Origin of the sequence: Rhizobium phaseoli, assembly GCF_003985125.1 — a bacterium.
GTDB lineage: Bacteria > Pseudomonadota > Alphaproteobacteria > Rhizobiales > Rhizobiaceae > Rhizobium > Rhizobium phaseoli.
This window is the reverse complement of the sequence record NZ_ML133584.1, coordinates 57,290-111,034: the sequence shown is the minus strand read 5'-3', so window position 1 is coordinate 111,034 and position 53,745 is coordinate 57,290. Positions and strand designations below refer to the sequence as shown.

The window sequence follows — 53,745 nt, the reverse complement described above, 5'->3', positions numbered from 1 at the left end:
TCGATCCGCTGCAGATCGCGCTCGCTCATCGCTATCAATCCCATCCGCAATCTCCCACGTCAGCAAATGCGGGGAGTGTGACATTCCAACTTTGCAGAAACAGGACATTCTAACTTTGCGGCTACAACGCGAATCTGGCATAATCAACATTATGGAACAAGAACTTTCCACAGCGATTCCAATACCTTGCGTCCATGAGCGGCAGAACATTGTCTCTGCCACACGTTTTCAGGTTTCAGCACTCAAACCACGGATGGTTATCATTTCACCGATCGCCAAGGCGCGGTCGCGGCCAGCCACTGTCGCGTGCGGGCCTCGGGATCCGGGTTGCGGGTGATATCGGTGACAACGGCAGCGCTATCGGCGCCGTTTTCCAATACCAGCGGCGCGCGTTCGGCGCTGATCCCGCCAATGGCAACAAGCGGCATCGGCCCGACACGTCGCCGCCAATCCGCAAGGCGTTCGACGCCTTGCGGCGCCCATTTCATTTCTTTGAGGATCGTGGGCCACACCGGCCCAAGGGCAACGTAGTCCGGCGCGGCGGCCAGCGCGGTTTCCAGTTCTGATGGATCGTGGGTGGAAAGGCCGAGCTTCAGGCCGGCACGGCGGATCGCATTCAGATCGGCGGCGGCCAGATCCTCCTGCCCGAGATGGATGAAATCGCATCCCTCATCGATCGCCAGCTTCCAGTAATCGTTGATGATCAATTGGCAGGCCGCTGCCGCGCAGGCGGCCTTCGAACGCCGGATCTCCTCACGAAGCACCGGTTCCGGCCGGTCTTTGATGCGTAGCTGGACGAGCTTGACGCCGAGCGGCACGAGACGCTCGATCCATTCGGCGCTGTCGACAATGAGATAGAAGGGGTCGAGCTTCATGAGAAGACGGCCTTTCCGATGACGGGAGTGGAGGGAACGGCCATGTCACGCGGCTCCAGCGGCACGGCGCTATGCGCGAGGCGGCCGGCATCGATGGCAAGTGCAAAGGCCTCGGCCATGGCGGCAGGGTCGCTTGCGCCGGCAACGGCGGTATTGAGAAGAACGGCGTCGTAACCGTATTCCATCACCGCGGCGGCATGAGACGGGCGGCCGATGCCGGCATCGACGATCAGCGGCACATCCGGGAAATGCGCCCGGAATGACCGCAGCGCCAACGGGTTTACCGGTCCCATGGCGGAGCCGATCGGCGCGCACCAGGGCATCAGAACGCAGCAGCCGGCGTCCAGCAGCCTTTCGGCGACGACGAGATCGTCGGTCGTATAGGGGAAGACCTGGAAGCCCTCCCCGGTCAGGATGCGTGCCGCTTCGACAAGGCCGAAGACATCGGGCTGCAGCGTATCGTGATGGCCGATCACTTCGAGCTTGATCCAGTCGGTGCGGAAAACGTCGCGCGCCATCTTCGCTGTCAGCACAGCCTCCTGCACGCTGTGGCAGCCGGCCGTATTTGGCAGCACGCGCACGCCGAGCTCGCGGATCAGCTCGAAGAAGGCGCCGCCCGCCTTGCCGCCGGCGGCCTCTCGCCGCAGCGAGACGGTAACAACTTCCGTCTTCGAGCGTCTCACCGCTTCCGCAAGGACGGCGGGGGACGGATAGCGCGCGGTGCCGAGCAGCAGCCGGGAGTGGACTTCAACATCATAAAGTTTCAGCATCTCAGCCTCCTTGCATCGGTGAGAGAATTTCGATGCGGTCGCCTTGGCCGAGCCTGAAATCGGCGCGGTCCTCGCGGTGCACCAGTTCGCCGTTAACCGCGGTTGCGAGCCACCCGCCCTCGTAATCGAGAGCCAGAAGCAGGTCTGCGAGCGTCGCGGCCGTGACCTCCTGTTCCTCGCCATTGATGATGAAGGTCATGACGCCCTCCTTTCCTGTGGTCCTTGTTCTGTGAGAAGACGCCGCGCCACCTCTCCGGCCATCGCCGGCGCCAGCAGAAAGCCGTGGCGGTAGAGGCCGTTGACATGGAGGGTGGATCCTTCCTGTGTCACACGCGGCAGATTGTCGGGATAAGCAGGGCGCACGCCTGCGCCGGTTTCCGTAACTCGGGCCTCGCCGAAGGCGGGATGCATCGCATAGGCGGCGTTCAACAACTCCATCAGCGAACGCGCGGTAATCGGGCCGGCATCGTCGCTTTCGATCATCGTCGCCCCGAGCATGAAGCGGTTTTTGTCGCGCGGCACGATGTAGATCGGGTGGCGTGGATGCAGCAGGCGGATGGGGCGGGAGAGACAGACCTCGCCTGTTTCGATGCAGAGCATCTCGCCTCGAACACCGCGCAATCCCGGCAGCCGGCCGATCTGGGCCGCACCGGTGCAGTCGATCACCCGGTCATGATCAATGTCTGCTTTGCCCGGGGAGCCAAAGAGGAGATGCATGCGTGCTTCCTCAAGGGCTGCAGCCAGTCCCGAGAGTGCTTGTCGCGGATCCAGATGCGCCTCCTGCCGGAAGAACAACGCGCGGCGGAAACGGCCGGCAAGGTCAGGCTCCAGCGCCGCGATCGCCTGCTCGTCCAGCCATTCCCATCCACTTGTTCGACGGGAAAAGCGCTCCAGTTCGCCGGCATCACGGCCGCCCGCCACGACAAGCGTTCCCCGGCGTTTGACATGACCGGGCAATGCCGCCTCCCACCAATCGGCGGCAAGGCGACCGAGCGTCAGCACCGGCTCCTCCGCGCTCTCCCGTTCGCACCACGGCGCCAGCATGCCGCCGGCAAAGCCGGAGGCACCAGCGCCGACCTTGTCGGCCTGCTCCGCAAGTGTGACGCGGAAGCCGTGGCGATAGAGCTGCCAGGCCACGGTGAGGCCGGCAACGCCGGCCCCTTTGACGAGAACGCGCATGGTCATTCTCCGGCGGGCGTTTTCGCGACCTCTGCGACCGGCATGTAGAGATCGCCGCCATCGCGGTACTTGGCCGCCATGGCTTCCAATCCCTCTTTCTGGGCTTCGGCGCGAATGTCGTGGGAAATTCGCATGGAGCAGAATTTCGGGCCGCACATCGAACAGAAATGCGCCACCTTGTGCGCCTCCTTCGGGAGGGTCTCGTCGTGGAAGGAACGCGCCGTATCCGGGTCGAGGGAGAGGTTGAACTGATCCTCCCAACGGAATTCGAAGCGCGCCCGCGACAGCGCATCGTCGCGAACGCGGGCGGCCGGATGTCCCTTGGCAAGATCGGCGGCATGGGCGGCGATCTTGTAGGTAATCACGCCGGTCTTGACATCGCTGCGGTCGGGTAGCCCCAGATGCTCCTTCGGCGTGACGTAGCAAAGCATCGCCGTGCCGAACCAGCCGATCATGGCGGCGCCGATGCCGGAGGTGATGTGATCATAGCCCGGCGCGATGTCGGTCGTCAGCGGTCCGAGCGTATAGAAGGGGGCTTCGCCGCAGACCTTGAGCTGCTTATCCATATTCTCTTTGATCTTGTGCATCGGCACATGGCCGGGGCCTTCGATCATCACCTGGCAGTCCTTCGCCCAGGCGATCTTCGTCAGTTCGCCGAGGGTTTCGAGCTCGGCAAATTGCGCTGCGTCATTGGCATCCGCGATCGACCCCGGCCGCAAACCGTCGCCGAGCGAGAAGGAGACGTCATAGGCACGGCAGATGTCGCAGATTTCCTCGAAATGCTCGTAGAGGAAACTCTCCTTGTGATGATGCAAACACCACTTGGCCATGATCGAGCCGCCGCGTGAGACGATGCCGGTGACGCGATTGACAGTGAGCGGAATATAGGCCAGCCGCACGCCGGCATGGATGGTGAAATAATCGACGCCCTGCTCGGCCTGCTCGATCAGCGTATCCCGATAGACTTCCCAGGTCAGATCTTCGGCAATGCCGTTGACCTTCTCGAGCGCCTGGTAAAGCGGCACGGTTCCAATCGGAACCGGCGAGTTGCGAATGATCCATTCGCGGATGTTGTGAATGTTGCGACCGGTGGAAAGGTCCATGACGGTGTCGGCGCCCCAGCGGATCGCCCAGACCATCTTTTCCACCTCTTCCGCCATCGACGAGGTGACGGCCGAATTGCCGATATTGGCGTTGATCTTCACCAGGAAATTCCGGCCGATGATCATCGGTTCGGATTCGGGGTGGTTGATATTGGCCGGGATGATCGCCCTGCCCTCGGCGACTTCCCGGCGCACGAATTCGGGCGTCACGAAATCCGGAACATGAGCGCCGAAGCTCTCGCCGTCGCGGGCGAGCGCCTCCTTCGCGGCCTGCCGGCCGAGGTTTTCGCGGACCGCGATAAATTCCATTTCCGGGGTTATAATGCCGGCACGCGCATAGGCGAGCTGGGTGACAGCGCGGCCGGCCTTTGCCTTTAGCGGCGTGTTGCGAATGGGAAATTCCGGCGTCAGCCGTTCGCCCGTGGCAAAACCATTGTCTTCAGGCTTCACCAGCCGGCCTTCATAGGTTTCAACGTCGCCACGCGCCCTGACCCAGGACTCGCGCAAACGCGGCAGCCCGGCGTCGATGGAAACCACATGGGCCGGATCGGTATAGGGGCCGGAGGAATCATAGACCGTGACCGGCGGCTCGCCGGAGGTCGGGTGAAGGCTGATTTCGCGCATCGGCACGCGCAGATCCGGATAGAGCGTTCCGGGTTTGACGACCTTGGTCGAGGCCGGAAGCGAGCCGGTGGTGACGACAGGAGTAAGCTGGGGTGCAACAATATTCATGGATGAGGCTCCAAGGTTTGACGTTTGGAGACCCAGTTCCAGTGTTGGAATGATGGAAAGACGCCATGCGCGACTAAGCGAAAATCCGCCCAACAGCCGCAGCGTCCGCACCGTCCCTACGCCAGTATGAACTGGATCAGGTTCAACGGGTCACCGCGCCACAACAGGCAAAGCCGTATTGTTCAGCAGAATCTCAGCCCCTTGCCGGGACACCCCTGGTGAATGGTCGTCATCAAAGACCGCCGCGGCCCTTGTGTCAAGAAGCTCTTTCGCGTTCCAAGGGAGCTGCAGCTGTCGCTAGAGGGGCGGTGTCAACCGATCTCTGAGCAACCTGCGGCCCAGATTGCGTACAAAAACAGCAGATGCGCTGAGGTTATTTCAGCAAGATTGAATAGTCGAAATAGTAAAATCACTGGAATCACCTATCCGATTTTCGCTTTACGCGTCTTTAAATCGATCGGTCTTGTCGCTAAGTTCACCAGCGTTATGTCTTTCAAGGCAACTCCAATGTGAGACCACTCACGACACGCCGTCCTCCGGTGGGGACTCGGGACGCGCGGTCATCTTTCCAGACAATGAGCAGCCCAGACGTTCGACGTCCTTGCCGCATGGTTCCTATAATCGCAATCGATTGAGGAAAGTCAGGCAGCAATGCACGTGCGACAGCCTCCTTTGCCCGTCTGACGGGCGACGGCGTGCTGCGTCGAGCGCATAGGCGCGCAATCTCCCCGTCTTATCAACCAACACCAACCGGGCGGCCATCGGGTGGACGAACCCGTGCGCCCATGCGAGAAAAAAGATGGAAACCGTGCAATATCTAAGCCCGATGGGATGGAAGGCGATCGGAATCGCCATTACGCTCATCGTGCTGGCAACCCTGTTCCGGTTGAGCGGCGTGATCCGCTATATCCCCAACGACAGGCTCGGCATTCTCGAAAAGCTGTGGAGTTTTCGCGGCTCCGTCGACAATGGCTTCATTGCGCTCTACGGCGAGGCCGGCTTCCAGCCGGACGTCGTGCGCGGCGGCCTGCATTTCTTCATGCCGTTCCAATATGCGATGCATCGCGCCAATCTCGTGACCATTCCGCAGGGCCAGATCGGCTATGTCTTCGCCCGCGACGGCGAGCCGTTGCCGCCGACCCAGACGCTTGCTTCGAACATCGACGCCGATGACTTTCAAGATGTGCGCGGCTTTCTGACAAAGGGCGGCCAGAAGGGTCCGCAGCGCAAGATCCTGCGCGAGGGCACCTATGCCATCAATCTAGCGCAGTTCATCGTGCTGACGGCGCAATCGACCTATGCCGTCAACCTGAACGCGTCGGAACAAAAACTGTTCGCCGACATGTCGACATTGATCACCGAGCGGAATGGCTTCGCGCCCGTTGTCATTCATGACGCCGAGGACCTGATCGGCATCGTCACCATCCATGACGGCCCGGCGCTGCCCGATGGCGAGATCATCGCCCCGACGGTTGCCAACAATCCGAAGGACCCGAACTTCCACAATAATTTCCAGGATCCGGAGAAGTTTCTCAATGCCGGCGGTTATCGCGGCCGGCAATTGCAGGTGCTTGCCGACGGCAGTTACTTCCTCAACCGTATCTTTGCGACCGTCGAACTCGTCGAGAAGACGATCATCGACGTCGGCACGGTGGGTGTCGTCGTTTCCTATACCGGCCGGCGAAGCGCGGATATTTCGGGCCAGTCCTATCGCCACGGTGAACTGGTCGAAACGGGCGCACGCGGTGTCTGGTCGACGCCGTTGCTGCCGGGCAAATATGCGTTCAACACCTATGCCGGCAATATCATCATCGTGCCGACCACCAACTTCGTGCTCAAATGGACGAAGGAACAGTTCGGCGAGCACAGGCTCGACGAGAATCTTTCCGAAGTGTCGCTGATCACCAAGGATGCGTTCGAGCCGGTGCTGCCGCTCTCGGTGGTCGTCCATATCGATTATATGAAGGCGCCCCTCGTCGTGCAGCGTTTCGGGGATATCAAACGGCTGGTCGAACAAACGCTCGATCCGATGGTCTCGGCTTATTTCAAGAATATCGCTCAAACCAAGACGCTGATCGAACTGTTGCAGGAACGCAGCGAAATCCAGCGCAAATCCGGTGATGAAATGCGCGAGAAGTTTGGCTCCTACAGCCTCGAGCTGCAGGAAGTGCTGATCGGTACGCCGCGGGCCAATAATGGTCAGAACAGCATAGAGCAGATCCTCATCCAGCTGCGCGAGCGTCAGATCGCTGTTGAAAAGGTCGAGACTTACAAATTGCAGGAGGCGGCGGCGATCCAGGAGCGCACCTTGCGCGAGAAGGAGGCGCTTGCTGAGCAGCAGGCCAAGATCACGACATCGGCGCTCACCATCGAGATCAGCGAAAACGAGGGCAAGGCGCAGCTCGCCCGCACCCGCCAGCAGGCGGAAACCATTCAGGTGACCGCCAAGGCAGAGGCTGAGAAGGTGCGCCTTGCCGGCCTCGGCGAGGCCGACCGGATCAAGGCCGTCGCGCTTGCTGATGCCGAACGCATCAAGGCGACGGGTCTGGCAGATGCCCAGAAGGTGCGCGCCATCGGCCTGGCGGAAGCCGAGGCGACGGAGAAGAAGGTCGCGGCCTTCGGCGGACCGGACTATCAGCTCAACTCACAGGTCCTGATGCGCTTCGCCGAAGCAATCGAAAACGGCAGGCTGCCGCTCGTGCCGCAGATCCAGGTCGGCGGCGGCGAAAAGGGCGCCACCAATGGTCTTGTGGAAATGATGCTGTCGATGCTGGTCGCCGATCGGCTGGGACCGCAGGGTGCGCCGGCTGCGGTGCCGGCCCCGATTGAGCAACATTGATTGTGGATGGGCCGGTTTGCCGGCCCATTTCGCTCGCGCGCCCTGGACGCGTGCTCCATATTCTCTTCCTCCCGGTCAGGTGACAGCGATCGCGCGTTCATCGGTCCGAGGGCACCCGCTCATCATTCTGTCGCAACGCGATTTCTGCATTCATGGCTTATCGTTTCGTCCACACTGCCGATCTCCATCTCGACTCTCCGCTACGGTCGCTGGCGCTTCGCAACGCCGAGCTGGCCGATCTCGTGAGCGACGCCAGCCGGCAGGTGCTGATCGCGATCGTCGACCTTTGCCTCGAGGAACAGGTCGATGCGCTGGTCATCGCCGGCGATCTCTATGACGGCGAGCAGACGTCGATGAAGACGGCGCGCTTCCTGGCAAGCCAGCTGGAACGGCTGCACCGGGCGGGGATTTGCGTCTTCAAGATCCGCGGCAATCACGATGCGATGTCGAAGATCGCCAGAGAGCTGGTGATGCCCGACACGGTGAAGGTCTTCGGCGGCCATGCCGAGACCGTGGAGGCGACGAAAGGCAGCCTGTCGGTTGCGATGCACGGTCTGAGCTTTGCCAAGCCGCAGGCGCCGGACCCGCTTCTGCCGAAGTTCAAGCCGCCGGTCGCAGGTGCCGTCAATATCGGCATCATGCATACGAGCCTTGCCGGATCCGCCGGCCATGATGTCTATGCGCCCTGCAACGTGCTCGACCTTCACGCCTCGGGATTCGACTACTGGGCGCTCGGGCATCTTCATCAGCGCAGCCAGTATCCCGGCACGGCGACGGTCATCATGCCCGGCATGCCGCAGGGCCGCGACATTAACGAGGCGGGCGTCAAGACGGTGTCGCTGGTGACCGTGGCGGACAACAGGACGGTGACGGTCGAGGAGCGGCGCACCAGCATCGCGCAGTTCGAGCGCGTCGATGTCGACCTCACGGGTGTCGACGATTGGCGTGATGCGGCCATGGCGATCGAAGCGGCACTCATGGGGCAGCGCGACCATACCGCCTCGCCGCATCTCGTCGCGCGCCTCAGGCTTTCCGGTCGCACGCCGCTCTCCTGGCAGCTTCGCCGCGATATCGACCTCATGCAGGCGGAAGCCGAGCAGCGCGGTGACCGCATCGGCCGGACCTGGATCGAGAAGCTGGAGCTCGCCTTAGAAGCGCCGGTGCCCCTCGCCGACGAAGCAGTTGCCGATCCCGTCATCGAGCTCGGCGCGCTGATGCGGGACGATGTCATCGCCCGCAGCGGGTTTCGCGACGATGTCAGGGAGATGGTCCGCGACCTGCTCGCCGACCTGCCGCCCGAGAGCCGGGCATTTGCCGGGCATGACGAGGCGGGTTTCGAACGCTTCATCGACAGCCTTCTCGCCGATGGCGCCGAGGATATCGCCGCCCGGATGAAGGCCGCGGAGCGGGGAGACAGCTGATGCGCCTGCGCCGTCTCGACCTCGTCCGTTATGGCAAGTTCACCGACCACTCGATCGATTTCGGTGCGGCCCGCACGGGTTCGCCGGATCTGCACATCGTTTACGGCCTCAACGAAGCCGGCAAGTCGACCACCTTCGCCGCCTATCTCGATCTGCTCTACGGCATAGGCGAGCGCAGCACCTACAATTTCCTGCATCCCTACAATACGATGAAGGTCGGTGCGCGGCTGGAATTCGGTGGCGCGGAGCACGAGCTGGCGCGGCTCAAATTGCGGACCGGCAGCCTCGTCGATGATCGGGGACAGGCTGTGAACGAGGCGCTGCTTGCCGGCGCGCTCGGCGGCGTCGGCCGCGAGGCCTATCGCACCATGTTCTCGCTCGACGACCAGTCGCTCAAGGAAGGCGGCAACGCCATCATCCAAAGCAAGGGCGAGCTCGGCGAGTTGCTGTTCTCGGCAAGCTCGGGCCTTGCGGGCCTCAGCCGTTCGCTGGTGATGGCGGTCGACGAAGCCAATGGGATCTACAGGAAGCGGTCGTCAAGCACGAAGCTTGCGGAACTCAAACGCGCGCTCGAAGCGCTGAAGGCCGAGCGCAATGCCATCGACACGCTTGCCTCCACCTATTCGGGCCTGAAATCGACCCACGAGCAGGCCGACGCCGCCTATGCCGCTACGACGCGGGAACTGGCCGCGGCCAAGGCCCGGCACCAGGAGCTGACGCGCCTTCTCGGCGCCCTGCCCGCGGCGCTGGAACTCCGGCGGCTGGACGCCGATGCAGCCGGCATGGGCGATCTGCCGCGGCCGCCGTCCGAATGGTTCACACTGCTGCCGAAGCTTTTCCACGACGAGACGCGGCTGCAGGCGCTTGTCGATACCGCCGACCGCACGCTGCGCCAGCTTGCCGACGAGATCGAAGCGATCATGATCGACGACAAGGCGCTGGCGGTCGCCGCCCATATGGACCTGCTGGATCAGGGCCGGGCGCGCTATCTCGCGGCTGAGAGCGACCTGCCGAAACGCCGGCTGGCGCTGGCTGAACAGGAAGGCGTGCTGGTGCGGCTGCTGGTCGATCTCGAGCAGCCGGGCCATGCGGCGCCCGAGGCGCTGCTGCTGCCCGCCTCGCTGATCGGCATCATTCGCGATCTCATCGAGCGACGTTCCGGCGTCGAGGTGAACCTGGCTGCCGCCAGGCGCGAACTGGTGCGGGCGCGCGAGAATCGCGAACGGCTGAACAAGGAAGGTGGCTCGCAAGATGGAGCCGCGGTCCTCGATCCCGCGCATCTCGGTCGCATCGAGGCCGCGCTGAGCCGGCTGACCGGGTCTGATCTCGCAATGCGGCTCACCATGGAGGAACGCGCGCTCGCGCAGGCGAAGCGAACACAGGAGAAGCAGTTCGCACAGCTTGCGCCCTGGACAGGTAATGCCGTCGCCCTGCAACGGACAGGCGCGGCGGAGCCTCGGCAGGCCGAGGTCTGGCGTGGCCAGGCGATTTCGATCGACAAGCGGATTACCGATCACGAGGCACGGCTGCGCGATCTCTGCACCGAGCAGGCGCTGACCAAAGCCCGGATCGCGGCCTTCGTCGCCGGTGGTTCGATCGACGATGCCGAGGCCGCGAGGCTGCGCGACGAACGCGATGCCGCCTGGCAGGCGCATCTTGCCAGCCTGGATGCCGCCACCGCCCGGACATTCGAGGAGCGGATGCGCCAAGACGATGTGGTATCCGCCGGCCGGCTGTTTCGGGCGCAGGAACTGGCCGAGCTGCGCCAGCTCCGCCTGACCGAAGCGGCAACGGCGGCAGCGATCGAACGGCAAAGGGAATTGCTTGCCGAGGCGCGCACCGAACATGATGGACTTGCCGAGCGCATCCGTGGCCTGCTGCCCGAGGCAATCGAATATGACGCCGAAGCTGCGGCGCGCATTGCAACACTTGAGGCATGGACCACCAAGCGAGCCGCGGCGCTGGCCGCCTGGGACGATCTGCAGCGGGCCGAAGAGGCGGTAGAGGCGCTTCGCGGCGAACTGGACAGCCATGCCGCCGCGCTTGCGGCGAGCCTTGCGGATGCCGGCCATGGTGACGCCGACGATCCGCCGGTCGCCGCGCTGATCCAGGCGGCGAGCGATATGCTTGCCGCCGGCAAAGCCGAACAGGCGGCGCGGCAGGCGCACGAGAAGGCAATCGGCGATCTCGACCGCGATGTCAGGGAACGCGAGCGCGACCAGCAGGAGGCGGAAGCCGCGGTCGCGGCCTGGGACCGGGAATGGGCTGAGGCGCTGTCGCGAACCTGGTTTGCCGACAAGACCGGCTCGTTGGCGGCCGTTCGCGCCGTGCTGGATGCGCTCGGCACACTGCCCGCCATCCTGAAGGAACGGGATGACCTCGCAAGCCGCGTTGCCGCGATGGAGCGCGACCAGGAGCAATTCCGCGAGGATATAGCAGCTCTTCTCGCAGATTGCGGCCTCAGCCGATTGGCATCCGATACGCTCGCCTCGGCCAATGCGCTGGTGGAACGCCACGAGGCGGCGCGACATGCCGCACAGCTTCGAGCAGACCGGCAGGCGGATATCGAAAAGCATTTGGAGAAACGCCGGGCGCTGGAGGAAGAACTGGCCGTTCACAATGCCCGCAAGAACGAACTGACCGGCTATTTCGGCACGGACTCGCTTGCCTCAGTCGAAGCATTCCTCAATCAGTCGCGAGAGCGAGACCGGCTGGAGGCACGCGCCGCTACCTTACGCAGCCAGATCATCGATGCTTTGCGCGCGGCAAGTTTTTCCGAGGCCCAACGTCGCCTTGCCGATATCGACGCCGCCGCGGCCGAGCGTGATGCGATCGAGCTCGGCGCCCGAATCGAGGATCTCACCGAGCGGGCGAAGCTTCTCTATTCCGACGTGTCGCTGGCGCGGCAGAAGCTCGAAGCCGTCGGCGGAGACGACGCGGTGGCCCGGATCGAGGCCAAACGCCGAACCATCTTCCTCGAGATCGAGGAACTGGCCGTGCGGCATCTGACGCTGCGCGCCGGCACGCTTGCGGCCGAACAGGCGCTGCACATCTATCGCGAAAAACATCGCAGCTCGATGATGAACCGCGCATCGCAAGCTTTTCGCCTGATCACCGGCGGCAACTATTCCGGCCTGACGACCCAGCCCGACCGGGACAAGGAAATACTGATCGGCGTCTCACGCGACGGTGGCTCGAAGCTTGCGGACGCGATGTCGACCGGCACGCAGTTCCAGCTCTATCTCGCGCTTCGCCTGGCTGGCTATGAGGAATTCGCAGCGCTTCGCCCGCCCGTGCCCTTTGTCGCCGACGATATCATGGAGAGCTTCGACAATCCCCGCTCCGAAGAGGTTTTCCGCCTGCTCGGCGCAATGGCAAAGGTCGGACAGGTCATCTACCTCACGCATCACTGGCATCTCTGCGAGATCGCGCGGCGTGTCGTCCCTGATGTCACCATACACCAGCTGCCATGACCGGGCGCTAGAGCATGATGCCGAAAAGTGTGAGCGGTTTCGGACGACATCATGCTCTAACGCTTTAATTCAGAACAGGATTCAGATTTTAGGCCGACCGGGTCTAAAATCATCCTGTTCTAAGACATCAACCCTGCCACGGATCCAGCACGACAACGCTCGCGCCTTCGAAATCCCTGATATCGCGCGTAACCACGGTCAGGCTGAGAACCAGGGCGGTTGCGGCAATCAGGGCATCGGCTTCATTGCGCCGATCCGGAATATGCAGATGCGCGCAGCGTGTCGCGATCGCATCATCGATCGACAGGATACGGCCGGCGAATGCCGGCCGCACCTGGTTTTCCAGCCATGCCCGCAGGCGAGCACCCTGCGTCGCATCGCGACGCTGCACACCGAGTATTCCACGCTCCAGTTCCAGGATCGTGATGGCGGAGATGCATAAGCCCGTGATGTCTTGCGCCCCGGCCCAGGCGACCACATTGGCATCGGCCTTGCCGTCTCCGACCTTGCGCAATTCGGAAACAACGTTGGTATCCAGCAAATATTTCAAGAGAGATCGACCCCGCGCGGGGCGATCTCAACACGGAGCGGGTCGAAGTCAATATCTGACAAACCAGGCATGGAGAGAGCATCGATGAGGCTGCGGCGCTTGCCGGTAAGACGCTCGAATTCGTCATAGGTCATCAACACGTGGGATGGCTTCCCACGATCCGTAATGATGACCGGACCATTTTGCGCCGCCCTTTTTGCCCTGCTCACATCGTGATTGAGTTCGCGGCTGGAAAGACTTGTCACGTTCATAACGCATCTCCATGTAGGTACTTACCTACATATAGTATAGAGTGGATGCAAGGCAAGTCAGATCGCATGCCTCGCGCGTGTTGGCTTCCCAGGTAATCTCTGATCTAGTCTGGACCGTCCGCCGGGCAGACCAGCCGCGGCCCTAGCATTCGAAACGAGCGAGAGCTGTATTCTCATGACCACTCACCGCTTCATTCCGACGCGCTTTCACAATGTTCTCGGCTCACTTGCGCCGGCGCTGCATATTGCCGACGGCGATACCGTCGTCACTGACACGCTCGACGCCATCGGCTTTGACAAGGACGGCATCCGGCGGACATCCGGTCCGAACCCGATGAACGGCCCGATCTTCGTGGATGGCGCCGAACCCGGAGATGCGCTGAAGGTCGAGATCATCAGCATGGTTCCGACCAGGGGCACCGGCTTTACTCGGAGCATCGTCGCGGCCAATGTTATCGATCCCGAATCGGTTCGCGACCTGCCGCCGCGGGACATGGCGATCTGGTCCATCGACCGGGAAGCACTGACCGTGCGGCTGTCCGAGCCGGTTGCCGGCCTCGAAAATTTCATTCTGCCGCTCGCCCCGATGATCGGCTGTTTCGGGGTGGCGCCCAGCCTCGGTCAGGCGATCTCGACGGCGACCAGCGGCGAATATGGCGGCAACATGGATTATCGCCTGTTCGGCCCCGGCACGACCGTTCGTTTTCCGGTATCGGCTCCAGGCGCGCTGTTCTTTCTCGGCGATTGCCATGCTGTGCAGGGCGATGGTGAGATCGTCGGCACCGGCGTCGAGACCACTTTCGAAGTCACGGTTCGGCTGACGGTGGAAAAACAGGCCGGACTGGTCTGGCCACGCGGAGAAACTGCTGAAGACATCTTCACCATCGGCAATGCCCGTCCCCTCGATCAGGCGCTTCAGCATGCCACCAGTGAAATGCTGAATTGGCTGGCCTCGGATTACGGCCTCGACAGAACGGCGGCAAGCCATCTGCTGGGCCAGGTGGTGCGTTATGATGTCGGCAATGTCTTCGATCCGGCCTATACGATGGCCTGTCGTGTCGCGAAGAAATGGCTGGTCCGCCGATCGTGACGAGCCGGCATCTGCTTCAGTCGTATCGCGACAGAAAGCCGGAAACGGTCGCCAGGCAAAGCTGCTTTTCCTCGACATGCGGCATGTGGCTGGAATTTTCGAAGAGCACCCATTCGCAGCCGGGAACGCGCTCGAGGTAGGGCTTTACCACCAAGGGCGTCGCCTCGTCATATTTCCCCGAAATCAGCAGCGTCGGCGCCCCGATGCGGTCGAGCCGGTCTTCGATCGTCCAGTCCTTCATCGTGCCGATGACGTGAAACTCGGTTGGGCCGTTCATGTTGCGGTAGACGGTATTGTCCTCGTCCATGATCGCAAAGGTCCGCGCCACTTCCGGCGGCCATGGAACCACCCGGCAGACATGGCGGTCATAGAAGACCCGTGAAGCGGCGATGTAGTCAGGATCGGTGAGACTTCCCGCCAGCTCGTGTTTGAGCAGCCTGTGCTGCACCTCTTTCGGCAGTTCCTGCCTCAGCCGGTTCGCTTCCGAAACCCAGGTGTGCATATTGGCCGGCGAGTTGGCGATCACGAGGGCCTTCAGGCCTGGCGGCCGGCGCACCGCATGTTCGGCGCCGAGCATGCCGCCCCAGGACTGGCCGAGGAAGGCATAACGATGCCGGATGCCTATATGGGTAAGCAGCGCGTCCAGCTCTTCAAGAAACAGGCCGACCGTCCAGAAATCCGGGCCCTTTTCAGGAAGCCGGGTGGAATTGCCGTTGCCGAGCTGGTCGTAATGGATGACCGGGCGGCCGTCGAGGGCAGCGATATCTTTGAAGGAATCGACATAATCATGCGTGCAGCCGGGTCCGCCATGGGCGACGACGAGGGGCAGCTTGCCGCTCTCCAGCGAGCCGGTGATGCGATACCAGGTGCGATAGTCGCGAAAGGGCAGATAAGCTTCATTCGTCGCGATTGCGGTCACCGGCGTCTCCATCTCTGGTCTGTTGAAGACCATAACGCGGCGGTAGCGGCGACGGCAGCTATCACAAGTTATAGGGTGGCCAGGTCTGGGTCGGCCGCTCTTCGAGCAGGCGGTAATGGGTGGCGCGCACGACGGCCTGTGTGCGGTTGCGGGCGCCGAGTTTCTTTGCCGCCGCATTGAGATGCATGACCACGGTCGGCACCGAACGGTCGATGATCCGGGAGATTTCCTTGGCCGAATAACCTTCTGCCGAATGGCGCAGGCATTCGCGTTCCCGCTCTGTCAGCCGGACCGTGCCGACGCTCCTCGCCTTCCGGTCGAAAAGCGAATAGGCGGCCTCGTGGAAGACATGGGCAAGCAGGTTGAAGTCGGCAATATAGCGCAGCGCATGCCGTTCGAAATCGTTGTTGCGGCCGAAGCGGATGCCGGTGACGGTGGCATAGTCGCCGCGTGGCATGTGAACCGGGACGGTGACGCCGGTCGACATGTCGCGTTCGCTCAGATAGCGCGTCACCGGGGCGGTATCCTCGCTCATGAAGCCCTTGATCAGCGTGTCGGCATTGGGATCGTAATTCCAGAAGAAGGGTGCGGAGGTGCGCAGCGCCACCTGTTGGACCGGATCGATGCGGAAGTACCCGCGATCGAACCAGTAATCGTGCATGTCGTCCGAAATGTTCCTGAGCTTCAGCAGCGACGGTATCATGATCGCGCCGTCGAGATCGTAGGGCACCGGCGTATAGTCGTAGATAAGCGCCTCGAAGCCGATCTGCTTCATCGCCTCGAAGGCCTGGTCGATCCGGCCGTCCAGCGTTTCATGCGCCGTAAACTGCCGTCTGATCGTTCCGATGTCGTCAAGCATGCGCTGCTCCGGTTTCGACGTGGCGCCCTACCCTATCACTTCTTATAGCTGGCACGGAACGCGATTTCCGGTAAAAAATTAACCACGCCCAAATATTGAGCAAGTGAAACCTTCTGCCGGAGCGGTCAATGTGGCGTGAAATACAGCCGGACGAGCGATTCGAGATCGATGTCGATGGCTATCGCGTCGTTGCCTACAGTTTCGGGACCGGCAGCGAGACGATTTTCTGCCTGAACGGCGGGCCGGGTCTGCCCTGCGATTATCTGCGCGAGGCGCATTCCTGTCTCGTCGAAAAAGGTTATCGTGTTATCGCTTTCGACCAGCTCGGCACCGGCGCTTCCGACCGGCCGGACGATCCCTCGCTCTGGACGATCGGCCGTTATGTCGAAGAGACGGAAACGGTGCGCAAGGCGCTGGGGCTCGGCAAAGTCCACATGCTCGGCCATTCCTGGGGCGGGTGGCTGGCGATCGAATATGCGCTGACTTACGCTCAGAACCTCAAGACCCTGATTCTCGAGGATACCGTCGCCGACATGCCGCATCTGATCTCGGAACTGGAGCGGCTGCGCGCGGCACTCGGTCCCGAAACCGTCTCGATGATGCAGAAGCACGAGGCGCAAGGCACCTATAATCATCCCGAATATCTCGCCGCCGTCACCATCCTCAACTACCGCCATGTCTGCCGTCTTCAGGAATGGCCGGCGCCGGTCCGCCGCTCGCTCGACGACTGGAATATGGCGCCCTATGAGACGATGCAGGGGCCGAACGAGTTTCTCTATATCGGCAACCTCAAGGACTGGAACCGCATTGCCGATCTGCCGCGGCTGACGCTGCCGGTGCTGATCACCGCGGGAGAGCATGACGAGCTGACACCGGCCTGCGCGCTGAGGATGAAGCTGGCGCTGCCGAATGCCGAGCTCAGGGTGTTTGCCAATGCCAGCCATATGCCCTTCTATGAAAACCCGCAGGATTTTTATCCGGCGCTTCTCGATTTTCTGGCCCGGCACGAGGCAGGCTGATGCAAGAGGGAGCGGACCGGAGCCGACGAAGTCAAAGGGGCGATCGCCATCATGCATCGCTATAAATTCGTTCTGACGCGACCGTTGCAGTTCCTGCCCGTCATTTTCGGCATCAGCGTCATCACTTTCATTCTGGTCCGCCTGATCCCCGGTGATCCCGCGCGCAACATCCTCGGCACGCGCGCGACGCCGGCAGCCCTTGCCAGCATCCGCGCCCAATATGGCCTCGATCAGCCGATGTGGCTGCAATATCTCTACTTCCTCAAGAACCTCGCCAATGGCGAGATGGGCAAGTCGATCCTCTATAAAGTCGACGTGCTGAAGCTGATCGTCACCCGCATCGAGCCGACGCTGGCGCTCGTCGCCTCCAGCGTCGTGCTGTCGGTGCTGATCGCGGTGCCGCTGGCGGCAATCGCCGCACGCAATGCCGGCCGCGCGTCGGACCATGCGGTGCGCATCGTCTCGACCTTCGGCATCGGTTTTCCTCCCTTCTGGCTGGGACTGATGCTGATCATCCTCTTCAGTGTCGAGCTCGGCATGCTGCCGGTTTCGGGCTACGGCGCGACCATCGGCGACAAGCTTTCCCATCTTGTGCTGCCGAGCCTGACGGTGGCGCTGTCGCTCTCGACCGTTTTGACGCGAAGCCTGCGGGCGGCGATGATCGAAGCGCTGAAGTCGGACGTCGCAACGGCGGCGCGCGCCCGCGGCATGCCGGAAGGCATCGTCTTCTGGCGGCATGTGCTGCCGAATTCGCTGGTGCCGACGATCAACCTGCTTGCCGTCAATATCGGCTGGCTGATCGGCGGCACGGTGGTGGTCGAGAGCGTCTTTGCGCTGCCCGGCATGGGACAACTGCTTGTCAGGGCGATCTTTTCGCGCGACTACATGGTGGTTCAGGGCGTCGCCATGGTCTTTGCCTGCGCCACGGTGTTCATCAATTTCATCGCCGACATCGTCACTGTCGCCGTCGATCCGAGGGTGAAGTTATGAGCGTCGAGTCGATCGTGCCTGCATCGCCCGGCTGGCGCCGGTTTTTCCGCCGGCGGCTGATGCTTGCCGTCGGTGCCGGCCTGCTGCTGTTTTTCGTCCTGCTGGCAGTCGGCGCGCCCATCATCGCGCCCTATGACCCGATCATACAGAATGCCGAAGTGCGGCTGCAGGCGCCGTCATTGCTTCACCCGTTCGGCACCGACAATTTCGGCCGCGATATCCTGTCCCGCGTCATCTGGGGCGCGCGCATCGACCTGCAGATGGCGCTGATCGGCGTCATCTTCCCCTTTCTGATCGGCACGACAGTCGGCACGGTCGCCGGCTTCTTCGGCGGTATCATCGACGCCCTGTTCATGCGCTTAGTCGATATCATCCTCGCCTTCCCCTTTCTCGTGCTGATGCTGTCGATCATCGCGATCCTTGGTCCCGGCCTCGGCAGCTTCTACATATCGATGGCGCTGGTCGGCTGGGTGTCCTATGCGCGGCTGATCCGGGCGCAGATGCTGGTGCTGAAAAGCAGCGACTACGCCGTTGCCGCCGTCAGCCTCGGCTTCAGCCGCCCACGCATCATGTTCCGCCACCTGCTGCCGAACGCGATCGCCGGGTCGATCGTCTTTTCAATGTCGGACGCGACGCTGGTGCTGCTCAGCGGCGCCGCCGTCAGCTATCTCGGTCTCGGCGTACAGCCGCCGATCGCCGAATGGGGCGTGATGGTTGCGGAAGGGCAGAGTTTCATCACCACCGCCTGGTGGATCACCCTGTTTCCCGGCCTCTCCATCGTCTGCCTCGCCTTTGGTTTCAGCATGCTGGGCGATGCTCTCGGCGAATTGCTGGGGGTGCACGAATGAGCGGCTCGCTGCTTTCCGTCCGCGATCTGACTGTCAGGGCGCATGCCGAACCCGGTCCACGCACGCTGCTCGACGCGGTGTCGCTCGATCTCGGCAAGGGTGAGGTCCTCGGTCTCGTCGGCGAGAGCGGTTCGGGCAAGAGCCTGCTCTGCCGCTCCCTGGTGCGGTTGCTGCCCTCGTCGCTCCTGAAGATCGAAAGCGGATCCGTGTTGCTCGAAGGACGCGACCTCATGCGGGTCGACGACGGCGAAATGCTGAAGGTGCGCGGCGGCGAGATCGGCATGATCTTCCAGAACCCGACCAGCCATCTCGACCCGGTGATGCGGGTCGGCGAGCAGATCGCCGAGGGCATCCGCTATCACGAGGGGCTCGGCGCCCGCGAGGCCCGCACCGCTGCGACGGATATCCTGGCGCAGGTCGGCTTCCCCGATCCGAAGCGTCAGTACGACAGCTATCCGCACGAATTTTCCGGCGGCATGCGGCAGCGGGCGATGATCGGCGTGGCTTTGTCCTGCAACCCGAAGATCCTGATTGCCGACGAGCCGACGACGGCGCTCGATGTAACCATCCAGGCACAGATCCTGCGGCTGCTGATCGACATTCGCGACCGGCGCGGACTGTCGATCATTCTCATTACCCATGATCTTGGCATCGTCGCACAGACCTGCGACCGCATTGCCGTGATGCGCGGCGGCAAGCTGATTGAAGCGGGGCCGAAGCGGGCGATCCTGGCACGGCCGCAGCATCCCTATACAGTCAGCCTAATCGACAGCCATCCTTCGATGTCAGCCGAGACTCCCACGTCGTCGCCCGAGGTTGCGGTCGCCAACCAGACGGCGCGACCACTGCTTGAAATCGACGATCTCCATGTGCAGTTCAGAGCCGGCGGCGGCCTGCTGAAGGGCGGCGCCAAGACGGTCAGCGCGGTTTCCGGCGTCAGCCTGCAGATCATGGCCGGGGAGACGGTCGGCATCGTCGGTGAATCCGGCAGCGGTAAGAGCACGCTTGCCCGCGCCGTGCTTGGCCTTACACCCCTTTCCTCCGGTCATGTCACCTTCGAGGGCGTCGATCTGGCGCTGCAGAAGGGCGCGGGCCTGGCAAAACTCAGGCGCGAAACGGCGATGGTTTTCCAGGACCCCTATAACGCTCTCAATCCGCGATTGACGATCGGTCAGATGCTTGCCGAGGTCCTCCAAGTGCAGGGCAAGGTGGCCAAGGCGGATATCCCGGCGCGGATCGACGCTTTGCTCGATCTCGTCGGCCTCGAACGCGAATTTGCCGGCCGCAAACCGCGCAGCATGAGCGGCGGCCAGTGCCAGCGTGCCGGCATCGCCCGGGCGCTCGCCGTCGACCCGAAAATGATCATTGCCGATGAATGCGTCGCCGCTCTCGACGTGACCATTCAGGCGCAGATCATCCAGCTCTTCCGCGAACTCACCGCGAAAATGAACCTGACCCTGATCTTCATTGCCCATGATCTCGCGATCGTCCGCAATCTCTGCGAACGCGTGGTCGTCCTGTATCGCGGCGAGATCGTCGAGGAAGGCCGCTGCGAAGAGGTGTTCGCGCGGCCTAGGCATGCCTATACGGCGGCGCTGATCGCCGCCATTCCCGACATCGATCCCGACAAGCCGCTGCTGCAGGGCGCCGGCGGCAAGGAGGATCTGCAATCGATACCGATCCAGCCCATCAAACGCATGCCATAACAACGAAGGGAACGAACTCATGACAAACAGGTGGAAATCAATCGGGCTCGCAGCCTTGCTCGCCGGCCTGGCGCTCAGCGCAAGCTATGCCGACGCCGCCGGTGTACTCACCATCGGCCGCCGCGAGGATTCGACGACGTTCGATCCGATCAAAACAGCCCAGAACATCGACAACTGGGTATTCTCAAACGTCTACGACGTGCTGATCCGCGTCGACAAGACAGGCACGAAGCTGGAGCCCGGTCTTGCCGAAAGCTGGACGGCCGCGGATGACGGCCTGACCTACACGTTCAAGATTCGCGACACTAAATTCTCGGACGGTTCGCCGCTGACGGCGGAAGACGCCGCTTACAGCCTGCTGCGGATTCGCGACGACCCTGCTTCGCTCTGGAGCGATTCCTACAAGGTGATCGATACGGCGGTGGCCACCGACGCGCATACGCTGACGATCAAGCTCAAGAACCCGTCCGCGCCGTTCCTGTCGACGCTGGCGCTGCCGAACGCCTCCGTCATCTCCAAGAAGGGCATGGAATCGCTGGGGGCGGATGCCTACGGTGAAAAGCCGATCGCATCCGGCGCCTTCGTGATCGAGGAATGGCGGCGCGGCGACCGGATCATCCTGAAGAAGAACCCGAATTTCTGGCAGGCCGACCGCGTCAAGCTCGACGGCGTCGAATGGATCTCGGTGCCCGACGACAATACCCGCATGCTGAACGTCCAGGCCGGCGAGCTGGATGCAGCGATCTTCGTGCCCTTCTCCCGGGTCGAGGAACTGAAGAAGGATCCTAACCTCAAAGTCGCTATCGACGCCTCGACGCGTGAGGATCATTTGCTGATCAACCATGCGCATGGCGCGCTCGGCAAGAAGGAAGTCCGCCAGGCGCTGGATCTTGCGATCGACAAAAAGGCGATCGTCGATACCGTCACCTTCGGCCAGGGCACCGTCGCCAATTCCTACATTCCGAAGGGTGCGCTCTATTATTACGCCGACAATCTGCAGCGGCCTTATGATCCCGCCAAGGCCAAGGAGATGCTGGCGGCCGCCGGCGCATCCGACCTGACGCTCAACTATCTGGTGCGCGCCGGCGACGAAGTCGACGAGCAGACGGCCGTCCTGGTTCAGCAGCAGCTGCAGAAAGCCGGCATTACCGCCAACCTACAGAAGGTCGATCCGAGCCAGGAATGGGACATGACGGTTGCCGGCGACTACGACATCTCGGTCAACTATTGGACGAATGACATTCTCGATCCGGACCAGAAGACCACCTTCGTTCTCGGCCACGATTCCAACAACAACTACCTGACGAACTACAAGAACGAGGCGGTGAAGGAGCTGGTCGCCAAGGCTCGCCTCGAGCTCGACCCGAAGAAGCGCGAAGCGATGTATGTTGATCTGCAGAAGATGGCTAAGGACGACGTCAACTGGATCGATCTTTACTACAGCCCCTATATCAACGTTTCGCGCAAGAATATCGAGAACTTCTACCAGAACCCGCTCGGCCGCTTCTTCCTGGAGGATACGGTCAAGAATTGAGTTCCGCCAGCATCAATGCTCCGTCGCCGTAAAGGCGGCGGAGCTTCATTTGTTGCTGCGGCAAGTGGCTGGGGCAGCTTGGTTACTCGGCGGCCGCGAGCTTGTCCTGCGTTCTCGTGTCGAAGTCGCTGGCCTCGTGACGCTCGTGCAACTGGCTCGAAGGTTCGCCGGAAAGACGGTTCACCATCCGGCCGCGCTGTACGGCCGGACGGCTGTGGATGAGGTCGGCCCAGCGCTCGACGTTCTTATAGTCCTCGACTTGCAGGAACTCGGCTGCACCATAGGTCCAGCCTTTCACCAAGCCGCCATACCATGGCCAAATGGCAATGTCGGCAATGGTGTACTGGCTGCCCGCCACATATTTGCTTTCGGCCAGGCGGCGATCGAGCACGTCGAGCTGGCGCTTCACCTCCATGGCGAAGCGGTCGATCGCATATTCGATCTTCGTTGGCGCATAGGCGTAGAAATGGCCGAAGCCGCCGCCGAGGTAGGGGGCACTTCCCATCTGCCAGAATAGCCACGACAGGCATTCGGCGCGCTCGCTTGGCTCAGTCGGCAGGAAAGCGCCGAATTTCTCGGCGAGATAAGTGAGGATGGCGCCGGATTCGAAGACGCGGATGGGCTTTTCGCCGCTGCGGTCCATCAACGCCGGGATCTTGGAGTTGGGATTGATCTTGACGAAATCGCTTCCGAACTGGTCGCCATCGCCGATCCGGATCAGCCAGGCGTCATATTCGGCACCGCTATGGCCAAGCGCCAGCAGTTCCTCGAGCATAATCGTGACCTTTTGGCCGTTCGGCGTGCCGAGCGAATAGAGCTGGAGCGGATGACGGCCGATCGGAAGCTCCTTCTCATGCGTCGGCCCTGCAATCGGACGATTGATGTTGGCGAACTGGCCGCCATTCGCCTTGTTCCAGGTCCAGACTTTCGGGGGTATATAATCGGAAGAACCGCTCATCTTTCAAACTCCTGGCATTGATCGGACAGAGCGGCAGCCATCGGCTGGCCACCGCATTTTTCCTGACATAGCAGAGGCGACGCGGTTTGTCAGAGGTGTCGCGGCGGCTTCACACAATCGTCAGAATATTAGCAAATGCAGGAGAATGGCCGTCTCAGGGCTCCGCTTCGGCAAGACGCCTGCCCATCACGGCCGAAAGCAGATGGCCCTTGGGCAGGTTCATTGCCGGCATGCCAATGGTCAGATGTGGTGAAGCGCAATCGGCGCAATATATTTCCCCCGTTAGCTCAGGCCGCCCTCTCGCCTTCATGATTGATAGCCGTCCTGGTGCCGGAGGAGAACATGATCAGGGCAAAGAGCGGTTCGGCACCGAGGGCACGGGCCCAGTGACGGACATTGCGGGGAATGCGGATGGCATCGCCGGCTTCGAGCCGGTAAAGCGCGTCGCCGAGCTTGTGTTCGCAATGGCCGGAAACAACATAGAGAATCTCCTCGCAATCGGGATGGGAATGCAGCTGGTTGCGCTCGCCGGGATTGATGCGGCAGGTGCCGAAGGTCATCTCGGCGCCGGGCGTGCCGTCGCCGGTGATCTTCCAGTTGAGTTCGCCCCAGCTAGTCGGCATGAATTCGCCGCCGGCTTTCCTGAAAATGACATCTGTCTCGGTCAAGGCCGTCTTCCCTGTTCAGAAATGGGTGGTGACGCCCGCATCCGCGCGTCTATAAAAGTCGAAGAGCTTCATGATCTCGCGGGCGATTTCCAGCGTGCCCCGGCTGATTGAGGTACCGGCGAGGATCGCATCCGTCAGATGCAGGATTTCGGGCACATAGCCGAGATAGAAGAGGTTGTTATTGTAGAGCTGGCCGAGCGAATGCTCCGGCTCGTAGATAAGTGCGGCGTTCTCATCCGGCTGGATGAAGCTTGCGGCGCGGCCATAGGACGGCAGGTCCGCCTTGCGGAAATAGGTCAGCCGGCTGCCGTTTTCGACAATCGCATTGGCGCCCTCGCCGATGATCTCGATCCGCTCGAAGATGCTGCCGCCGGATTGGCCGGCGGCCAGGTGCAGCGTGCCGATCGCGCCGCAGCGGAAGCGCAGGCTGGTGACAGTCGCCCCCGACAGCGCTTCCCATTCGTAGCTCGCGCGTTCGATCTCGCCGCCGAGGAAATTGAGGATCGCCCCCGGATGATAAATGTGATCGAGGAAGCTCTGCATCCTGACGAGATCGGCGCGGTCCTCGGGGCTCGGCAGGCTCTGGGGATAGCGGACATTGATCGAGGTCAGCCGGCCGAAACCGGGCGAACCGATCAGATCCCTGAGCTTCTCGATCGTCGGGAAGAAGGTCTTCTTGAGACCGGTCATCACCATGCGGCCGGCCGCGGCACTGGCCGCCCGCAGCCTATCGATGTCTTCCATGGTCGCGGCGGTCGGTTTTTCCATCCAGACATGCGCGCCCGCGGCGAGCGCATCGAGCGCCAGATCCGTTGCCTGCACCCGGCCGTCGGGATGGTAGGCGGTGACGAGAAAGACCAGTTCCGGCTTTTCCTGCTCCAGCATGTCGCGGTGATCGGTGTAGGCTTTGCCGGCGCCGAAGAGCTTGGCGAATTTGTCGGCGCGGCCGAGGTCGAGATCGCAGATGCCGGTGAGCTCGACCGGCGCATACCGCAGCGCCGGGTAGATATTGCGGTAGGCATGGCCGCCGGCGCCGATAAAACAGGCCTTGATGCGGTGATCGAATTCGAAATTGTAGCGGATTTCCCGCTGGACGTGATGCGACATGGTCAGCCCTTAATTGCCCCTTGCGTCAGCCCTTCGGTGAAACGGCGCTGCATCAGGATGTAGAGAAGAATGATCGGCAGGAACGAAATGACGGTGCCTGAGAAGACCAGGCGGTAATCGGAGGCATAGGTGCTGGCAAAACGCACCAGCCCGAGTGGCAGCGTCTGCACTTCCGGACTGATCAGCACGATCAGCGGCAGGAAAAAATCGTTCCAGGTGGAGAGCGCGCTGATGATGACGAGCGCCTGCACCGCCGGCGTGGAGATCGGCAGAAAGATCTTGGTGAGGATCTGGATAGGCGAGGCGCCGTCGATCTTGGCGGCCTCGATCAGATCATCGGGCACGCCGACGAAGAAACTCCGCATCAGGAAGATGCCGAAGGGAATGCCGTTGCTCACCTGCACCAGCACGATACCAGCCAGCGTGTTGACGAGGTCGAGCCCGAAGAGCACCTGATAGAGCGGAATGACGATCGCCTGGACGGGCACGGTGAGGCCGAGGATGAAGGTGTAGAACAGCCATTCGCGGCCGGGAAAGCGGATCTTGGCCAGCGCATAGCCGGCAGGCGCGCAGGTGAGCAGCGACAGGATGACGACGCCGACGAGGTTGATGAGGCTGTTGCCGACGAGATCGCCGAAGCCGCCGATCTGCCAGGCATCGAGATAATTCTGCCACATCAGGTCGGCGGGCCAGGTGAAGGGATCGGCTTGGCCGATCTCGGCCTCGGTCTTGAAACTTGATATCAGCAGCCAGACGAAGGGGGCGAGGATCAGGATCAAGACAGGCGTCAGTGCCAGCGCCACGGGCCATTCGCGATTACGCATACTCATTGCGAAAGCCTCGCGCGCCAGCGGTTGAAGACGATGGTAATGACGATTGCCAGCAGGCTGAGCAGGATGCAGAGCACCGCCGCGAGCCCGTGATCCTGGGACTGGAAGGCGAGCCGGTAGATATAGGTCGTGATCAGTTCGCTCTGATAGAAGGGGCCGCCATTGGTCATGACGAAGACCGTCGCAAAGCCCTTCAGACCGTTGATCATCGCCAGCGAGACAACGAAGGTCATTACCTCGCGAAGCCCCGGCAGCGTCACATAAATCAGCTGCTGGAAGGCATTGGCGCCGTCCACCTCCGCCGCGTCGTAGAGCGAGCGGTCGATATTCTGCAGCCCGGCGATGAAGAGCAGCATGTAGAGGCCAAACCCCTGCCACGAGCTCGCGACATTGACGGAAAACAGCACCAGAGCCGGATCGGAAAGCCAGCCTTGCGTGAAGGCGCCGAGCCCGATCAGCGTCAGGGCCGTGTTCAGGAGGCCGAAAAACGGATCGTAGATATTGGCCCAGATGACGCCGACCACTGCCAGCGACACCAGATGCGGCAGGAAGAAGGCGGTGCGGAAGAAGACCTGGGTGAAACGCAGCCTGCTGACCGCGAGCGCCAGCAGAAGGCCGAGCCCGCCTGCCATCACCAGATGGTAGGCGAGCCAGACGAAGGTGTGGACGAGGCTCTTCCAGACGATCGGGTCATGCGCCGCCTTCGCGTAATTGCCGAAGCCGACGAAGCTCGCGGAGGTGTTGAAGCCGGCCGAGCTGTTAAAACTCAGCCAGAAAGTCGCGGCGATCGGCAGCAGGGTGAAGACGGCGTAGAGCGCGAGCGCCGGCGCCATGAGCCAGTATGCGGTGCCGGTATCGCCATCGGCTGAGACGGACCTGGCCGCCCTGGGTTTCGACATACGGGCGAATGTACCGCCCGTATGTCCTGCCGCGGCAGGTGTCGTGCTGAGAGGAGCCGCGACCTTGCTGCCTGACGTTTCGGGGATGGCCACTATTTCGCCTCTGCCATCTTCGTCTGGATCTGCTTCATGCCGTCCTCGCCGCCGATCTGGCCGGAGATCAGGCCCTGGATGACCTGGAAATATGTGTCGAGCACCGGCCCGGGCAGATAGACGCTCGGATTATAGCCGACGCCACCGGCAGCGGCCGCGAAGATCTCTTTCAGGACAGGGGTCGGCGGTTCGAGGCCCGGGATTTCGCGCGGATAGATCATCGTGCTTGCCGGGTCCTGGGCGCGTTTCTTCATCACGGCATCCGACAGCATGAAGTCGATCCACTTCATCGCGAGTTCCGGCTGCCTGGAGTTGACGGGGATCAGCCAGCTCCATCCGACACCGCCGGTCGGCATCGCGGCGCCCTTGATGTCGGAGGGCATCGGCGCATAGCCGGCATTCGTCAGGTCATAGCCGGCCTTGCGGGCATTGGCGGTGAACCAGGGGCCGGCGACGAACATGGCGGCGCGCTTGTTGAACCAGAGGCGTGAGGCGCCGTCGAGATCAAGGCCGGCCATTTCCTTCTTGATGTCGCCTGCCTCGACCAGCTTCTGCAGCCGGATGGCGCCGGCGGCGACGGACGGATCGTCCCAGGCAATCTCGCGGCGCAGCGCCTTGCCGATCACCTCCTTGCCGCTCGCCGATTGCAGCAGGTTGCCGAAGAGATGGCCGGCGCTGCCTGAGGTGCGCGGGCCGATGGCGATCGGCTGCAGGCCGGTCTCCTCGATCGACTTCATCAGCGTTTCGAATTCGCTCCAGGTCGCGGGGATCTTCCAGCCGGCCTGCGCGAAAATGTCCTTGTGGTACCAGATGCCGAGCGCATCGAGCCCATCGGGAACCTCATAGATCTCGCCGCCGAACTGGCCCTTCAGCTCGGTGTAGAGCCAGGGATAGATCTTGTCCTTCCAGCCGCGTTTTTCATATTGCTCGGTGAGCGGGACAACCTGCTTGGCATTCTTGACGACGCTGATGCGGCCGATGCCCGAATTGGTGAGGATCACGTCCGGTCCGGCATCCGACTGGATCGCCGCCTGCACCGCGCCGTTGCTGATCGTGCCAGTCGGCGGCATGAATTCGACGGTCACACCGGGATTGGCCTTTTCGAAATCGGCCTTGATACCGTTCCAGAGTTGCGCGACCAGCGGCTCGGTGATCTGCTCGGGCCCCCACATTTTCAGGGTTTCGGCATGTGCCGCCAGCGCGCTTGCGGCGATCATCGCCGCCAGTGCGGTGCTGCGGGCAAGAAATTTCAGCATTGTTCCCTCCTCCGGACCGCTCCTCGGCCCATGTTTTTCGGTTGCTGAAGGAGACCTCCCTCTCCCTCATGTCCTTCGGCTAACCCTTCTGAAAGCGCGCCATGACGGCCTGCTGGACATCGCTGATATGCGCGTGCATCAGCGCCTTGGCGCGGCCGATGTCGCGCGCCCTGAAAGCCTGCAGGATCTGATCGCGCTCCTCGGCCGCCCTTTCGGCCAGATCACGGCTCTCATTGGCGATCGAGCGGCAGATCTGAATCTGCAGTGCAAGCCGCGCCAGCGTTTCGATCAGCGGCGCGCTTCCCGAAAGCTCGGCGATGGTCTCGTGGAATTCCTTGTCGCGAATGCCGTAGGTTTCCATGTCGCCGCGGCGCAATGCGGCCACGGCCTCATCCAGGATACGCTCGAAGTTTGCGATATGCCGGTCGCTCATCTCAGGAACGGCGAGCTCGACGGCGAAGCATTCGAGCGTCTTGCGCAGATTATAGAGGTCGTCGATCTCTTTCGGCGTGAAGCTGCGCACGAAGAATCCGCGATAGGGTTTGATCTCGATCAGCCCTTCCTTGGCGAGCGTGCCGATCGCCTCCCGGAATGGCGTGCGGCTGACCTGCAGGCGGTCCGTCAGCTCCTTTTCGTCGATCGACACACCGCTCGGCAGCTCGCCCGAGACGATCAGCCGAACGATTTCCTCGTAGATCCGCTCGCGAAGGGTGAGGTGGCGCGGTGCGTTCATGGTTTCCATTTCCGTCTGGCGTTGAGAATTTAAGTATGCAATATGCGAAAGAATATACAATATGAAAAATACAAAAACAGGAATTTTATCGAAAGCTCGCAGTGAAAGTTTGAAAAGAGGAGGAAAAACAATGGGATATGTCTATATTGTCGGCACCTGCGACACCAAGAGCGCGGAACTGAATTACGCCAAGGAGGTGGTTCTGTCGGCCGGCGCCGATGCCGTGCTGGTGGATGTCGGCACGCTCGGGGAGGATGCCTGCGCCGATATCCGGGCGCGGGAAGTGGCCGAATTTCATCCCGAGGGCGCGGCGGCCGTGCTGGGGCAGACCGATCGGGGAGCGGCGGTTTCGGCCATGGCCAAGGCGCTGACGGCATTCCTGACATCACGCAGCGACATCGGCGCCGTTCTCGGCCTCGGTGGTACCGGCAATACTGCGCTCGTCACGGAAGCGATGCGCGCGCTTCCCATCGGCCTGCCGAAACTGATGGTCTCGACGGTCGCCTCCGGCAATGTCGCGCCCTATGTCGGGCCGAACGATCTCACCATGATGTATTCGGTCGTCGATGTCGCCGGCCTGAACGCGATTTCGCGCCGGGTGATCGGCAATGCGGCGAACGCCGTGGCCGGCATGGCCCGCAATCCCATCCCCGCCTCGAACGATGATCGGCCGGGCATCGGCATGACCATGTTCGGCGTCACGACCCCCTGTGTCACTGAGGTGCGCGAGATGCTCGGCGATACGCACGAGATCTACGTCTTCCATGCGACCGGCGTCGGCGGCCGGTCGATGGAGAAACTTGCCGATTCCGGTCTGCTTCAAGGCGTGATCGATGTGACGACGACAGAGGTTCCGGATCTCCTTGTCGGCGGCGTCTTCCCAGCGACCGAGGATCGTTTCGGCGCCATCATCCGCACCGGCCTGCCCTATGTCGGCTCGGTCGGCGCCGTCGACATGGTGAATTTCGGTGCGCGGGAAACCGTGCCCGCGCCTTTCCGAGATCGGAAGCTGCATGTCCACAATGCGCAGGTGACGCTGATGCGCACCACGCCGGAAGAAAATCGCCGGATTGGCGCTTTCATCGTCGAACGGCTGAACCGGATGCAGGGGCCGGTCCGCTTCCTGTTGCCGCTGCAGGGTGTTTCGGCGATCGATGCGGCCGGTCAGCCCTTCCACGACCCGGACGCCGATGCGGCGCTGTTTTCAGCCATCCGCGCCGGCTGGCGGGAGGCGGAAAACAGACGTCTTGTCGAGGTCGACGCCCATATCAACACCCCGGAATTCGCCGCCGCACTCGTTGCCAATTTCCATGACATCCATGCCTGAGGAGAGAGTTTTGACCCGTAGGAACGACATTTTGAACAAGCTTCGCCGCAAGATCTCCGAGGGCCGGCCGATCATCGGCGGCGGCGCTGGCACCGGCCTTTCGGCCAAGAGCGAGGAGGCCGGCGGCATCGATCTGATCGTGATCTACAATTCCGGTCGTTACCGCATGGCCGGGCGCGGCTCGCTGGCAGGCCTGCTCGCCTATGGCAATGCCAATGAAATCGTCAAAGAGATGGGCCGCGAGGTTCTGCCGGTCGTGCGACACACGCCGGTGCTGGCCGGCGTCAACGGCACCGATCCCTTCATGCTGCCCGATTTCTTCCTCGACGAGTTGAAGGCGATGGGTTTTGCCGGCATCCAGAACTTTCCCACCGTCGGGCTGATCGATGGCACCTTCCGCGCCAATCTCGAAGAAACCGGCATGGGCTTCGATCTCGAGATCGATATCATCGCCCGCGCCAACGCCAAGGACATGCTGACGACGCCCTATGTCTTCAGTGCCGAGGACGCCATTGCCATGACCCGGGCCGGCGCCGATATCGTCGTCTGCCATCTCGGCTTGACCACGGGGGGCGCGATCGGCGCCGAAACGGCGCTGACGCTCGACGGATGCGTGGAGAAGATCAACGCATGGACGGATGCCGCCAGATCCGTGCGCGACGACGTCATCGTGCTCTGCCATGGCGGGCCGATCTCCATGCCTGCGGATGCCGCTTACGTGCTCGCCCGCTGCAAGGGATGCAACGGCTTTTACGGCGCAAGTTCGATGGAGCGGTTGCCGACCGAAGTCGCGATCCGGGCACAGGTCGAGGATTTCGTAAAGATTTAGGCGCGGCTTGGCCACGCCAGCTGCCGGCGCCTCCGAGGTGGGGCGCCAGCAGCAAAAGCGGTCAGGGCATGACCATCGCACCGGCGGTTTCCGGGAAGCCAAGGATCTCGTCCAGCTGTCTGACCAGCACGCGGCGGCTGCCCTTGACGTCGTCGGCCAGCCTGGAGAAGACCTCCGCCATGCCGCGAAAGATTCCTGCCGCCGGATCGTCCTCTCCAAGGAAGTCGGCGATCTCCTGCATTTCGGCAACCCAGCGATAGGCTTTCGGATACATGTCGGGAATGGATTTCGACAGCTTGCGGTCAACGTCGGGAAGGCTCTCGGCGAGTTCGGCCTTCAGGCTTTCGGCAGCGCCCGAGCGGGATGCGGCCAGCAGCATTGCGGCGCCGAGGCCGATAAAGCCCTTGTTGATGCCGGCATAACACATCTTCAGCGCCGAAGCCGCGCCGAGTGGCCCATCGAGCCTGCGGACCAGCAAGCCGTAATCTTCGAGCAGCCTGCTTCGCTGCGCGCTATCGCCGCTGATATAGATGGCCGGCCCTGATTTGCCGGGAACCGGCGGCCCGCCGATGATGGCGCCGTCGAGAACGTCTATCCGGCTGCCATCGAACCGCGCCGCCAGGGCCTGCATGGTCTTCGGCGCGATCGCGTTGAGGTCGATAAAGGGCGGCGGCGCCGGCATTCCCGACGATATCTGCGCGACGAATTCGGCGACACCGATCGCTTCCGCCGGCGGAACGATCGACAGGATCAGCTCGGCTTCCGCCAGCGCCTGGCGTCCAACCGGCACCATGCCGGCTGTCTTGGCGCGCGCGATCGTCTGCTCGCTCCGGCCTTCGAGGCAAGTCAGCACCGTGGCGCCATGGTCGATCAGCCGTTTGGCGACAGCGCTTCCCATAGCGCCCGCTCCGATGATTGCGAAATTCGGCATGTGAAACCTCTGTAGTGACGACGACATGGCATGAGAGCTATCGCCGATCGGACCGCCGTCAACTGCGACAGGGCGTCAGAATGCACGAGCGGCATTCCGACTTGACTTTGGTCAAAGCAGGCGGCCTCGATAGAGGTAAGATCACGGAAATGGCTCGCATCCGAGGATATTGATTCAATGTATCGCATGATCATCTGCGGCATCGGCATGGGTTCGAGGCAGACGGCAAACCGTCTGCTGCGCCGGGCCGCGGCGCTTGTGGACGAAGGCGGAACCATCCTCGTTATGCATGTCATCGAGAATGTCCCGCAGCGCCGTCTGACCGGCATTCCCGAGGAATCGGAAACGGCCGCCATTGTCGACGCCGAAAAGAAGCTTGTGTCGCTCTGCAAGGAGTTGGGAATCCCTGTGATGATCGAGGTTCGCATCGGCGCCGCCGCCTCCCTGCTGGTGTCGGCGGCAAGGGAGAGAGCGGCCGATCTCATTCTGCTGTCATCCCACGTGCCCGATATCACCGACTATGTCTTCTCCTCGATCGTCGAGAAGGTGGTGCGACATGCGGGATGCTCGGTTCTCGTCGATCGGCGTTTAGCCCAGGTACATGAGGGCTCCGCGCTGCAGGCCGAAGACGCTGCCCTGCTTTGACCTCTGGCAAGTTTCCGTCGATCACAGGGCCACCGGCTTGATGCGCCGCGTGGGCTGCCCCTCCCCGGCCGCGGACCGGCAACCTATATCAGTGACAAGCCAACCAGCAGTATGGACTGCCCGACCGGAGATATGTATGAGCCAGGATCCCTACGAGCTTCTGGGCGTGAAGCGGGATGCGACGCAGAAGGAGATTCAGAGCGCGTTCCGCAAGCTCGCCAAGAAGCTTCACCCCGACCTTAACCCCGGCGACAAAAAGGCCGAGGACCGATTCAAGGATATTTCGACCGCTTACGAGATTTTGAGCGACGAACAGAAGCGGGGACGATTCGACCGCGGCGAGATCGATATGACGGGCGCCGAGCGGGCGCAGCGCAGCTATTACCGCGACTATGCCTCGGCGAGCGGGCCCAATGATCCCTACCGCAACAATTCCGGCTTTGCCGATTTCGCCGATATCGACAACACTTTTGCCAATTTCTTTTCCCGCCGCACCGGCGGCGGCAGGATGCGCAGCCAAGGCCAGGATCGGCGTTTCTCCATGGAGGTCGATTTTCTCGAGGCCGTCAACGGCACCAGGACCGAGATCAAGCTGCCGGATGGGCCGCAGCTCGACGTGCAGATCCCGCCCGGAACCCGCGACGGCCAGACCTTGCGCCTGCGTGGCAAAGGCGAACCGGGCATTGGCGGCGGCCCGCCGGGCGACGCCCTGATCGAGATCCGTGTGGCCCCTCACCGCTTCTTCACCCGCGACGGCGACGACATCCGCCTGGAACTGCCGATCTCGCTGGGCGAGGCGGTGCTCGGCGGCAAGGTCCGCGTCCCGACACCGTCGGGACCTGTCAACGTGACGCTGCCTCCGCACTCGAATACGGGCAAGGTCCTGCGTCTCAGGGGCAAGGGCGTTCCAAAACGCGGTGGCGGACACGGCGATGTCTATGTCTCCTTGAAGATCGTGCTGCCCGATAATCCGGACGAACGGCTGACCTCCCTGGTGAAGGAATGGGCGGCGGCAAATCCATACGATCCGAGGAAGAACATGGAGGCCTGATCATGGATGATCATGAGTTCCGTCTTTGCTTGAAAATCGATGTCGTCCAGCTCGACTTCTGGGTCGAACGGGGCTGGCTTGTCCCGGCGATGTCAGGCGAAGGACGGCAGTTTCGCGAGGCCGACGTCGCCCGCGGCCGGCTCATCCTCGATCTCATGGGCAATATGGGCGTCAACGAAGCCGGGGTCGATGTCGTCATGGATCTGCTCGACCAACTGCACACCTTGCGGGGAACGATGAGCAAGCTGGTGACGGCAATCGAGCGGCAAGAGCGGGAGGTTCAGCAACGGCTCATCGAAAGCCTTGAGGACATGGACCGGTTTTGAGCAACCGGCCGCATGCGGCGGATATCCTCAGGCGGTGAACCAGTAGCGGACGATGTGGAAGAACAGCGGCGCGGCGAAGGTGATGGAGTCGAGACGATCGAGCACGCCGCCATGGCCCTCGATCACATAACCCCAGTCCTTGGCGTTGAGATCGCGCTTGATGGCCGAGAGCACGAAGCCGCCGAAGAAGCCGGCGACGACGATGACCGTGCTGATGGCAGCCGCCTGCAGGGGTGAGAACGGCGTCAGGCGATAGAGCAGCGTTCCGACGAGGATGGCCGAGGCGCCGCCGCCGATCAGGCCTTCGAGCGTCTTCGATGGGCTGATATTCGGCGAGAACCGATGTTTTCCGAGAAGCTTGCCCCACACATACTGGAAGACGTCGCTGAGTTGCACGACGATGACGAGATAGACGAGAAGAAGCGCCGGCGGCGTTCCGGTCTCAAGCATCAGCAGTGCGGGCGCATGACTGATCGCATAAACCGTCAGCATCAGTCCCCATTGCACCCTGGCGGTCCGCGCCAGGAACTCGTTGACGTCGCCGGTCAGCGTCGCCACCGCCGGCAGTGTCAGGAAGGCATAGACCGGGATGAAGATGGAAAAGAGGCCGTACCATAGCGTTCCGAGCAGCACATAGTGCAGCGGCAGGACGACGAAGAAGGACAGGAACAGCGCCAGGTGGTCGCCGCGCCGTGATGGCGTCAGCGTCCAGAATTCGCGCAGCGCCATGAAGGACAGGAATGCGAACAGGATGACCACCGCCGTATCGCCGAGCAGGATCGCGCCGCCGAAGACCGCGACCATGATCCACCAGGAGCGGATGCGGGCATTGAGGTTCTGGACGGTGGCGACAGACCCGGGTTCGGTCGCGCGCCGCTGCAGGATGAAACCGATGGCGGAGGCGACGGCGAGCAGGCCGAGGATCGCGGCAAGGACGATAGAGAAAAGACTGGTCATGCGGTGCGCCCTCCGTCTGCCAGTTCGACGATCGCGGCGCGGGCGCGGGCCAGGAAGGCGTCCTTGCCTTCGCCTGGTTCGACGCGCAGCGGCTTGCCGAAGCGCGCCGTGCAGGTGATCGGCACGATGAGCCAGCTTCCCTTGGGCAGGATGCGCTGCAGATTGTCGAGATGGATCGGCACAAGATCGACATCCGGGAAGCGGCAGGCAAGGCGATAGATGCCGCTGCGAAACGGGGCGATCTCATCGGTAGAGCTTCTCGTCCCCTCGGGAAAAATCAGGATCGAACGCCCTTCCTCGAGCAGGCGCTCGAGCGGCTCCAGCGGGTTGCTGTCCGGCAGAGGCTTGCGGTCGATCAGGACGGCGCGAAGGCCCTTCTCCGCGATGAAACGGCGAAAGGCGCTCGTACCCCAATAGTCGCGCGCTGCAACCGGATGGGTCAGCCGCCGCACCTGATACGGCAGGGCGGCCATGACGGCCACCGTATCAACATGGCTGTTGTGATTGGCGAAATAGATGCGGCGGCGCGTGTCGGGCGTGCAGCCCCGCCATTCGCTTCGGGCGCCAACCATGATACGGACGAACAACACAAGGAGCCGACGGACAAGCGCGGTCATAGTCTCTCCAGCGAATGGGAAAGCGTTATCGTACGGGTGATGCAGGTGACGAGGCTGCCGGTCGCGATGATGGCTGAGCTCAGGATCAGCGACCAATGGCTGGCGGAGACCAGCGTCTCCACACTCTGCGCAACGAGGCCGGCCGTCAGCACCGCCATGCGGCGCTGCTTGGCCATGATGCCGCTGAAGTCCTGGGCAAGGCCGACCGATCCTCCGAAGACCCTGATATAGGCGGTGAGTGCGGCAAGCAGCGCGGCCAGCCAGCCGAGCCAGGGAAAGCCGCAGGCATAACCAGCCGCCACGAGCAGCAGGCTGTCGGCGACCCGATCGGGGAATTCATTGTAGATCGCCCCGCTTTTGGTTTTCTTGCCGCCTTCGATCGCGACCATCCCGTCGAGCAGATTGCAGACGAGCCGCAGCTGCACCGAGAAAGCCGCGCCGATCATGGCGATTGGATGGGTCGTGAGCAGGATCAGCGCCGCGCCGAAGCCGGCAAACAGGATCGAGAAGAGCGAAATGCTGTTCGGCGTCACACCGGTGCGTGCCAGCCACGCGCTCATGCCGATCGCCCAGGACGACGACCGGCTCGCGATCGGCCGCCGCGAGGCGTCCTCTTCTTCACCCATTTATTGTTTCCCCAGCCCAATTGCCTTCTGCATACCCTGCCCATGCCGCCGCGCCAAGCCCTGCAGATCCGGTCCGAGCCTTGTCGCCCCGAAGCGAAGGTCGCGCTTCTTGAAGTGAAGAATCTCAACCGGAAAGCGCGGCGGTAACGGGGCTGCAGCCTGCCACACCGCGTTACTTGCGCCAAGTCGCGACGCCATCAGCAAGCCGGAAAAATCGGCGTACAGTGAAAGAGCGCCGGGGCCCATCAGCCTGATTTTTAAGCCTCTTCTCTCCTTGACACATTTTTAGGCGCTACTATGATTTTTGAACCAGATGGTAAAAAAGGGGAGCAATCGATGACCAAAGACATCCTGATTTCACGCCGGGCAGTGATCGCATCGGGCATTGCGCTCGGAGTGAGCAGCCTCGCCCCGCTCGCAAGGGCCGCCGCCCCGCTGAAAGTTGCCGGCATTCATGCGTCGCCAGTCGAAAACGCTTGGAATTCCTGTCTTCACAAGGCCCTCCAGGACGCTGCCAAGGAAGGCGTCATCGAATATGTCTTTTCCGAAGGTGTCTCCGGCACCGATTATCCGCGCGCCATGCGCGAATATGCCGAACAGGGCAACAAGCTGATTATCGGCGAGGCCTATGCGGTGGAGAAGGAGGCCCGGCAGGTCGCGGCAGACTATCCCGAGACCGCTTTCGTGCTGGGTTCGAGCGGCGAGCAGGCCGGCGACAATTTCGGTGTCTTCGGCACGTGGAATCATGACGGCGCCTATCTGGCCGGCATGCTCGCGGGCAAGATGACCAAGTCGAATGTCGTCGGTTCGGTCGGCGCCATTCCGATCCCCGAGGTCAACATGCTGATCAACGCCTTTGCCGCGGGCGTCAAGGCTGTCAATCCCGACGCAAAGCACCTGGTCTCGTTCATCGGCACCTTCTTCGATCCCCCGAAGGCCCGCGAGGCCGGCCTTGCCCAGATCGACGCCGGCGCCGACATCCTGTTCGGCGAGCGCATCGGCACGGCCGATGCCGCCAAGGAACGCGGCATCAAGTCGGTCGGCTCGCTGGTCGATTACACGCCGCGTTATCCCGATACGGTGTTTGCCAACGCCATGTGGTATTTCCGCCCGATCCTCAATGCCGCGATCGCCGATGTCGCTGCCGGCAAACCGGTCGGCAGGAACTACACGTCTTACGGCCTGATGAAGGAAGGCGGCAGCGATATCGTCTTCGTCAAGGGTGTTGCGCCTGCCGAGGCGGAGGCCGCGATGGAAGCCAAGCGGGCGGAGATCAAGGCCGGCACCTTCGAAGTTCCGAAGATGATGGAAGAGCCGAAGTAGTTCGGCTGATGCAGGGCGATGCGACGGAACTGGCGGCAGCGATCAGGCATGGCAGTCTGAGCGCTGCAGAAGCGATGCAGACCTCCCTCGAGGCTGCCGCGCGGCATGCGCCGCTCGGCGCGATCGCCTATCTCGACGGTGCCATGGGTCTCGCCGCGGCGCAGGCCTGCGACCGGGAGCGGCAGAGCGCGCCCGAGCATTTCTCGGCGCGGCCCTTTGCCGGCGTGCCGACCTTGGCGAAGGATCTTGGCGGTCCCTTCCGCGGACTGCCGGTAACGGCCGGTTCCCGCCTCTTCGAGAGAAAGGGCGGCGACGCCGACTCCGATCTCGCTGCGCGGTTCCGCGAGGCCGGCTTCTGTCTGTTCGGCCTGACGACGAGCCCGGAATTCGGCCTTTCGCTCGCCAGCGAACCGGCGATCGGACCTGTCTGTCGCAACCCGCTCGATCCCACGCGCACCGCCGGCGGCTCGTCCGGCGGTGCGGCGGCAGCGGTTGCTGCCGGGATCGTCGCGATTGCCCATGCCACCGATGCCGGCGGCTCGATCCGCGTGCCCGCCGCCTGCTGCGGTCTCGTCGGAATGAAGCCGACCCGCGGCGCCATCCCCGGCGGGCCGTCTTTCGGCAACCACCTTGCCGGCATTGCGAGCGAACTGGCGGTCTGCCGCTCGGTGCGGGATACTGCGCTGATTTTCGACCGGCTGAGCGGCAATGCACGCGGACCCGTTCCCGATCCCTCTCCCGCCGATGTCGACACCGGCCGTTTGCGGATCGGCCTGTTGACGGATACCGGACCCGCCCACCCGACCGAGGGTGATCGACTTGCGGCCGTCGCGGACGCCGCGCGTGTGCTCGAGAAGGACGGACACGCCATCGTTCCATTGGCCTGGGCCGACTTCGAATGGAGCGCCGCCGCCAGCGGCCGCGCCTTTGCGGATATCGTTTCGGTCAATCTCGCCGCCCTCGTCGAGGCGGCAGCGCTTGAGGAAAGCAGGGCCGAGCCCCTCACCCGGGCTTTCGCTAGACGCGGACGAACGCTTTCGGCCACCGCGCTCTGGAAAACACTGAACGATGCGGTGCTGGTGAGCCATGCGGTCTGGGGGCTATTCGATACGGTCGATTGCATCCTGATGCCGATGCTCGCCTCCGCGCCTCTTGCGATCGGCTCCTTTCCGTCCGATCATGCCGACACCGATCTCCATCTGGAGCGAATGACCGCGTTTGCGCCGCTTGCCTGCCTTGCCAATGTCTCGGGTTTTCCTGCTTTAACGCTGCCTTTTGGACAGGATCAGCACGCCATGCCGCTGCCGGTGCAGCTCATGATGCCGATGGGTCACGAGCCCCGGCTTCTGTCGCTTGCGGCACGCCTGGAGGCCGAGGCGCGATGGCAGCACCGTTTTCCAGTGGCGGGGTTGCCGTCATGACCGGGCCTGTTCTGGAAATTGTCGGCGTCAGCAAACGCTTCGGCGCCAATCTCGCCAATGACGATATTTCCATGACGCTGGCCAGGGGCGAGGTCGTCGCCCTGCTCGGCGAGAACGGCGCGGGCAAGACCACGCTGATGAGCATCCTTTTCGGCCACTATGTGCCGGATGCCGGGCGAATTCTGATCGACGGCGCCGAGTTGCCGCAGGGCAAGCCGCGCGCGGCGATCCGCGCCGGCGTCGGCATGGTGCATCAGCATTTCTCGCTGGCGCCCAATCTGACCGTCCTCGAAAATGTCATGACCGGCACGGAGGCGCTGTGGTCCTGGCGCTCGGCGACATCGGCGGCGCGGAAGAAGCTCCTGGCGATTTCAGAGCGCTTCGGCCTTCAGGTCGATCCGGATGCCCGCCTCGGCGACCTTTCCGTCGGCGAGCAGCAGCGGGTGGAGATCCTCAAGGCGCTTCACAGCGATGCCCGCATCCTGATCCTCGATGAGCCGACGGCGGTGCTGACCAATATCGAAGCCGAGCGGCTGTTCACGACGCTGAAGGAGATGGCCCGCCAGGGCCTGTCGCTGATCTTCATCTCGCACAAACTCGACGAAGTGATGGCGGCGGCAGACCGCATCGTCGTGCTGCGCGCTGGCAGGATGGTCGCCGAGCGCAGGGCATCGGAAACCAGCAAGGCGGAGCTTGCCGAGCTGATGGTCGGGCACCGCGTAACGCGGCCCGTTCGCGAACCGTCGACACCCGGCGCCGTTGCACTCGAGGCTTCAGGCGTGACCGTGCGAACCGGCGGCATCGATCGGCTGAAATCGATCAGCTTTCGGCTGCACCAGGGAGAGATCCTCGGCATTATCGGCGTTTCCGGCAACGGCCAGGCGGCGTTGGCGCATCTTCTTTCCGGCACGCTGGCGCGCGGCAGCGGCGATCTCAGGCTGTTCGGCGAAGTGGTCGGCAATCTTGGCGTCGCCGATGTTGTCGACGCCGGCATCGGCCGCATTCCCGAGGACCGCAACCATGAGGGCGTGATCGGCGAAATGGCGATCTGGGAAAACGCCGTACTGGAGCGCATCGCCTCGCCGGCCTTCTCGCGCCACGGTCTCGTCAACCGCAAGGCCGGCATCGCTTTCGCCAGGGAAATCATCGACGGCTTCGACGTTCGCGGCGGCGGCCCGGCCATTCGCACCCGGCTGCTTTCCGGCGGCAATATGCAGAAGCTCATTCTCGGGCGCAGTCTCTATCGGCGGCCGCGCATCCTGATCGCGGCGCAGCCTGCGCGCGGCCTCGACGAAGGTGCGGTTGCCGCCGTGCATGCGCGTCTGCTCGAAGCCCGCCGGCAGGGGACTGCGGTGCTGCTGATTTCGGAGGATCTCGACGAGGTGATCGCGCTCGCAGACCGCATACAGGCGATCGTCGGCGGCCGCCTGTCGCCGCCCGTCAACGCCGACGGCGCCGACGCCCGCAGGCTGGGGCTGATGATGGCCGGCGAATGGCAAGAAACCCGCGAGGCCGATCATGCGATTTGAGCGCCGCGAGCACCGCCCGTTTTACCTGCTGATCGCCACACCCGTCATCGCCATCATCGCGGCACTGGCGCTGGCCGGCATCCTGATCTCGATCGCCGGCGCGCCTGTTCTCGACGCCTATTGGCGCATCCTGACCGGCGCCTTCGGCTCGCGGCTTTCGGCGACCGAGACACTGACGCGGGCAACGCCGCTGATGCTGACCGGACTTGCCGCCGCCGTCGCCTTTCGCGCGCGGCTCTGGAATATCGGCGCCGAGGGCCAGTTCTATCTCGGCGCCATCGCCGTTGCGGCGGCAAGCTCGAAACTGCTCGGCACTCTTCCGGCACCCATTCTCATTCCGCTGCTGCTGCTGATCGGTGCGATCGCCGGCATGGTGCTGATCTTGCTCCCGCTGTGGCTGAGACTGCGCTTTTCCGTCGATGAGGTCGTCACCAGCCTGCTGATGAATTTCATCGCCGTGCTTTTCGTCTCGATGCTGATCGACGGGGTTCTCAAGGATCCGCTCGCCTTCGGCTGGCCGCAGTCGCAATCCGTCAGCGATCATGCCATGCTGCCGAAGCTGATCGCCCGTTCGCGCCTGCATATCGGTTTTGCGATCGCGATCGTGCTGGCGATCGTCGTTCACTTCGTCCAGTCCCGCACCGTGTTTGGCATGCAGTCGCGCGCCGCCGGCCTCAATCCTGCCGGTGCGGTTTTTGCTGGTGTGCCGCTCGGAAGAACACTGGTGAAGATTGCCTGTCTCTCCGGTGGGCTTGCAGGGCTTGCGGGAGCGATCGAGGTGATGGGCGTCAAGGGTTACGTCACGACCGACCTGTCGCCCGGTTTCGGCTACGCCGGCATCGTGGTGGCGATGCTTGCCAATCTCAATCCGCTCGGCGTCGTCTTCGCCGCCATTTTCACGGCCACGATGTTCGTCGGCGCCGACGGCATGAGCCGGGGCCTCGGCATCCCGACCTATATTGCCGACGTCACGGTGGCGCTGTCGCTACTGACGATGCTGATCGCATTGTTCTTCACCCAATACAGGATAAGGCGATGACGCAGCTGTTCGATATCATCGCCTCCGCCGGGCTCTGGGCGGCAGTACTGCGGATCGCCACGCCGCTGATTTTCGGCACGCTCGGCGCTTTGCTCTGCGAACGGGCCGGCGTGCTCAATCTCGGCATCGAAGGCATCATGACTTTCGGCGCGATGATCGGCTGGCTTTCCGTCTACCACGGCGCCGATCTGTGGACCGGCCTGCTGATCGCCGCGGTCGCCGGCGGTATCTTCGGCCTGCTGCATGCGTCGCTGACGGTGACGCTCGGCCTGTCCCAGCACGTCTCCGGCCTTGGCGTCACGCTCTTTGCTTCCAGTTTCAGCTATTATGTCTTCCGGCTGATCGTGCCGCTTGCCAATACACCGCCCACCATCGTGCCGTTTCAGCCGATCGCCATCCCCGGTCTCTCGACGCTGCCGTTCATCGGCCCGGCCTTCTTTACGCAGACGGCGCCGACCTATCTTGCGATCCTTATCGCCCTGCTGATGGCCTACATCATCTTCCGAACGCCCGTGGGGCTCGCAATCCGCATGACCGGTGAAAATCCACATGCAGCCGAAGCCCAGGGCATCAATCCGATGAAGGTGCGATACGGCGCAGTCATCATCGGCAGCGCGCTGATGGGAATGGGCGGCGCTTTCCTGACATTGTCGGCGTTCAACAGCTTTTTCCCGACCATGGTGCAGGGGCGCGGCTGGATCTGCATCGCGCTTGTCGTGTTCGCCTCCTGGCGGCCGGGTCGCGCGCTGTTCGGGGCGCTGCTCTTCGCCTTCTTCGATGCCTTTCAGCTTCGGCTGCAAACGGCGCTGAGCGGGCTCGTGCCCTATCAGCTTTTCCTGATGACGCCCTATATCCTTTCCATTGCCGCTCTTGCCATCATGGCGCGCCGCGCCCGCGTCCCGCAGGCGCTGATGCAGCCCTATCGTCGCGGCGAGCGGTGAAGCCGCCTTTTCCAAAGAGGTTCCGATGTTCGATCTAATCGTCAGAAACGCAAATCTCCCCGATGGCCGAACCGGCATCGATATCGGTATCGAGGGCGGCAGGATCGTTGCCGTCGAGCGCAATCTGCAGGCGCAGGCGGCAGAGGAAATCGACGCAACCGGCAGGCTGGTGAGCCCGCCCTTCGTCGATCCGCATTTTCACATGGACGCCACCCTGTCGCTCGGGCTGCCGCGGATGAACGCCTCCGGCACGCTGCTCGAAGGCATTGCGCTCTGGGGGGAGCTGCGACCGATCGTGACCAAGGAGGAATTGGTCGACCGCGCACTGCGCTATTGCGATCTCGCGGTCACGCAAGGCCTGCTTTTCATCCGCAGCCATGTCGATACGAGTGATCCCAGACTGGTGACCGTCGAGGCGATGATCGAAGTCCGCGAAAGGGTCGGGCCCTATATCGATCTGCAACTGGTCGCCTTTCCCCAGGACGGTTATTACCGCTCGCCGGGGGCGATCGACGCGCTCAGCCGGGCGCTCGATATGGGTGTTGACATCGTCGGCGGCATTCCTCACTTCGAACGGACGATGGGCGACGGCACGGCATCGGTAGAGGCGCTCTGCCGCATCGCCGCCGATCGCGGCCTGCCGGTCGACATGCATTGCGACGAAACCGACGATCCGCTCTCGCGCCATATCGAGACGCTGGCCGCCCAAACCATCCGCTTCGGCCTGCAGGGACGTGTCGCCGGCTCGCATCTGACCTCGATGCATTCGATGGACAATTATTATGTTTCCAAGCTCATCCCGCTGATGGCAGAGGCGGAGATCAACGTGATCCCCAATCCGCTGATCAACATCATGCTGCAGGGCCGGCACGATACCTATCCGAAACGCCGCGGCATGACCCGGGTCCGGGAGCTGATGGATGCCGGGCTGAATGTCTCCTTCGGGCACGATTGCGTGATGGATCCGTGGTATTCGATGGGGTCCGGCGACATGCTGGAGGTCGGCCACATGGCGATCCATGTCGCCCAGATGGCCGGCGTCGACGACAAGAAAAGGATCTTCGACGCACTGACCGTCAATTCGGCGAAGACGATGGGGCTCACGGGCTATGGCCTGGAGAAAGGATGCAATGCGGACCTTGTCATCCTCCAGGCGAGCGACACGCTCGAGGCGTTGCGGCTGAAGCCGAACCGGCTGGCGGTGATCCGCCGCGGCAAAGTCGTCGCCCGCACGGCGCCGCGCATCGGCGAGCTCTTCCTGGACGGGCGTCCGGCCCGGATCGACGGCGGCCTGGACTACATACCTCGCTATTGAGAAGTGACGGCGCTGACCATCGTTGAAGGGCAAGGCCCTGCCCGGCTCTGCCTATTCCGCCGCTCGGCGAGCGGTGATGATCCACGCCTGCGAGTCGAACAACACGCCCTCCGGAGTCATATGCGCCTCCAGTAGATCGCGCAGTCGCTGCAGCGGCTGGTCCGGCGGTTCATCGGTTTGTGCGAGCGCGTCCTTCACAAGATAAAGGCTGATGAGCGCATCAAACGCCGCTTGGACGTTCGATCCGTAGAAGACCGGCTCCCGGACCTCGGCAAAGTCGATCGAGACAAAGCCTGCTGCGCCGAGAAGTTTCGTTGCGACGGTTGGATCGCCCAAAGAAAACGGATTGGGAGCACCCGGGGAAACGGCAGTTTCAGGCGCAAGGGCCTGCCGGATGGCGCCGGACCAGGCGTTGCGCTCCCGGCTCTGCCACACCATCCACACGAGGCGCCCGCCCGGACGCATCGCCCGGCCGATATTGGCAAATGCCGCCGCCGGATCGGCAAAAAACATCACGCCGAACCGGCTGATGCAGAGGTCGAAACTGGCCGGCAGGAAGGCGTGGAACTGTGCGTCCGCCTGCTCGAATACCACATTTCGCAAACCTTCCGCGGTACTCCGTTGTCTTGCGACCTCGAGCATCTCAGCCGAAACGTCGACCCCGACCGCTTCTCCTTGCGGTGCGGCGCGGGCGGCCTCGCGCGTCGTTTGCCCTGCACCGCAGCCGATATCGAGCACGCGATCACCCCGGCCGACGCCGGCGGCAATCCTGAGGCGCTGATTGTGTCTCGCCAATTCCGCATCGTAAAAGTCGGCACGATCCAAGGCCATTATGCTTCCCCTGCTTCGCTCGATGGGCAGTCCAAGCGGCCATCACACGCGGCATGTGATGCGAAACAGATTGCATATTAGGATCAGTTATGCAAGGTGGAGAGTAGTGGCAGTCTGCAACCAGGTGATTGAGGCCATCGAAACGACCGGATCAATACTCGTCACTGATAAGATCGTCGAACTCACAGGTGCGAAACTGCAGACCCAGGCTTTCGGCGACCCGGCCGGCGCACCTGTCCTGCTGATCATGGGAGTGATGTCGTCGATGCTGTGGTGGCCGGAACGGTTCTGTGAGGAACTTGCCGCCCAGGGCCGCTACGTCATCCGCTACGACCAGCGTGACACCGGTCTCTCCACCCATTACGCGCCGGGCGAGCCCGGCTATTCGTTTGGCGACCTGTCGGAAGACGCCATCGCCGTTCTCGATGGCTATGGGATTGGAGCCGCGCATCTTGTGGGCATGTCGATGGGCGGTTTCGTCGCGCAAGAGGCCGCATTGCGCCACCCTCGGCGTGTACTGACCCTCATCCTGATCAGCACCTCGCCGATCGGGATAGACGGCCTGCCCTCTTCGACCAAGGCTTACAAGGAACATTCCGCCGCTGCCGAGCGCATCGACTGGTCGGACCTCGGAGCCATTGCCGATTTCATGCGTCGCGATTCAGCCATGCTGGCCGGCACCAGGCATCCGCACGATGCCGAGGCGTCGAGCATCCTGATCGCGCGTGACATGGGCCGTGCCACCTCCTTTATCAGTGCGACCAACCATTTCATGCTGTCGAGTGGGGACGAGGCCGCCACGCTGCATGCGTCCAATATCGAGGCGCCGGTTCTCGCAATCCATGGCACAGCCGATCCGCTCTTCCCGATCGAGCACGCAGAGGCATTCACTCAGGCCGTGCCGAACGCGCGACTGCACCGGATTGCCGGTGGAGGCCACGAAATTCACGATCGCGATATTGACGAGATGGTGCGCGTCATTGCCGATCACACTGCGTCCGGGCCTGGCGGCTAAACGGCTGAACGCGCCATGCATGCCGGCGTTGCGTCCGGCATGCATGCATGAATTGCTCAGGCGATCTTCTGGCGGGCCGGCAGCTTCCAGCCGGGCCGGACGAAATGGCAGGTGTAGCCGTTCGGGATACGTTCGAGATAATCCTGATGCTCGGGTTCTGCCTCCCAGAAATCGCTGACAGGCACGACTTCGGTGACGACCTTGCCGGGCCAGAGGCCCGATGCGTCGACATCGGCGATCGTTTCTTTGGCGACACGCTCCTGCTCAGGGCTGGTGTAGAAGATCGCCGAGCGGTAGCTCGTGCCGACGTCGTTGCCCTGGCGATTGCGCGTGGTCGGATCGTGGATCTGGAAGAAGAATTCGAGGATTTCCCGATAGCTGATCCGGGCTGGATCGAAGATGATCTCGATCGCCTCGGCATGAGTTCCGTGGTTGCGGTAGGTGGCGTTCGGCACGTCGCCGCCGGTATAGCCGACGCGGGTCGAGATCACGCCTTTATAGCGGCGGATGAGGTCCTGCATGCCCCAGAAGCAGCCACCGGCGAGCACTGCACGTTCTTCGGTCATTGGGTGTCTCCTTGTTTGCCCAAAGATAGTGTCTCCCGCCGCCAATTTCCATAAGAGGCGCCATGAACGCAGTCTCGCTATCACCGCCCATTGAAGATGACGCTGAGATCTATGTCGCTGCCGGGTCAAAACGATCAGGCTTTGCCTTGAAAGCCTTGCTTGAGCCAGGGATGCAATGCCTTGCTGGCGGCGAGGATATCGCCCTTCCCGTCGACTTCGGCGCCGGAAAAACGGGTGACGATGCCGCCCGCCTCTTCGACCATCAGCGCCGATGCGCCGAAATCATGGATCGAAAGCCCATCCTCGAAGAAGCCGTCCAGCCGGCCGCAGGCGACATAGGCGATCGACAAAGCCGCCGAGCCAAGGCGGCGGACGCCAGCCGTGTTGGCCATCAGGCGTTTAATCGCGTCGAAATAAGTCTCTTCCGCCACCGCCTTGACCTGACCGGGGACCGGCAGCCCGGCACCGATGAGCACGTTCTCGATGTCGCCGACATCGGCGCAGCGGATACGCTCGCCATCGAGATAGGCGCCGCCGCCGCGCTCGGCGCTGAACAGCTCGTCCTGCATGGCGTCATAGACGACGCCGGCCACCAGACTGCGGCCTTCGGCGATTGCGATCGTCATGCCAAAATGCGGGACGCCCCAGGCATAATTGGTGGTGCCGTCGATCGGGTCGATGTAGATGATCGGCGCGTCGGGCCCGGCCGTGCGGTTGCCGACGGCTTCCTCGCCCTGGATGGCATAATCAGGAAAGGCCTTGGTCATTTCGTCGACGATGATCCGCTCGACGGCGACATCGATCTCGGTCTGATAGTCACGTGGCGCCTTGGCGAGCATCTCCCGAGAGGTTCGCCGCCGCAGCGAGACGCGGGCGGTTTCGCCCGCCTTCACTACAGCTTCAGCAAGCACGACAAGGCGGGATGACGCGGTCGGTGAAAGACGCGCTGATATCAGGGAGGATGCCATGAAAAATCCGGATGCTGCAGATGGGACGGAGTGACTTGTGCGGAGACAGTCCCTTCGCCAGGGCGATGATGGCTTTATGAAGCTGACCGTCGCCCCTGTCCACCGGTTGTTATGTCAATCGGTCCGTCGATGCATCGAAGAGATGGATCTGAGCCGGATCGACCGAGAGGCCAATCATGTCTCCCGCCTTAACCCGGTCGCGGCGAGTCTCGACGATCGTCAGTTCCGGCTCGGTCGCCGCGACGATGAAGGTCGAAGAGCCGGTCGATTCGACGAAGGCAATCGGGACGTCGAAGCTGCCCTGCCCGGGAGCGACAACCTCGATATGTTCAGGCCTGACACCCGCGACGAGCTTGCGCCCAGGCTCGATGGCGCGGTTGATGGCAAGTGTCTGCTTCACCGCGCCGAAATCCAGGATCAGGCTCTTGCCGTCTTCCGCGACGATTGCCGGAATGAAATTCATCGCCGGTGAACCGATGAAACCGGCAACGAAGCGGTTGGCCGGCCGATCGTAAAGCTCGAGCGGCGCCCCCTGCTGTTCGATCACGCCGTCGCGCATCACCACCACGTGGTCGGCCATCGTCATCGCTTCGACCTGGTCATGCGTGACGTAAACGAAGGTAGCGCCCAGCCGGTCGTGCAGGGCGCGGATTTCCTTGCGCATCGAGACACGCAGCGCAGCATCGAGGTTGGAAAGCGGCTCGTCGAACAGGAAGGCCTGAGGGTTGCGGATAATCGCGCGGCCCATGGCGACGCGCTGCCGTTGGCCCCCGGAAAGCTGGCGCGGATAACGGTCGAGCAGCCGGGAAAGACCGGTGATGAGCGCGACTTCCTCCGCCTTCTGCTTTGCCTCAGCCTTAGGAACGCCATGCATTTTCAGCGAATAGGTCAGGTTCTGTTCCACCGTCATATGCGGATAGAGGGCGTAACTCTGAAAAACCATGGCGATATCGCGTGCCCGCGGCGGCACGTCGTTCATCACCTTGCCGGCAATCTTCAGCGTGCCGCCGGTAATTCTTTCCAGCCCGGCAAGCGAACGGAGCAACGTGGACTTGCCGCATCCGGACGGACCGACCAGCGCCACGAACGTGCCCTTGGGAATTGAAAGGTTGACGTTCTTGAGCGCGTGAAAGGCGCCGTAGTGCTTCTCGACGCCCGAGAGTTCGATTTGTATGTCCTGGCTCATACCGAAAACCTTGCTGGTCCCCAACCGGGACCGATAAGATGGTCAAGGGTGAAAAACGTCGTCACTTGACCGCTCCAGCGGCGATGCCGCGCGTTAGCGTACGCTGGAAGATCAAGAAGAAGATCACGGTCGGTATTATACCCAGGAAAGCGGCCGAGGCTTGCAGCACCGGGTCCGACATGTTCTGTCCGCGGGTGAGGCCCATGGCAACCGAGACCGTCTGGTTGTTGTTGGAAACCAGCATGACGAGCGGGATCAAGAATTCATTCCAAGTCCAGATGAAAAAGAAGGTTCCCAGGACCATGAGCGTCGGCCTCAGCACCGGGACGACTACGAACCACAGCGTTTTCCAGTGGGTCGAGCCATCCATCTCCGCCGCTTCAAGGATTTCCTTGGGAAAGGTACTCAGCACGGTCGAGAGCAGGTAGGTCCCGAAAGCGCTTTGCAGGACCGCGAAAATGATGATCACGGAAAGCTGTGTATCGTAGAGGCCGCTCGCTTTCGCCATGTAGTAAAGCGGGTAGATAATGGACTCCTGCGGCACCATAATGCCGAGAAGAAAGACCACCAAAATCACTCGCGACCCCGGCACCTTGCCCACCCCAATCGCATAGGCGTTGAATAGGCTTATCAGTACACCCAAAACCGAAACAGCGAGACTGATCACCACACTGTTGAGCAGCTTGCGGCTGAAATCCGACACCGTCCAGAATTTCTTGATCGCCGTGAGATCGATCGACCGAGGAATCGAAAGCGGTCCGCCCACGGCGTATTCGGCGCTCGCCTTGAAGGCGTTGAGCAGAGCAAGGAAAAAAGGAAAGAGTGTAAAGGCGAGGAGTAGGATTAGGATGGCCAGCACCACCCACCGCATGGGATCGCGTCTCGCGCCATCGGCTGCCGTCGTCGCCTTTGCCTCGGTCTTATTATCGCTGAGAACTGAGTAAGCCATGATCTACCCCTTCGACTCCTGCCGGCTCTGGAAGCGTAGGAAAATCACAGCCAAAGCGATCGTCAGAGTCGTTTGCACGACCGCGATAGCTGCGGCATAGCCGACGCGTTGTGTTGTGAAGAAATGGTAGTAGGTCAGATAGGATGGTACCAGGGTGGAATTGTCGGGGCCGCCGGCGGTGATGACGAAGATTGGCGCAAACACTTTAAGCGCTGCGATCAGCGTCGTCAGCACAACGACGAAAATCTCCGGCGCCAGGAGTGGAATGGTGAGTGTCACCAGCCGGCTCCACCAGTTCGCCCCGTCGAGGTCGGCAGCCTCGTAGAGAGAAGGGTCGATGCGCGAAAGACCGGCCATGAAAACCACCAGACAATAGCCGACCTGTATCCAGACAATAACGAGCGAGACGGCCGCAAGCGCGTATGTTGCATCGCCGATCCAGTTCTGGGCAAGATTGTCAAGGCCGATAGCCTTTAGCGTGATGTTGATGACACCGACGGGATTGAGAATCCAACCCCAGAGCACGCCCGCGACCGTTACGGGCAGGATCTGCGGTAGGTAGAAACCGGCCCTGAAGAAGCTTGAGACCCATTCCCCGAATTGGTCCCTGACGTAGTCGAACAGCAGAGCCGCCAGTACCAGGCCGATGCACACGGGTATCACGGTCATCGAGACGATGAACAGCAGCGTGTGATACATCGATCCCCAGAATTGATCATCCGCAAGCAGGCGATGATAGTTCTGCAAGCCGACCGGTCGCGGCGTGCCAACGCCTTTCCATGCCGTGAAACTCAGCCCGATATTAGCAAGCTGCGGTATGAGCACGATCAGAATGAAGCCGATCATCCCCGGGATGAGGTAGAGGCTATAGCTTCGTGACCCGTCGCTCGATCGCTGGCTGGTTATGGCCATATCATTCTTCCTTCAGCCTACCACAATGGGCTGCGCCGGAGGCGCAGCCCAGCGTTCAAGGTCGCGTTACTGATTCTCCTGCGCGTCGTCGTAGACCTGCTTGATCTCTTCGACGAACTGCTCCGCAGTCAGACTGCCCTGGAAGAGGCCGGTGTCTTTCTGATTGAGCACGTCGTAGTAACCGGGGACCGGCCAGTCAGGATAGAAACCGAGGCCGTTTTTGTCAGAGATCTGCTTGAAAACCGCTGCAGCGTTCTTACCGATCGGGTTGGTGATGGCGGAAAGATCAGCAGCGATCGGGACGCCGCCCGCATTGCCGAGTTCAGCTTGGTACTTCGGCGACAAGGTCAGGCTGATCCACTCGGCGGCGAGGTCGGGATTCTTGCTGCTCTTGGGAACGACCCAGAGATTGCCTGTCGAGCCGACAGAATATTTCGGCGTCGGAATTACGAACTGACCCCACTTGAAGTCCTTGATCGTCGAGGCAAAGGTGCCGAGATTCCACGTGCCCGAGACGTACATCGGTGCCTTGCCGGAGGTAAAGAGCAGAGCTGCGTCCGGGTCCTTCATGCCCGTGGAGTCCTTGCTGATGTAGCCCTTGCCAACCCAGTCCACCAATGTCTGCGCCGCATAGAGGTAAGGCGCGCCGTCGAGTGGGGCCTTCAAACCCTGATAATTCTGGATCCAGGCGTCATCGGCCTTGGTGTAGGCGAGAGAGGCAAGCAAGTGCTGGCCACTGGTGTCGATGGCGCCGAGCGCGAGAGGCGTGAGACCTTTCTGCTTGAAGGCTTCCAGGTCAGCGACCCACTCTTCAAGCGTCGTCGGCGGCTTGAGGCCTGCCTTTTCGAACATGTCGATATTGTAGAAGCACGAAACATATTCGCCGAAGACAGACACGCCCCAAACAGGACCGGAGCCATAGATGCCCTTTTCGTCGTAACGGCTTAGGACAAAATCGCCTTCGTTAAGGATCTTGTCCCAGCCCTCCTTCTTCACGTAGGCATCCAGATTGGTCAGCAATCCCTGGCTTGCCACCAAGCCAGCGGTCGCGTTGCCCTTGTTGTACTCAAGCACGTCGGGGGCCTGGTCGGAATTGAGGATCATGCCTCCTGAGGCCTGCAACTGCTGAAAGGTCTTCTGCTCGAAGCTGACGTTGATGTCAGGGTGTTTCGCCTTGAACTCCTCAAGCGCCTTCTTCCAGACAATGCCCTGAGCCGTGGTCGGCTCCTCGAACCACCAGATCTTGAAGGTCTTCTGTTCGGCATGGCCGATCGATGTCATCAGCATCGCCGTGCCGAGTGCTAGCGCAAGTGTTGCAATTCTTTTCATGCCTTCCTCCCAAAAAAGCGGCTGCGCCGCGAAAAGACCAGTTAGTCAGTCATGGCGCCCCGCCCGGCCTCCCAGCCCGGCGGCGCTCCACCTTAGGCGGTTGATCAGGGATCAACAATGAAATCTCCGCCCCGGCATTTCTTTAGATAGTTGAGCCCGTGAACCTGGCCGGTCATTTCGAGTTCGTCGCGATAGACCGGGTCGTGCCAGCCTTCGATGTCGATCGAACCCGACCAGCCGGCAAGCCGCAGTTCGGAAATGATGTCGGTCCAGTTGCTGTCGCCGAAGCCCGGCGTGCGCATGAAGACGAACTTCTCCTTGCCGAAGATGCCGTGCTCCTTGATGACTTCCCAGCGGATGGTCGCGTCCTTGCCGTGGACGTGGAAGATCTTGTGGGCCCATTTGCGGATCTGCGGCATGGGATCGATCAGATAGACCATCTGATGGCACGGCTCCCATTCCAGCCCGATATGATCGTCCGGCGTCTCGTTGAAGATCAGCTCCCAGGCGTCCGGATTATGGGCGATGTTCCAGTCGCCGCTTTCCCAGTTGCCGTCCATGGCGCAATTCTCGAAGGCGATCCTGACGCCCTTGTCGGCGGCGCGCCTGGCGAGTTCACTCCAGATCTCTTTGTAGCGCGGAAGACTGTCGGTCAGCGGCTTACCGCGAATGCGGCCGGTGAAGCCGGCGACGCAGGTCGCACCGAAATGATGGGCATTGTCGATGCAGTCCTTCCAGCCCTGCAGCGTCTCGAGATCGATCGCGCTCTCTTCCAGCGGATTGCCGAACATGCCGAGCGTGGAGATCGTGATGTCGCGGTCGCCGATCGCATCGAGGCAGCGCTTGCCGAGCTCGGCGAGATCCTGACCCTTGGTCGTCTGCCAGAAGAAGGGCTCGAAGCTCTCGAAGCCCAGGTCGGCAATCTGGCCGATGCGCTCGGCGGCATTGCCCTTGTTGCCGCTGACCATGGTGCCGATGCGAATGGATTTTGCAGGGTTGCTCACGTCACGTCTTCCTATGCTGAAATTTCGATGCGCCGGCCGGTTTTGGCGCTTTCGATGGCGCCGAAGACCATGGCGAGGCTTCGGATATTGTCGGAATTGACCGTCTCGGGATGTTTGCCGGTGCGGATCGCGGCGATGAAATCGGCGATGACGCTGGCATGGCCGTGGGTTTCGGCATCGTGTTCCGGACCGGGAACGTTTACGACAGCAGAGCCGCGCAACAGGCCGGGCTCCTCGCCGGCGACGGCCGCCTTGAAACTCTCCTCGCCATCCCAGGTGAGCATGCCCTTCGAGCCGACGAGACGCCACTGGCTTTCCCAACTGGTGCGCTCGCCCTCGGCGCACCAGGAGCCGCGATAGGTGAAGACGATGTCGTCGGAGAATTCGAAGATGGCGTTCGCCGAGGCGCCGTGCCGGTACCACGACCCCTTCGGATTGCGCTCGACGCAATAGACGGTGAGCGGTTTCCTGTCGGCGACGTAACGCGCGGCATCGAAGGTGTGGATCGCCATGTCGAGCAGCAGGACATTGTCCATTTCTTCACGGAAGCCGCCGAAATGCGGCGCGAGGAAGAAATCGCAATGAATAGCGGTGAGTTCACCGATGGCGCCGCTGTCGACGAAACGGCGCAGGCGCCGGATGCCGGAGATGAAGCGACGGTTCTGGATGACGGCGTGGATGCGGCCGGTTTCGGCGGCAAGGTCGATCAGCGCGGCCCCCTCGGCAAGCGAGGCAGCCATCGGCTTTTCGCTGAGCACATGGCAGCCGGCCTTGAGCGCCGTCGAAACGACATCGTAGCGGGCGGCCGGAATGACGATGTCGAAGACCAGATCGGCCTTGGTGGCCGCGATGACCTCGGAGAGATTCGAGCCGATGACGGCGCTGTCGAGGCCGAACTCGGCAGCGAGCTTTTCGGCCGTCTCGCGATTGAGGTCGACGAGGCCGACGATGGTGATGGACTCGGCGAGATCAGGGTTGGATGCGATGGCCCGCAACCAACCTTTGGACATAGCTCCGCACCCGCACAGAATGGCACTGAATTTCACGATTTCCTCCAGGGAATACTGTCAACTCTCCTCGTGACATGCACTCCGTAAACGTTTACGACTGTATGCGAAAACATTTTGCGGAGTCAATAGAGGCCAATTGTGAAATTACGGGCGGGAGGAAAAACACAACAGATGAAAGGGATTCGCCAGCTTGCCGAATCCCTGGATATCTCGATCGGAACGGTCTCCCGCGCTCTGAACGGCAGGCCTGATGTCAACGAGGAAACCCGTCTTCGGGTGTTGGCGGCGGCCGAGGAATTCGGCTATGTCGCCAACCAGTCGGGGCGGAGCTTGAGGCAGGGAGAGACCAAGGTCATCGGCCTGATGATCGAATCCAGCGCGGAGGCGGTCGAAAAT

51 protein-coding genes and 1 riboswitch (1 of these 52 running past the window's edge) are annotated in these 53,745 nt (G+C 62.2%); of the genes, 22 read left to right on the top strand and 29 right to left on the bottom strand.

All coding sequences use genetic code 11. From position 1 onward, the window contains the following. Positions 1-260: 260 nt before the first annotated feature. Genes EFD56_RS25560 through thiC form a run of 5 tightly spaced genes read right to left on the bottom strand, consistent with a single transcriptional unit; the run spans position 261 to position 4,659 of the window. Complete coding sequence (locus EFD56_RS25560) at positions 261-875, bottom strand: thiamine phosphate synthase (protein WP_126906624.1); 615 nt, start codon at positions 873-875, stop codon at positions 261-263. Further along, positions 872-1,645, bottom strand: a complete 774-nt coding sequence (locus EFD56_RS25555; RefSeq protein ID WP_126906623.1) for a thiazole synthase — start codon at positions 1,643-1,645, stop codon at positions 872-874. Before EFD56_RS25555 ends, EFD56_RS25560 begins: the two co-directional genes overlap by 4 nt. Before the next feature lies 1 nt (position 1,646). Next, complete coding sequence (gene thiS, locus EFD56_RS25550) at positions 1,647-1,844, bottom strand: sulfur carrier protein ThiS (protein ID WP_004677275.1); 198 nt, start codon at positions 1,842-1,844, stop codon at positions 1,647-1,649. Continuing rightward, a complete protein-coding gene (thiO, locus tag EFD56_RS25545; protein WP_064830261.1) occupies positions 1,841-2,824 on the bottom strand; it encodes a glycine oxidase ThiO in 984 nt (327 codons plus the stop codon). Before thiO ends, thiS begins: the two co-directional genes overlap by 4 nt. Before the next feature lie 2 nt (positions 2,825-2,826). After that, positions 2,827-4,659, bottom strand: coding sequence for a phosphomethylpyrimidine synthase ThiC (gene thiC / locus EFD56_RS25540; protein WP_126906622.1), 1,833 nt, complete (start codon positions 4,657-4,659; stop codon positions 2,827-2,829). Between the two features lie 95 nt (positions 4,660-4,754). Further along, positions 4,755-4,886: riboswitch (TPP riboswitch) on the bottom strand. A gap of 572 nt (positions 4,887-5,458) precedes the next feature. Between thiC and EFD56_RS25535 the strand changes: the two genes are divergently transcribed. From EFD56_RS25535 to EFD56_RS25525, 3 genes are all read left to right on the top strand, one after another. Beyond that, positions 5,459-7,498: an SPFH domain-containing protein gene (locus EFD56_RS25535; protein ID WP_012489798.1), complete on the top strand. Its 2,040-nt coding sequence runs from the start codon at positions 5,459-5,461 to the stop codon at positions 7,496-7,498. A gap of 152 nt (positions 7,499-7,650) precedes the next feature. Further along, positions 7,651-8,919 carry a metallophosphoesterase family protein gene (locus EFD56_RS25530; protein WP_010025240.1) on the top strand — a complete coding sequence of 423 codons (1,269 nt, stop codon included), beginning with the start codon at positions 7,651-7,653 and terminating at the stop codon, positions 8,917-8,919. Continuing rightward, positions 8,919-12,392: an ATP-binding protein gene (locus tag EFD56_RS25525; protein ID WP_126906621.1), complete on the top strand. Its 3,474-nt coding sequence runs from the start codon at positions 8,919-8,921 to the stop codon at positions 12,390-12,392. The genes EFD56_RS25530 and EFD56_RS25525 overlap by 1 nt, the downstream gene beginning before the upstream one ends. Positions 12,393-12,519: 127 nt before the next feature. Here the strand turns inward: EFD56_RS25525 and EFD56_RS25520 are convergent, their stop codons facing one another. Together EFD56_RS25520 and EFD56_RS25515 are read right to left on the bottom strand one after the other, a co-directional pair. Further along, entirely contained in the window at positions 12,520-12,942 is a 423-nt protein-coding gene (locus EFD56_RS25520; RefSeq protein ID WP_012489796.1) for a type II toxin-antitoxin system VapC family toxin, read from the bottom strand. Continuing rightward, positions 12,939-13,193 carry a type II toxin-antitoxin system Phd/YefM family antitoxin gene (locus tag EFD56_RS25515; protein ID WP_012489795.1) on the bottom strand — a complete coding sequence of 85 codons (255 nt, stop codon included), beginning with the start codon at positions 13,191-13,193 and terminating at the stop codon, positions 12,939-12,941. Before EFD56_RS25515 ends, EFD56_RS25520 begins: the two co-directional genes overlap by 4 nt. 175 nt (positions 13,194-13,368) lie before the next feature. Here EFD56_RS25515 and EFD56_RS25510 point away from each other — a divergent pair, with 175 nt between their 5' ends. Further along, entirely contained in the window at positions 13,369-14,283 is a 915-nt protein-coding gene (locus EFD56_RS25510) for an acetamidase/formamidase family protein (protein ID WP_012489794.1), read from the top strand. Between the two features lie 16 nt (positions 14,284-14,299). On the opposite strand, the gene EFD56_RS25505 is transcribed toward EFD56_RS25510, so the two are convergent. Both EFD56_RS25505 and EFD56_RS25500 read right to left on the bottom strand, forming a co-directional pair. Further along, a complete protein-coding gene (locus EFD56_RS25505; protein ID WP_210293742.1) occupies positions 14,300-15,214 on the bottom strand; it encodes a proline iminopeptidase-family hydrolase in 915 nt (304 codons plus the stop codon). Between the two features lie 49 nt (positions 15,215-15,263). Further along, entirely contained in the window at positions 15,264-16,061 is a 798-nt protein-coding gene (locus tag EFD56_RS25500) for a helix-turn-helix transcriptional regulator (protein WP_126906619.1), read from the bottom strand. Between the two features lie 128 nt (positions 16,062-16,189). Here EFD56_RS25500 and EFD56_RS25495 point away from each other — a divergent pair, with 128 nt between their 5' ends. Genes EFD56_RS25495 through EFD56_RS25475 form a run of 5 tightly spaced genes read left to right on the top strand, consistent with a single transcriptional unit; the run spans position 16,190 to position 22,158 of the window. After that, positions 16,190-17,080 carry a proline iminopeptidase-family hydrolase gene (locus EFD56_RS25495; RefSeq protein ID WP_126906618.1) on the top strand — a complete coding sequence of 297 codons (891 nt, stop codon included), beginning with the start codon at positions 16,190-16,192 and terminating at the stop codon, positions 17,078-17,080. Positions 17,081-17,131: 51 nt separating this feature from the next. Then, positions 17,132-18,070: an ABC transporter permease gene (locus EFD56_RS25490; protein ID WP_004677300.1), complete on the top strand. Its 939-nt coding sequence runs from the start codon at positions 17,132-17,134 to the stop codon at positions 18,068-18,070. Then, entirely contained in the window at positions 18,067-18,918 is an 852-nt protein-coding gene (locus EFD56_RS25485; protein WP_126906617.1) for an ABC transporter permease, read from the top strand. The genes EFD56_RS25490 and EFD56_RS25485 overlap by 4 nt, the downstream gene beginning before the upstream one ends. After that, the gene (locus EFD56_RS25480) at positions 18,915-20,624 is read left to right on the top strand and encodes a dipeptide ABC transporter ATP-binding protein (protein ID WP_126906616.1); all 1,710 of its coding nucleotides are present in this window, start codon (positions 18,915-18,917) and stop codon (positions 20,622-20,624) included. Before EFD56_RS25485 ends, EFD56_RS25480 begins: the two co-directional genes overlap by 4 nt. A gap of 19 nt (positions 20,625-20,643) precedes the next feature. Continuing rightward, a complete protein-coding gene (locus EFD56_RS25475; protein ID WP_126906615.1) occupies positions 20,644-22,158 on the top strand; it encodes an ABC transporter substrate-binding protein in 1,515 nt (504 codons plus the stop codon). Between the two features lie 82 nt (positions 22,159-22,240). On the opposite strand, the gene yghU is transcribed toward EFD56_RS25475, so the two are convergent. The 7 genes from yghU to EFD56_RS25440 all read right to left on the bottom strand — a co-directional run bounded on the left by yghU (position 22,241) and on the right by EFD56_RS25440 (position 28,702). Continuing rightward, positions 22,241-23,116 (bottom strand): glutathione-dependent disulfide-bond oxidoreductase, encoded by an 876-nt coding sequence (gene yghU / locus EFD56_RS25470; RefSeq protein ID WP_126906614.1) that lies wholly within the window; start codon positions 23,114-23,116, stop codon positions 22,241-22,243. A gap of 287 nt (positions 23,117-23,403) precedes the next feature. Beyond that, positions 23,404-23,784 carry a cupin domain-containing protein gene (locus EFD56_RS25465; RefSeq protein ID WP_012489787.1) on the bottom strand — a complete coding sequence of 127 codons (381 nt, stop codon included), beginning with the start codon at positions 23,782-23,784 and terminating at the stop codon, positions 23,404-23,406. Between the two features lie 15 nt (positions 23,785-23,799). Beyond that, entirely contained in the window at positions 23,800-24,891 is a 1,092-nt protein-coding gene (locus EFD56_RS25460) for a Gfo/Idh/MocA family protein (protein WP_012489786.1), read from the bottom strand. A 2-nt stretch (positions 24,892-24,893) separates the two neighbouring features. After that, positions 24,894-25,721 carry a carbohydrate ABC transporter permease gene (locus EFD56_RS25455; RefSeq protein ID WP_010025352.1) on the bottom strand — a complete coding sequence of 276 codons (828 nt, stop codon included), beginning with the start codon at positions 25,719-25,721 and terminating at the stop codon, positions 24,894-24,896. Further along, complete coding sequence (locus tag EFD56_RS25450; RefSeq protein ID WP_126906613.1) at positions 25,718-26,713, bottom strand: carbohydrate ABC transporter permease; 996 nt, start codon at positions 26,711-26,713, stop codon at positions 25,718-25,720. Before EFD56_RS25450 ends, EFD56_RS25455 begins: the two co-directional genes overlap by 4 nt. Next, a complete protein-coding gene (locus EFD56_RS25445; RefSeq protein WP_010025356.1) occupies positions 26,713-27,969 on the bottom strand; it encodes an ABC transporter substrate-binding protein in 1,257 nt (418 codons plus the stop codon). Before EFD56_RS25445 ends, EFD56_RS25450 begins: the two co-directional genes overlap by 1 nt. A 79-nt stretch (positions 27,970-28,048) precedes the next feature. After that, entirely contained in the window at positions 28,049-28,702 is a 654-nt protein-coding gene (locus EFD56_RS25440) for a GntR family transcriptional regulator (RefSeq protein WP_004677318.1), read from the bottom strand. A gap of 130 nt (positions 28,703-28,832) precedes the next feature. Between EFD56_RS25440 and EFD56_RS25435 the strand changes: the two genes are divergently transcribed. Together EFD56_RS25435 and EFD56_RS25430 are read left to right on the top strand one after the other, a co-directional pair. Continuing rightward, complete coding sequence (locus EFD56_RS25435; RefSeq protein ID WP_126906612.1) at positions 28,833-30,029, top strand: Tm-1-like ATP-binding domain-containing protein; 1,197 nt, start codon at positions 28,833-28,835, stop codon at positions 30,027-30,029. Next, positions 30,013-30,858 (top strand): phosphoenolpyruvate hydrolase family protein, encoded by an 846-nt coding sequence (locus tag EFD56_RS25430; RefSeq protein ID WP_404817007.1) that lies wholly within the window; start codon positions 30,013-30,015, stop codon positions 30,856-30,858. The genes EFD56_RS25435 and EFD56_RS25430 overlap by 17 nt, the downstream gene beginning before the upstream one ends. Positions 30,859-30,919: 61 nt before the next feature. Here the strand turns inward: EFD56_RS25430 and EFD56_RS25425 are convergent, their stop codons facing one another. Beyond that, positions 30,920-31,789 (bottom strand): NAD(P)-dependent oxidoreductase, encoded by an 870-nt coding sequence (locus EFD56_RS25425; protein ID WP_012489781.1) that lies wholly within the window; start codon positions 31,787-31,789, stop codon positions 30,920-30,922. Positions 31,790-31,966: 177 nt separating this feature from the next. Between EFD56_RS25425 and EFD56_RS25420 the strand changes: the two genes are divergently transcribed. The 3 genes from EFD56_RS25420 (at position 31,967) to EFD56_RS25410 (ending at position 33,811) form a co-directional block, all read left to right on the top strand. Beyond that, positions 31,967-32,434 (top strand): universal stress protein, encoded by a 468-nt coding sequence (locus tag EFD56_RS25420; RefSeq protein ID WP_004677327.1) that lies wholly within the window; start codon positions 31,967-31,969, stop codon positions 32,432-32,434. Between the two features lie 136 nt (positions 32,435-32,570). Beyond that, positions 32,571-33,485, top strand: coding sequence for a DnaJ C-terminal domain-containing protein (locus EFD56_RS25415; protein WP_037146076.1), 915 nt, complete (start codon positions 32,571-32,573; stop codon positions 33,483-33,485). 2 nt (positions 33,486-33,487) lie between these two features. Then, the gene (locus tag EFD56_RS25410; RefSeq protein WP_126906611.1) at positions 33,488-33,811 is read left to right on the top strand and encodes a chaperone modulator CbpM; all 324 of its coding nucleotides are present in this window, start codon (positions 33,488-33,490) and stop codon (positions 33,809-33,811) included. A gap of 27 nt (positions 33,812-33,838) precedes the next feature. Here EFD56_RS25410 and EFD56_RS25405 read toward each other — a convergent pair whose 3' ends face one another. The 3 genes from EFD56_RS25405 to EFD56_RS25395 are packed head-to-tail and all read right to left on the bottom strand — an operon-like array spanning position 33,839 to position 36,011. Continuing rightward, positions 33,839-34,768: a phosphatidate cytidylyltransferase gene (locus tag EFD56_RS25405; protein WP_016735555.1), complete on the bottom strand. Its 930-nt coding sequence runs from the start codon at positions 34,766-34,768 to the stop codon at positions 33,839-33,841. After that, positions 34,765-35,385: a lysophospholipid acyltransferase family protein gene (locus EFD56_RS25400; RefSeq protein ID WP_012489776.1), complete on the bottom strand. Its 621-nt coding sequence runs from the start codon at positions 35,383-35,385 to the stop codon at positions 34,765-34,767. The genes EFD56_RS25405 and EFD56_RS25400 overlap by 4 nt, the downstream gene beginning before the upstream one ends. Continuing rightward, a complete protein-coding gene (locus EFD56_RS25395; RefSeq protein WP_012489775.1) occupies positions 35,382-36,011 on the bottom strand; it encodes a CDP-alcohol phosphatidyltransferase family protein in 630 nt (209 codons plus the stop codon). The genes EFD56_RS25400 and EFD56_RS25395 overlap by 4 nt, the downstream gene beginning before the upstream one ends. Positions 36,012-36,347: 336 nt before the next feature. On the opposite strand from EFD56_RS25395, the gene EFD56_RS25390 reads away from it, so the two are divergent. The 6 genes from EFD56_RS25390 to EFD56_RS25365 are packed head-to-tail and all read left to right on the top strand — an operon-like array spanning position 36,348 to position 43,579. Beyond that, entirely contained in the window at positions 36,348-37,334 is a 987-nt protein-coding gene (locus EFD56_RS25390; RefSeq protein ID WP_004674459.1) for a BMP family protein, read from the top strand. An 8-nt stretch (positions 37,335-37,342) separates the two neighbouring features. Beyond that, on the top strand, positions 37,343-38,755 hold the full coding sequence (locus EFD56_RS25385; protein ID WP_012489773.1) for an amidase: 1,413 nt from the start codon (positions 37,343-37,345) through the stop codon (positions 38,753-38,755). After that, positions 38,752-40,284, top strand: coding sequence for an ABC transporter ATP-binding protein (locus EFD56_RS25380; protein ID WP_126906627.1), 1,533 nt, complete (start codon positions 38,752-38,754; stop codon positions 40,282-40,284). The genes EFD56_RS25385 and EFD56_RS25380 overlap by 4 nt, the downstream gene beginning before the upstream one ends. After that, positions 40,274-41,323, top strand: a complete 1,050-nt coding sequence (locus EFD56_RS25375; protein ID WP_012489771.1) for an ABC transporter permease — start codon at positions 40,274-40,276, stop codon at positions 41,321-41,323. The genes EFD56_RS25380 and EFD56_RS25375 overlap by 11 nt, the downstream gene beginning before the upstream one ends. Continuing rightward, positions 41,320-42,264 carry an ABC transporter permease gene (locus EFD56_RS25370; RefSeq protein WP_012489770.1) on the top strand — a complete coding sequence of 315 codons (945 nt, stop codon included), beginning with the start codon at positions 41,320-41,322 and terminating at the stop codon, positions 42,262-42,264. The genes EFD56_RS25375 and EFD56_RS25370 overlap by 4 nt, the downstream gene beginning before the upstream one ends. Before the next feature lie 25 nt (positions 42,265-42,289). Beyond that, the gene (locus EFD56_RS25365) at positions 42,290-43,579 is read left to right on the top strand and encodes an amidohydrolase family protein (protein ID WP_126906610.1); all 1,290 of its coding nucleotides are present in this window, start codon (positions 42,290-42,292) and stop codon (positions 43,577-43,579) included. A gap of 51 nt (positions 43,580-43,630) precedes the next feature. Here EFD56_RS25365 and EFD56_RS25360 read toward each other — a convergent pair whose 3' ends face one another. Next, entirely contained in the window at positions 43,631-44,410 is a 780-nt protein-coding gene (locus tag EFD56_RS25360) for a class I SAM-dependent methyltransferase (RefSeq protein WP_004680240.1), read from the bottom strand. A gap of 106 nt (positions 44,411-44,516) precedes the next feature. On the opposite strand from EFD56_RS25360, the gene EFD56_RS25355 reads away from it, so the two are divergent. Then, positions 44,517-45,425: an alpha/beta fold hydrolase gene (locus EFD56_RS25355; RefSeq protein ID WP_483475675.1), complete on the top strand. Its 909-nt coding sequence runs from the start codon at positions 44,517-44,519 to the stop codon at positions 45,423-45,425. A gap of 56 nt (positions 45,426-45,481) precedes the next feature. On the opposite strand, the gene msrA is transcribed toward EFD56_RS25355, so the two are convergent. The 8 genes from msrA to EFD56_RS25315 all read right to left on the bottom strand — a co-directional run bounded on the left by msrA (position 45,482) and on the right by EFD56_RS25315 (position 53,385). After that, positions 45,482-45,991, bottom strand: a complete 510-nt coding sequence (msrA, locus tag EFD56_RS25350; RefSeq protein ID WP_012489766.1) for a peptide-methionine (S)-S-oxide reductase MsrA — start codon at positions 45,989-45,991, stop codon at positions 45,482-45,484. Positions 45,992-46,125: 134 nt separating this feature from the next. Beyond that, complete coding sequence (locus tag EFD56_RS25345; protein WP_012489765.1) at positions 46,126-46,959, bottom strand: inositol monophosphatase family protein; 834 nt, start codon at positions 46,957-46,959, stop codon at positions 46,126-46,128. Between the two features lie 109 nt (positions 46,960-47,068). After that, positions 47,069-48,145: an ABC transporter ATP-binding protein gene (locus EFD56_RS25340; RefSeq protein ID WP_126906609.1), complete on the bottom strand. Its 1,077-nt coding sequence runs from the start codon at positions 48,143-48,145 to the stop codon at positions 47,069-47,071. Positions 48,146-48,206: 61 nt separating this feature from the next. After that, positions 48,207-49,094 carry a carbohydrate ABC transporter permease gene (locus tag EFD56_RS25335; protein WP_004680245.1) on the bottom strand — a complete coding sequence of 296 codons (888 nt, stop codon included), beginning with the start codon at positions 49,092-49,094 and terminating at the stop codon, positions 48,207-48,209. A 3-nt stretch (positions 49,095-49,097) separates the two neighbouring features. Next, complete coding sequence (locus EFD56_RS25330; RefSeq protein ID WP_004680246.1) at positions 49,098-50,006, bottom strand: carbohydrate ABC transporter permease; 909 nt, start codon at positions 50,004-50,006, stop codon at positions 49,098-49,100. A gap of 66 nt (positions 50,007-50,072) precedes the next feature. After that, positions 50,073-51,335, bottom strand: a complete 1,263-nt coding sequence (locus tag EFD56_RS25325) for an ABC transporter substrate-binding protein (RefSeq protein WP_004680247.1) — start codon at positions 51,333-51,335, stop codon at positions 50,073-50,075. Positions 51,336-51,439: 104 nt separating this feature from the next. Next, positions 51,440-52,339, bottom strand: coding sequence for a sugar phosphate isomerase/epimerase family protein (locus EFD56_RS25320; RefSeq protein ID WP_126906608.1), 900 nt, complete (start codon positions 52,337-52,339; stop codon positions 51,440-51,442). Between the two features lie 11 nt (positions 52,340-52,350). Continuing rightward, positions 52,351-53,385, bottom strand: a complete 1,035-nt coding sequence (locus EFD56_RS25315; protein ID WP_126906607.1) for a Gfo/Idh/MocA family protein — start codon at positions 53,383-53,385, stop codon at positions 52,351-52,353. A 135-nt stretch (positions 53,386-53,520) separates the two neighbouring features. On the opposite strand from EFD56_RS25315, the gene EFD56_RS25310 reads away from it, so the two are divergent. Continuing rightward, a protein-coding gene (locus EFD56_RS25310) for a substrate-binding domain-containing protein (RefSeq protein ID WP_126906606.1) crosses the window boundary here: on the top strand, positions 53,521-53,745 show its 5' end (the start). Its footprint extends 816 nt past the window's final position; only the first 225 of its 1,041 coding nucleotides appear in the window; its start codon is at positions 53,521-53,523; the stop codon falls past the right edge of the window.

Excerpts from the sequence above, each read along its gene's own strand:
- EFD56_RS25510 (WP_012489794.1), top strand. The coding sequence starts at position 13,369 with ATGACCACTCACCGCTTCATTCCGACGCGCTTTCACAATGTTCTCGGC.
- EFD56_RS25395 (WP_012489775.1), bottom strand. The coding sequence starts at position 36,011 with ATGGGTGAAGAAGAGGACGCCTCGCGGCGGCCGATCGCGAGCCGGTCG.
- EFD56_RS25435 (WP_126906612.1), top strand. The coding sequence starts at position 28,833 with ATGGGATATGTCTATATTGTCGGCACCTGCGACACCAAGAGCGCGGAA.
- EFD56_RS25365 (WP_126906610.1), top strand. The coding sequence starts at position 42,290 with ATGTTCGATCTAATCGTCAGAAACGCAAATCTCCCCGATGGCCGAACC.
- EFD56_RS25515 (WP_012489795.1), bottom strand. The coding sequence starts at position 13,193 with ATGAACGTGACAAGTCTTTCCAGCCGCGAACTCAATCACGATGTGAGC.
- EFD56_RS25430 (WP_404817007.1), top strand. The coding sequence starts at position 30,013 with ATGACATCCATGCCTGAGGAGAGAGTTTTGACCCGTAGGAACGACATT.
- msrA (WP_012489766.1), bottom strand. The coding sequence starts at position 45,991 with ATGACCGAAGAACGTGCAGTGCTCGCCGGTGGCTGCTTCTGGGGCATG.
- EFD56_RS25410 (WP_126906611.1), top strand. The coding sequence starts at position 33,488 with ATGGATGATCATGAGTTCCGTCTTTGCTTGAAAATCGATGTCGTCCAG.
- EFD56_RS25535 (WP_012489798.1), top strand. The coding sequence starts at position 5,459 with ATGGAAACCGTGCAATATCTAAGCCCGATGGGATGGAAGGCGATCGGA.
- EFD56_RS25475 (WP_126906615.1), top strand. The coding sequence starts at position 20,644 with ATGACAAACAGGTGGAAATCAATCGGGCTCGCAGCCTTGCTCGCCGGC.
- EFD56_RS25555 (WP_126906623.1), bottom strand. The coding sequence starts at position 1,645 with ATGCTGAAACTTTATGATGTTGAAGTCCACTCCCGGCTGCTGCTCGGC.
- EFD56_RS25405 (WP_016735555.1), bottom strand. The coding sequence starts at position 34,768 with ATGACCAGTCTTTTCTCTATCGTCCTTGCCGCGATCCTCGGCCTGCTC.
- EFD56_RS25370 (WP_012489770.1), top strand. The coding sequence starts at position 41,320 with ATGACGCAGCTGTTCGATATCATCGCCTCCGCCGGGCTCTGGGCGGCA.
- EFD56_RS25385 (WP_012489773.1), top strand. The coding sequence starts at position 37,343 with ATGCAGGGCGATGCGACGGAACTGGCGGCAGCGATCAGGCATGGCAGT.
- EFD56_RS25360 (WP_004680240.1), bottom strand. The coding sequence starts at position 44,410 with ATGGCCTTGGATCGTGCCGACTTTTACGATGCGGAATTGGCGAGACAC.
- EFD56_RS25480 (WP_126906616.1), top strand. The coding sequence starts at position 18,915 with ATGAGCGGCTCGCTGCTTTCCGTCCGCGATCTGACTGTCAGGGCGCAT.
- EFD56_RS25325 (WP_004680247.1), bottom strand. The coding sequence starts at position 51,335 with ATGAAAAGAATTGCAACACTTGCGCTAGCACTCGGCACGGCGATGCTG.
- EFD56_RS25440 (WP_004677318.1), bottom strand. The coding sequence starts at position 28,702 with ATGAACGCACCGCGCCACCTCACCCTTCGCGAGCGGATCTACGAGGAA.
- EFD56_RS25330 (WP_004680246.1), bottom strand. The coding sequence starts at position 50,006 with ATGGCCATAACCAGCCAGCGATCGAGCGACGGGTCACGAAGCTATAGC.
- EFD56_RS25340 (WP_126906609.1), bottom strand. The coding sequence starts at position 48,145 with ATGAGCCAGGACATACAAATCGAACTCTCGGGCGTCGAGAAGCACTAC.
- EFD56_RS25400 (WP_012489776.1), bottom strand. The coding sequence starts at position 35,385 with ATGACCGCGCTTGTCCGTCGGCTCCTTGTGTTGTTCGTCCGTATCATG.
- EFD56_RS25485 (WP_126906617.1), top strand. The coding sequence starts at position 18,067 with ATGAGCGTCGAGTCGATCGTGCCTGCATCGCCCGGCTGGCGCCGGTTT.
- thiS (WP_004677275.1), bottom strand. The coding sequence starts at position 1,844 with ATGACCTTCATCATCAATGGCGAGGAACAGGAGGTCACGGCCGCGACG.
- EFD56_RS25390 (WP_004674459.1), top strand. The coding sequence starts at position 36,348 with ATGACCAAAGACATCCTGATTTCACGCCGGGCAGTGATCGCATCGGGC.
- EFD56_RS25455 (WP_010025352.1), bottom strand. The coding sequence starts at position 25,721 with ATGAGTATGCGTAATCGCGAATGGCCCGTGGCGCTGGCACTGACGCCT.
- EFD56_RS25530 (WP_010025240.1), top strand. The coding sequence starts at position 7,651 with ATGGCTTATCGTTTCGTCCACACTGCCGATCTCCATCTCGACTCTCCG.
- EFD56_RS25445 (WP_010025356.1), bottom strand. The coding sequence starts at position 27,969 with ATGCTGAAATTTCTTGCCCGCAGCACCGCACTGGCGGCGATGATCGCC.
- yghU (WP_126906614.1), bottom strand. The coding sequence starts at position 23,116 with ATGAGCGGTTCTTCCGATTATATACCCCCGAAAGTCTGGACCTGGAAC.
- thiO (WP_064830261.1), bottom strand. The coding sequence starts at position 2,824 with ATGCGCGTTCTCGTCAAAGGGGCCGGCGTTGCCGGCCTCACCGTGGCC.
- EFD56_RS25560 (WP_126906624.1), bottom strand. The coding sequence starts at position 875 with ATGAAGCTCGACCCCTTCTATCTCATTGTCGACAGCGCCGAATGGATC.
- EFD56_RS25335 (WP_004680245.1), bottom strand. The coding sequence starts at position 49,094 with ATGGCTTACTCAGTTCTCAGCGATAATAAGACCGAGGCAAAGGCGACG.
- EFD56_RS25425 (WP_012489781.1), bottom strand. The coding sequence starts at position 31,789 with ATGCCGAATTTCGCAATCATCGGAGCGGGCGCTATGGGAAGCGCTGTC.
- EFD56_RS25505 (WP_210293742.1), bottom strand. The coding sequence starts at position 15,214 with ATGGAGACGCCGGTGACCGCAATCGCGACGAATGAAGCTTATCTGCCC.
- EFD56_RS25345 (WP_012489765.1), bottom strand. The coding sequence starts at position 46,959 with ATGGCATCCTCCCTGATATCAGCGCGTCTTTCACCGACCGCGTCATCC.
- EFD56_RS25500 (WP_126906619.1), bottom strand. The coding sequence starts at position 16,061 with ATGCTTGACGACATCGGAACGATCAGACGGCAGTTTACGGCGCATGAA.
- EFD56_RS25490 (WP_004677300.1), top strand. The coding sequence starts at position 17,132 with ATGCATCGCTATAAATTCGTTCTGACGCGACCGTTGCAGTTCCTGCCC.
- EFD56_RS25460 (WP_012489786.1), bottom strand. The coding sequence starts at position 24,891 with ATGTCGCATCACGTCCAGCGGGAAATCCGCTACAATTTCGAATTCGAT.
- EFD56_RS25375 (WP_012489771.1), top strand. The coding sequence starts at position 40,274 with ATGCGATTTGAGCGCCGCGAGCACCGCCCGTTTTACCTGCTGATCGCC.
- EFD56_RS25420 (WP_004677327.1), top strand. The coding sequence starts at position 31,967 with ATGTATCGCATGATCATCTGCGGCATCGGCATGGGTTCGAGGCAGACG.
- thiC (WP_126906622.1), bottom strand. The coding sequence starts at position 4,659 with ATGAATATTGTTGCACCCCAGCTTACTCCTGTCGTCACCACCGGCTCG.
- EFD56_RS25415 (WP_037146076.1), top strand. The coding sequence starts at position 32,571 with ATGAGCCAGGATCCCTACGAGCTTCTGGGCGTGAAGCGGGATGCGACG.
- EFD56_RS25380 (WP_126906627.1), top strand. The coding sequence starts at position 38,752 with ATGACCGGGCCTGTTCTGGAAATTGTCGGCGTCAGCAAACGCTTCGGC.
- EFD56_RS25495 (WP_126906618.1), top strand. The coding sequence starts at position 16,190 with ATGTGGCGTGAAATACAGCCGGACGAGCGATTCGAGATCGATGTCGAT.
- EFD56_RS25525 (WP_126906621.1), top strand. The coding sequence starts at position 8,919 with ATGCGCCTGCGCCGTCTCGACCTCGTCCGTTATGGCAAGTTCACCGAC.